Origin of the sequence: Streptomyces racemochromogenes (assembly GCF_044129415.1) — a bacterium.
Classification (GTDB): domain Bacteria; phylum Actinomycetota; class Actinomycetes; order Streptomycetales; family Streptomycetaceae; genus Streptomyces; species Streptomyces racemochromogenes_A.
Genome location: NZ_JBBDHD010000058.1, coordinates 1 through 44,962, shown reverse-complemented (window position 1 = coordinate 44,962; position 44,962 = coordinate 1). Strand labels below are relative to the sequence as shown.

Here is a 44,962-nt window from a genome sequence, read left to right as displayed (position 1 = left end):
GTCGGGCGGGTGGTGGCGGTGTGGGGCGCCACGGGCGCACGGGACGGGCCGGGTTTACCCGGGCGGGCGCGCCGTGTCCACACGGCGCGCCTTTTCCGTCCGGCGGCCCCAGCCGCCACGGACCGGCCCTGCACGCGCGGGGTGACCCCCACCCCGTCGTACCGAGGAGTACCGCATGGCCCCCCGTCCCGCTCCGGGTGAGCTCACCTTCGTCGCCCCGCGAGGGGCCAAGAAGCCGCCCCGGCACCTCGCCGACCTCACCCCGGCCGAGCGCCGCGAGGCGGTCGCCGCGATCGGCGAGAAGCCGTTCCGGGCCAAGCAGCTCTCCCAGCACTACTTCGCCCGCTACGCCCACGACCCGGCGCAGTGGACCGACATCCCGGCGGGCTCGCGCGAGAAGCTCCAGCAGGAGCTGCTGCCCGAGCTGATGAACGTCGTCCGGCACATCAGCTGCGACGACGACACCACCCGCAAGACCCTGTGGAAGCTGCACGACGGCACGCTCGTCGAGTCCGTGCTGATGCGCTACCCGGACCGGGTCACCATGTGCATCTCCTCGCAGGCCGGCTGCGGCATGAACTGCCCGTTCTGCGCCACCGGCCAGGCCGGCCTCGACCGCAACCTGTCCACCGCCGAGATCGTGCACCAGATCGTCGACGGCATGCGCGCCCTGCGCGACGGCGAGGTCCCCGGCGGCCCGGCTCGCCTGTCCAACATCGTCTTCATGGGCATGGGCGAGCCCCTCGCCAACTACAACCGCGTCGTCGGCGCCATCCGCCGCCTCACCGACCCGGAGCCCGACGGCCTGGGCCTGTCGCAGCGCGGGATCACCGTCTCCACCGTCGGCCTGGTCCCCGCCATGCTGCGGTTCGCCGACGAGGGCTTCAAGTGCCGTCTGGCCGTCTCCCTGCACGCCCCGGACGACGAGCTGCGCGACACCCTCGTTCCCGTGAACACGCGCTGGAAGGTCCGCGAGGTCCTGGACGCGGCCTGGGAGTACGCGGAGAAGTCCGGCCGCCGGATCTCCATCGAGTACGCCCTGATCCGCGACATCAACGACCAGGCCTGGCGCGGCGACCTCCTGGGCCGCCTGCTCAAGGGCAAGCGCGTGCACGTCAACCTGATCCCGCTCAACCCGACGCCGGGCTCGAAGTGGACCGCCTCGCGCCCCGAGGACGCGAGGGCGTTCGTCGACGCCATCGCCCGCCACGGTGTGCCGGTGACCGTACGGGACACCCGTGGCCAGGAGATCGACGGAGCGTGCGGACAGCTCGCGGCGAGCGAGCGGTAGGCTGGCCCGCGTACATCTGCATATTCCGACAGGGGAGCGCCACAGCGCTGAGAGTGCGGCACACGTTTCAGATCAAGCACCGTGGCCGCAGACCCTCTGAACCTCGCCCAGGTCATTCTGGGTAGGAAGTTCGGTCACCACCTCAAGCTGTTGCGCCCTGCCCGGGCGCCGCGCTCCAGGCGAGCGCCCGGGGCAGGGCCGCGTCTTCTCCTGGTCATACCCAGGAGGAATCAACCGTGAGCACCACCAAGAAGATCGCGGGTGCGGCGCTGGCCGCTGCCCTCGGCGTCAGCACGCTGGCCGCGTGCGGCGGCGGCACGAAGAAGGACGACGGGGCCGCCGCGAGCGGTTCCGCGAAGTCCAAGACCGTCACCCTGGTCTCCCACGACTCCTTCAACGTGACCGATTCGGTCCTCAAGGAGTTCGAGCAGCAGAGCGGCTACACCGTCAAGGTCCTCAAGTCCGGGGACGCCGGCGCAGCCCTGAACCAGGAGATCCTCACCAAGGGCTCCCCGCGCGGCGACGTCTTCTTCGGTGTCGACAACACGCTCCTCTCCCGCGCCCTCGACAACGGGATCTTCACCCCCTACGAGGCCAAGGGCCTGGCGGAGGTCAAGCCCGAGTACGTCCTCGACCAGCAGCACCGGGTCACCCCCGTCGACTCCGGCGACATCTGCGTCAACTACGACAAGGCGTACTTCGCCGACAAGAAGATCGCCCCGCCGCAGACGCTGGACGACCTGGTCAAGCCGGAGTACAAGAACCTGCTCGTCACCGAGAACGCGGCGACCTCCTCGCCCGGCCTCGGCTTCCTGCTCGCCTCCGTCGGCAAGTACGGGGAGGAAGGCTGGAAGGACTACTGGAGCAAGCTCAAGGCCAACGGCGTCGAGGTCGTCGACGGCTGGGAGCAGGCCTACAACGAGCGCTTCTCCGGCTCCGCGGGCGGCAAGAAGGCCAAGGGCGACCGTCCGCTGGTCGTCTCGTACGCCTCCAGCCCGCCGGTCGAGGTCCTCTACGGCGAGCCCCAGCCGGCCGAGGCCCCCACGGGCGTGGCCACCGGCACCTGCTTCCGCCAGGTCGAGTTCGCGGGGCTGCTGAAGGGCGCGAAGAACGAGGAGGGCGGCAAGGCCCTCATCGACTTCCTGATCGGCAAGAAGTTCCAGGAGGACATGCCCCTCCAGATGTTCGTGAACCCGGTGGTGAAGGACGCCAAGCTGCCGGAGGTGTTCACGAAGCACGGCGTGGTGGTCGAGAAGCCGGAGAACGTGGCCCCCGAGACCATCGCCAAGAACCGTGACCAGTGGGTCAAGGCATGGTCCTCGATCGTCGTGAAGTAGGACGCGAAGGCTCTCCGCAGGAGGGCGGGCGGGCCACCGCCGTCAGACTCGCTCTGATGGCCGTGCCGCTCGCCTTCTTCGGGCTGTTCTTCGCCTGGCCCGTCGCCGCGATCGTCGGCCGCGGTTTCCGGACGGAGGAGGGTTGGGAGTTCGGCCGGATCGGCGAGGTCCTCACCCAGCCGGACATCGCCGGCGTCCTCTGGTTCACGACCTGGCAGGCGTTCGCCTCGACCGTGCTGACCCTGCTCGTGGCGCTCCCCGGCGCCTACGTGTTCGCGCGGTTCTCCTTCCCCGGCAAGCAGCTGCTGCGCGCCCTGGTCACCGTGCCCTTCGTGCTGCCGACCGTGGTCGTCGGCACGGCCTTCCTGGCGCTGGTCGGCCGGAACGGGCTGCTGGACGAGGTGTGGGGGGTCCGGCTGGACACCACCGTGTGGGCGATCCTGCTCGCGCACGTCTTCTTCAACTACGCCGTCGTCGTCCGGACGGTCGGCGGGCTGTGGGCCCAGCTGGACCCGCGGCAGGAGGAGGCCGCCCGGGTGCTGGGCGCCGGACGCTTCGCGGCGTGGCGGCGGGTGACCCTGCCCGCGCTCGCCCCGTCGGTGGCGGCCGCCGCGCTGATGGTGTTCCTGTTCACCTTCAGCTCCTTCGGCGTCGTGCAGATCCTGGGCGGCCCCTCGTACGCCACGCTGGAGGTCGAGGTCTACCGGCAGACGGCGCAACTGCTGGACCTGCCGACCGCCGCGGTGCTGACGCTGGTCCAGTTCGCCGCCGTCGGGGTGATCCTCGGCGTGCACGCCTGGACCGTGCGCCGGCGGGAGACCGCGCTGCGGCTCGTCGATCCGGCGCGCACCGCGCACCCGCCGCGCGGCGTGGCGCAGCGCGGACTGCTGGGCGGAGTGCTGCTGACGGTGGCGCTGCTGATCGTGGCCCCGCTCGCCGTGCTGGTGGAGCGGTCCCTGGACGCCCCGGGCGGGTACGGGTTCGGGTTCTACCGGGCGCTCCAGGAGGCCGGCGCCGGCGGCGGAACCTTTCTGGTGCCGCCGCTGGAGGCCATCGGGAACTCCCTCCAGTACGCGCTCGCCGCCACAGGCATCGCCCTGGCCGTCGGCGGGCTCGCGGCTGCGGCGCTGGCCCGCCGGGCGGGCCGCTTCGTCCGGGGGTTCGACGCGCTGCTGATGCTGCCGCTCGGGGTGTCCGCCGTGACGGTGGGCTTCGGGTTCCTGATCACCCTGGACCGGCCGCCGCTGGACCTGCGCACCTCCTGGATCCTGGTGCCGCTGGCCCAGGCGCTGGTCGGGGTGCCGTTCGTGGTGCGGACCATGCTGCCGGTGCTGCGGGCGGTCGACGGGCGGCTGCGGGAGGCGGCGGCGGTGCTCGGTGCCTCCCCGCTGCGGGTCTGGCGGGAGGTGGACCTGCCGCTGGTGCGCCGGGCGGTGCTGATCGCGGCGGGCTTCGCCTTCGCGGTCTCGCTGGGCGAGTTCGGGGCGACGGTGTTCATCGCCCGGCCGGACCGTCCGACGCTGCCGGTGGCCGTGGCCCGGCTGCTGGGGCGGGCCGGGGAGATGAACTACGGGCAGGCGATGGCCCTGAGCACGATTCTGATGCTGGTGTGCGCGGTGTCCCTGCTGGTGCTGGAGCGACTGCGACCCGACAAGACCTCGGGAGAGTTCTGATGACCCTGCTCCGCCTCGAAGGGGTGACGGTCCGCTTCGGCGACCGGGCGGTCGTGGACGCGGTGGACCTGGAGGTCGCCGAGCACGAGACCGTCTGCGTCCTGGGGCCGAGCGGCAGCGGCAAGTCCACCCTGCTGCGGGTGGTGGCCGGGCTCCAGCCGCCCTCCGCCGGACGGGTAGTGCTCGCCGGCGCCGACCAGGCGGGCGTCCCGGTGCACCGGCGGGGGGTGGGCCTCATGTTCCAGGACCACCAGCTGTTCCCGCACCGGGACGTCGGCGGGAACGTCGCCTTCGGCCTGCGCGCACGGGGCTCCGCGAAGCCGGAGTACGAGGAGCGGGTGGCGAGCCTGCTGGAGCTGGTCGGGCTCCCCGGGGCGCAGCGCCGGGCGGTGGCCTCCCTGTCGGGCGGTGAGCAGCAGCGGGTCGCCCTGGCCCGGGCGCTGGCCCCCTCGCCGAGGCTGCTGATGCTGGACGAGCCGCTGGGCCAGCTGGACCGGGGGCTGCGCGAGCGGCTGGTGGTCGAGCTCCAGGGGCTGTTCTCCCGGCTGGGCACCACCGTGCTCGCCGTCACCCACGACCAGGGCGAGGCCTTCGCGCTGGCCGACCGGGTGGTGGTGATGCGGGACGGGCGGATCGCCCAGGCGGGTACCCCGCTGGAGGTGTGGCAGCGGCCGGCGTCGGAGTTCGTGGCGCGGTTCCTCGGCTTCGAGAACGTGGTCCCGGCCACCGTCTCCGGGGGCGCGGCCGCGACCCCGTGGGGCGAGGTCCCCGTACCCGTCGGCTCGCCCGAGGGGGAGGGGCGGCTGCTGGTCCGGCCGACCGGGGTGGTGCCGGGCGCGGGCGGGCTGGACTGCGTGGTGGAGTCCCGGACCTTCCGCGGCAGGCACGTGGCCCTGCTGCTGCGGCCCGCGCGGGGGCCCGTACTGGAGGCGGAGTGCGAGCCGGCCGCCGCGCCGGCCGTGGGGGACCGGATCGCGGTGGCCTTCACGCCCTCCGAGGTGGTCGTCCTGCCGTCGGCGTAGGAGACCCACGCCGCCCGGGCGCCGTCTGCTACGCCGCCCGGATGCCGTCGACGGCGACCGGCAGGTGGCGGGGGCCGCGCAGGACCGCGTTCTGCCGGTAGGGCGGCGGGTCCTCCAGCAGCCGGGGGTTCTCCAGCCGGCGGGCCAGCTCGCTCAGGGCCAGTGCGGCCTCCAGCCGGGCCAGCGGCGCCCCGAAACAGCTGTGGATCCCGCTGCCGAGGCCCAGGTGCTGGACGTCCGGGCGGTCGGGGTCGAAGCGGTCCGGGTCCTCGAAGCGCTTCGGGTCGCGGTTTCCGGAGGCCAGGATCAGCCAGAGCGAGGAGCCCTTGGGGATGGTCACCCCGGCCACCTCGATGTCGGCCAGAGTGCTGCGCTGCGGCAGCAGCTGCACCGGCGGCTCGAAGCGCAGCAACTCCTCCACCATGGGGACCGCCAGGTTTGGCTCGGAGCGCAGCCGCTCCAGGTGCTCCGGGTTGCGCAGCAGGGTGAGCATGCCGTTGGTGATCAGGTTGACGGTGGTCTCGTGGCCGGCGATCAGCAGCAGCGCCGCCGTGCTGAGGACCTCCATCGTGCTCATCGTGCCGTCCGGGCCCTGTCCGGTGGCCAGCTCCGAGAGCATGTCGCCGGTCGGGTTCTTGCGCCGTTCCTCGATCAGCGCGGCCAGGTACATGCCGAGCTCCATCCGGGCGCCCTCCGTCTTCTTGGCGCGTTCGGCGGGGTCGGCGTCGGGATCGGGGTCCAGGCTCGCGGCCAGGGTGTCGGCCCAGACGTGGAAACGGGCCTCGTCCTCGGGCGGCACGCCCAGCAGCCGGCAGATGACCGTCACCGGGAAGGGGTAGGAGAACTCCTCCACCAGGTCGATCCGGGCCGGGTCGCCCTTCGCGGCGATCGTGTCGATCAGCCCGGTGACGATGCCGCCGAGCTCGCCGCGCATCTGTTCCACCCGGCGCGGGGAGTGCGGGGGTCCGAAGGGGCGGTTGGTCATGCGGCGCAGCCGGTCGTGGTCGGGCGGGTCCAGCTTCAGGAAGGACGGCGGCAGGACGTCCGACTCGCCCTCCTCCGCCTGGTTCAGCGGGTCGCCGGCCGTCGCCGTCAGGTTGCGGGAGTCGGAGCTGATGCGCGGGTCGTGCAGCAGGCCCTTGATCTCGTGGTAGGTGCTGATGACGTACGGGCCGTCGCCGTCGTGGAACACCGGGGTCGCACGGAGCTCCTGGTACAGCGGGTACGGGTTGGCGCGGCTGGAGTAGTCGAGGATCTGCCGCAGGATGCCTTGGGTCATGAGGGGTCCTCGTGCTCGTGCTCGTGCTCAGTTGTGCGCCGGAGTGAAGGTCATCCGCCGGTCCGCCGGAGAGTGGCCGCTCAGGGTGATGGTCGGGCCGTGCGTGGGCACCGAGGGGTCGGGGAAGTCCGCGGGCACCGGACGTTCGCCCTCGGGCCTGCGGTCCACCGTCGGGTAGGGCGGCGGGAACGGCGCGGTCTGCTCGATCTGCTGCTCGTAGAAGTCCAGCCAGCGGCACTGGTCGAAGGTGACGGCCCCGATGACGCGGCCCTGGTAGCCGTACACGCCGACGAAGCGGCGTTCGGCCCGCGAACCCTGGGTGATCATGATCTCCGTGCCCATCGAGGGGACCCCGACCGACTTGATGTTCACACCGAACTGGGAGGACCAGAACGCCGGGACCCACAGGTGGGGCCTGCGTTCGGCGCTCGTGCTGAGCATGTTGTGCGCGGCGGTCTCGGCCTGGGCCACGGCGTTTCCCCAGTGCTCCAGGGACAGGAACTGGTAGCCGAACAGGGCGTGCGGGGAGCGGGCGACGTCGCCGGCCACGTAGATGTCGTCGGTGACGATGCCCCGGATGTCGAAGGCCCGGCAGCCCGCGTCGCAGGCGATGCCGCGCGGACCCGCGCCGAGCCCGGAACCGGTGAGCCATTCGGTGTTGCGCTGGGCGCCGAGCGAGACGACCACCACCTCCGCCTCCAGCGTGGTGCCGTCGGACAGGTGCGCGGCGCGGACCCGCCCGGAGGAGTCGCCCTCCAGGGCCGTCACCATGATCCCGGTGCGCAGGTCGACCCCGTTCTCGCGGTGCATGTCGGCCGCCACGGCTCCGACCACCCCGCCGAGCGCGCCGACCAGCGGGGCGTCCGCGCGTTCGGCCACGGTGACGGCGAGGCCGCGCTCCCGGCAGGCGGATGCGATCTCGGAGCCCGTGAACCCGGCGCCGATCACCAGGACCCGGCCCGGGCCGGCCGCGAGGGCGCGTTCCAGGGCCGCCGCGTCACCGCGGGTGCGCAGCACGAAGACGCCGTCCAGGGCGGCCTCTTCGGGGTTCGGCCAGGGCCGGGCGCGCACCCCGGTGGCGATCAGCAGCCGGTCGTACTCGACCTCGTCGCCGTCGGCCATCCGGACCCGGCTGGCCGCCATGTCCAGGCCGGCGGCGGGTACCCCGAGGCGCCACTTCGCGTCGATGTCCCGGCGGCGCGGCAGGGCCGTCCCGTCGGCGGTCGCCATGCCCAGCAGGACCTGCTTGGACAGGGGCGGGCGGTCGTAAGGCTCGTGGGGTTCGTCGCCGATCATCGTCAGCTCACCCGCGAAGCCCTTCTCGCGCATCTTCTCGGCGGCCCGCAGGCCGGCCAGGGAGGCGCCCACGACGACGATGCGGCCCTCGCGCTTGAGCCGCTCCAGGGCTCCGTCACTGTTCACCGCTGGCCTCCGGAGCTTGGAGGGACCCGTTCATGGCGTCCAGGAGGATGGCCCGGACGGGGCAGGCGTGGGCGGCGCGCACGACGTTGTCGTGCTGGTCGTCGGGGGCCTGCGGGTTGTAGAGCAGTGACTCGTCGCCGTGCATGGCGAAGACGTCGGGTGCGAGGAACGCGCACTGCGCGTATCCCTGACAGCGGTTCAGGTCGACGACGAGCCTCATGAGGCATCAGCCTTTCCATGCCCTGATGACCCCCGAACTGCCCCCGAGGCCCCCCGCCACCCCTCCAGCATGCGCGCACGGGCCGTTCGCCGCCTGCCGGGCGCAGCGGGCGGCGAAGGCACAGGTCAGGAGGTGCGGTGCAGGCCGGCGCGGAGGATGTGGAGGCTGACGACGAGGACCCAGACCGGGAAGACGATCTCCACCCACGGCACCCCCGACCCCAGCACCAGCAGGGCCAGCCCGGTCGCGAAGCCGATCAGGGCCAGCGGACGGGGGAAGACGCGGAGCCGGCGGCCGATGGCCGAGGTCGAGAAGACGACCACGGCCGCCATGCGCATGGCGTAGGTGGACAGCACGGTGTACGCGAAGGGCCGGCCGAACCCGGAGGGCGACCCGGCCTCGCTCAGTACGGTCCCGGCCGCCGCGGCGGACACGAAGAGGGTGGCGACGAAGATGAACCCGCTGCCCAGGAACACCGTGGCGAAGAAACGATCCTCCACCGCGCCCGCGTGCTCCCGCAGCGCCCCCATGAACCACAGGAAGAAGATCCCCGCGAAGGGGACGATCTCCAGCGCGAGCCGCACGGCCCAGCGCCGGTCCGGGGGGACGGCCGCATCGGCCGGGCTCCCCGAGGGGATGGCGGTCCGCATGAGCACGATCGCCGCCGCGACCAGTACGGCGAACATCACACCGGCCGTCCCGGCGGCCCGGGGCGTGCGCAGCCGGGTGGAGGTGGGATCGTCCATGCCTTCAGCAGGCCCCGGCGGCCGTGGCCGCGCCACCCCGGGGACCCGACGGGGTGAACGGCAGCGCGGCGCCGGCGGGGGCGGTCAGGCCGGGCCGGCGGCTCAGCCCACGGGCTCCGGGACCTGTTCCTCCGCCGGGGCCTCGGCCCCGTCGTGGTTGCCGTACCAGGCCACGGCGACGGCGCCGGTGACCGCCAGCACGAACCCGACGACCGCCAGCCAGGCCAGCCCGGGACGGGAGGCGTCGCCGAGCCACAGGACGCCGATCGCGCCCGGGAGCACCGTCTCGCCCACCACCAGGGCGGCCGTGGCGCCGTTCACCGAGCCGATCTGGAGGGCCACGGTGTGCAGGTACATGCCGCCGACACCGGCGACGAGGATCGCGTACAGCGCGGGGTCGGTGAGCAGCGTGACCAGGTCGAAGGGGTCGATCCCGTCCAGGACGCGGACGCCCACGCCCAGCGCGCCGAAGGCCAGGCCCGACAGCAGGCCCGCCAGGATCGCGGCCCGCGCGCCGAGGAACCGTACGGCCACCGTGCCGCCGACGATGATCAGCAGGGTCACCGCCAGCAGCCACCAGTGCGTGGACATCGGGGCGTGGTGGCCGCCCTCGTGGCCGGCGGCCGTCGCGAGCAGCACCAGCGCGGCGCAGACGACCCCGATCGAGGTCCATTCCTTGCGGGAGAGGCGGATGCCCAGCATCTTCACGCTCAGCACGGCCGTGATCACCAGGTTGGCGCTGATCACGGTCTGGGAGAGGAAGAGGGGCAGCAGGCGCGCGGCCAGCGCGCCGAGCCCGAAGCCCACGAAGTCCAGGATCGTGCCGACGATGAACTCCCAGGTCATCGCGGCCTTGGCGGTGGAGGAGAGGTTGGGGCCGCCGTGGGCGGTCACCCCGGCGGCGGCCGGCGACGTCCGGGCGGCCCGGCGCGAGCCGACGGCTTGCAGGACGGAGCCCGTCCCGTAGCAGATGGACGCCGCGACAGCGGTCAGCAGGCCTATGAGCACAGAGGGCTCCGTTCAACGTCTGGCAGGTAAGGCGGTACCTCTGCCAGACGTCGGATCGGGCCGCGGAGTTGCCTCCGCAAGAGGGTTCGTTGACCTTTTCTTTGCCCGGAGGGGCCGGCCCCCGGGGTCGACCATCCGGCCGACCCCGGGGGCCGGCCCGTTCAGCGGGTCAGGGCCAGCGAGGTCAGCTGCGCCACGCCCCACACGAGCGGCACGCAGCCGGCGAGCAGGGCGGCGGCCCGCAGGCCCGCGGCCGTACGCAGCACCGTGCCCGGGGTGCCCAGGTCGAGCAGGGCCGCCCGGGCCGCCCCGCGGGCCTGCCGGGACTCGACCGCGGCGGTGAGCAGGGAGGCGGCCGCGCAGACCGCGACGAGCCCGGCGGCCGGTCCGGTCAGCGGCCCCAGCGGCGCCCCTCCCTGGGGGCCGCCCGGGGCCAGGGTGACGGTGAGCGCCGCCGCACCGACGGCGCACAGCACCCCGAGCGGACGGCCCAGCCGGGACGCCTCCTCCTGGAGGGTCCGTCCGGCCAGCAGCCGGACCGCGCCCGGGCGGATGGCCTGGAGCAGGGTGCCGCAGGCGTAGGCGAGGCCGGGTCCGGCGAGGGCCAGGCCGACCGCGATCAGGACGCCGGCCGCCGGCACCGCCGGGCCGTCCGGGCGGGCGTAGGCCAGCAGGGCGAGCCCGCACGCCGCGAGCGCCACTCCCCAGGGAACGCCCGTCTGGGGGGCCTGCCAGGAGTGCGGGGGCCGCGGGCGCAGGGCGAGGGCCGTCGCGGCGGAGGCGGTCAGGGGGAGCAGGGCCAGGAGGGTGAGGGCGGCCGCCGCCGGCAAGGGCCGGCCGGCGTGCAGCAGCCGGGCACCGGCCCCGTCGAAGGGCAGTCCGGCGAGGTCGCCCCGCAGGTGGAGGAAGGCGGCGAGGGCGAGGGCGCTGCCCAGGGCGCAGGCGACGGCGGTGGAGACCGCCGCGGCCAGGGCCAGGCGTACGGGTCCCAGCCCGACGGCGTCGAGCCCCTCGCGGGGGCGGGTCGCCGGGTCGGTCCGGGCCACCGCGACGGCGAACTGGACCGTGGCGGCGAGCGGGACCAGGGCCCACAGCAGCCGGGGGAACGATCCGCCTCCCCGTGCCTCGGCGTCGGCGAGGACGTACAGCAGGAGGAAGCCGCTGCCGGCGCAGGCGGCGGCGACCAGGAGTCTGCGCAGCTGGACCAGGGGGCGGGAGCCGCGGACTAGGCGGAGAGAGAGCACGCGGCCTGCTCCTCCGTGGTTCCGGGTGAGTCGGCGGCTGCGGCCGCGTCGGCCGGGCGGCCGTCGACCAGGGCCAGGCGCCGGTCCGCGGCGTCGGCGGTCTCCTCGTCGTGGGTGGCGAGGACCACCGTGATCCCGTGCGAGCGCGCGGCCGTGGTGAGCGTGCGGAGCAGCAGCGCGCGCTCGGCGCGGTGCAGCGGGGCGGTCGGCTCGTCGGCGAAGAGGACCGAGGGCGACCCGACCAGGGCGCGCGTCAGGGCCACCCGTTGGGACTCGGCGCGGTTCAGGGCGCCGGGGCGCTTGCCGGCGAAGCCGCCGATGTCGAGCCGCTCCAGCCACTCGTGGGCGGCGGCCCGGGCGGCGCGGTGCGGGGCGCCGGCGAGGAGCAGGGGCAGGGCGGCGTTCTCCCACACCTTGAGCTCGGGCAGCAGCTGCGGGTCGGGCCCGATCCAGGCGAACCGGGCGCGGAACAGACGCTCGCGGGCCGAGGGGCGCAGCGTGTGGACGGCGATGCCGTCGAAGCGGACCTCGCCCTGGTCGGGGACCAGCCGTCCGGCCAGGCAGCGCAGCAGGGTGGTCTTGCCGCTGCCGCGCGGGCCGGTCACGGCGAGGATCTCGCCCTGCCGGACCCGGGCGCAGACGCCGATCAGACCGGGGGAACCGCTGTGGGAGTAGTGAAGGGACCGCGCCCAGAGGACGTCGTCGTCTGGCGGGGCACTGTCCGGTGGAGCCACCATGGCGTACACCTCCGTCCGGGGGAACGAAGCGGAGCCGCTTTCGGTCACTGGCCCGCACTGAGATGTAAGGAGATGAACAGCTTGGATGGTGACAGCACACGGCCCGGACCACCCTGTTCTCACTCGAACAGAGGATCCGGGCCGTGTGGATGGGCCTATTTTCTGTTGTTTACAGCTTGGTCCAGGCCTCGGTGAGCACGTTGCGCAGGATGCCCTCGATCTCGTCGAAGGTGCCCTGGTCCGCGATCAGCGGCGGGGCCAGCTGGATGACCGGGTCGCCGCGGTCGTCGGCCCGGCAGTACAGGCCGTTGTCGAAGAGCGCCTTGGAGAGGAAGCCGTAGAGCACGCGCTCGGTCTCCTCGTCCGTGAAGGACTCCTTGGTGACCTTGTCCTTCACGAGCTCGATGCCGTAGAAGAAGCCGTTGCCGCGGACGTCGCCGACGATCGGGAGGTCGTGCAGCTTCTGCAGGGTGCTGAAGAAGTTGCCCTCCTGGTCCAGCACGTGCTGGTTCAGGCCTTCCTTGTCGAAGATGTCGAGGTTGGCCAGGGCCACCGCGGAGGACACGGGGTGTCCGCCGAACGTGTAGCCGTGCAGGAAGGTGTTGTCGCCCTTGTAGAACGGCTCCGCGATGCGGTCCGAGACGATGCAGGCACCGATCGGGGAGTAGCCCGAGGTCATGCCCTTGGCGCAGGTGATCATGTCCGGCACGAAGCCGAACTTGTCGCAGGCGAACATCGTGCCCAGACGGCCGAAGGCGCAGATCGTCTCGTCGGAGACGAGCAGCACGTCGTAGGTGTCGCAGATCTCGCGCACCCGCTGGAAGTACCCGGGCGGGGGCGGGAAGCAGCCGCCCGCGTTCTGGACGGGCTCCAGGAAGACGGCCGCCACGGTGTCGGGGCCCTCGAAGAGGATCTGCTGCTCGATCTGGTCGGCGCACCAGCGGCCGAAGGCCTCGGGGTCGTCGCCGTGGATCGGGGCGCGGTAGATGTTGGTGTTCGGCACCTTGTGCGCGCCGGGGACCAGCGGCTCGAAGGGGGCCTTGAGGGCCGGCAGGCCGGTGATGGACAGGGCGCCCTGCGGGGTGCCGTGGTAGGCGACCGCACGCGAGATGACCTTGTACTTGGTGTGCTTGCCCTGCAGCTTGAAGTACTGCTTGGCGAGCTTCCACGCGGTCTCGACGGCCTCGCCGCCACCGGTGGTGAAGAAGACCTTGTTCAGGTCCCCGGGGGCGTAGCCGGCGAGGCGCTCGGCCAGCTCGACGGCCTTGGGGTGCGCGTACGACCACACGGGGAAGAACGCGAGCTCCTGGGCCTGCTTGTAGGCGACCTCGGCCAGTTCCTTGCGGCCGTGACCCGCGTTGACCACGAACAGTCCGGCGAGACCGTCCAGGTAGCGCTTGCCCTTGTCGTCGAAGATGTAGGTGCCCTCACCCCGCACGATGGTGGGGACGGGCGCGTTCTCGTACGACGACATGCGGGTGAAGTGCATCCACAGGTGGTCGTACGCGGTTTTGGAGAGGTCCTGGCTCACGGGCTATCGAGTTCCCCACATGTAGGTCTGCTTCTTGAGCTTCAGGTAAACGAAGCTCTCGGTGGAGCGCACGCCGGGGAGCGTGCGGATCTTCTTGTTGATCGTTTCGAGCAGGTGGTCGTCGTCCTCGCAGACGATTTCCACCATCAGGTCGAATGACCCGGCGGTCATCACGACGTATTCGCACTCGGCCATGGCGGTCAGGGCGTCGGCCACCGGATCGAGGTCGCCCTCGACGTTGATGCCGACCATGGCCTGGCGCCGCAGACCCACGGTGAGCGGGTCGGTGACGGCGACGATCTGCATGACGCCCTGGTCGAGCAGCTTCTGCACGCGCTGGCGCACGGCTGCTTCGGAGAGGCCCACGGCCTTGCCGATCGACGCGTAGGGGCGCCGGCCGTCTTCCTGCAGTTGCTCGATGATCGCCAGGGACACAGCATCGACCGAAGGGGACGGTTGTCTGTTCCTGGAATCTGCGCTTCGACTGACCACGACGCCACTGTGCACGAGGAGTCGTCCGTTCCGCAACCCGTAATCGATGAAATCCGTTGTGGATCGTCGTTGGATGCACGGATTTCGTAGTTGGCCGGGTCCGGCTCTGTCGAAAGCGTCGCCCGAGGGGCTACCCTTGGGCCTTGTCTCAATCGTTGGACATGTGATCAGGAGAGTGGCTGTAGTGACCACCGAACTGCGTCGTCTGCGCAACTACATCGGCGGGGAGTTCAAGGACGCCGCCGACGGGCGGACCACTGAGGTGGTCAACCCGGCCACCGGCGAGGTGTACGCGACCGCGCCGCTGTCCGGGCAGGCCGATGTGGACGCCGCCATGGCCGCCGCCGCGGCCGCCTTCCCGGGCTGGCGCGACACCACCCCCTCCGAGCGGCAGAAGGCCCTCCTCAAGATCGCGGACGCCTTCGAGGCGCGCGCGGAGGAGCTCGTCGCCGCCGAGTCGGAGAACACCGGCAAGCCGCTGGCCCTGACGGCCAGCGAGGAGCTGCCCCCGATGGTGGACCAGATCCGCTTCTTCGCGGGTGCCGCGCGCCTGCTGGAGGGCCGCTCCGCCGGCGAGTACATGGACGGGATGACCTCGATCATCCGCCGTGAGCCGGTCGGCGTCTGCGCCCAGGTCGCGCCCTGGAACTACCCGATGATGATGGCCGTGTGGAAGTTCGCCCCGGCGATCGCCGCGGGCAACACCGTCGTCCTCAAGCCCTCCGACACCACCCCGGCCTCCACGGTGCTGATGGCGGAGATCATCGACTCGATCCTGCCCAAGGGCGTCTTCAACGTCGTCTGCGGCGACCGCGAGACCGGCAAGGCCATGGTCGAGCACTCCACCCCGGCGATGGCCTCCATCACCGGCTCGGTGCGCGCGGGCATGCAGGTCGCCGAGAGCGCCTCCAAGGACGTCAAGCGCGTCCACCTGGAGCTCGGCGGCAAGGCCCCCGTCGTGGTCTTCGAGGACGCCGACATCGCCAAGGCCGTCGAGGACATCGCCGTCGCCGGCTACTTCAACGCGGGCCAGGACTGTACCGCCGCCACCCGCGTGCTCGTGCAGGAGTCGGTCCACGACGAGTTCGTGGCCGCGCTCGCCAAGGCCGCCGCGGAGACCAAGACCGGCCAGCCGGACGACGAGGACGTGCTCTACGGCCCGCTGAACAACCCGAACCAGCTCAAGCAGGTCGCGGGCTTCATCGAGCGCCTCCCCGCCCACGCCAAGGTCGAGGCGGGCGGCCACCAGGTCGGCGAGAAGGGCTACTTCTACGCCCCGACCGTGGTCTCGGGCCTGAAGCAGGACGACGAGATCATCCAGAACGAGGTCTTCGGCCCCGTCATCACCGTCCAGTCCTTCGCGGACGAGGCCCAGGCCCTGGAGTACGCGAACGGCGTCGAGTACGCCCTCGCCTCCTCCGTGTGGACCAAGGACCACGGCCGTGCGATGCGCATGTCCAAGAACCTCGACTTCGGCTGCGTGTGGATCAACACCCACATCCCGCTCGTCGCCGAGATGCCGCACGGCGGCTTCAAGAAGTCCGGCTACGGCAAGGACCTCTCCGCCTACGGCTTCGAGGACTACACCCGCATCAAGCACGTGATGACCTCGCTCGACGGCTGAACCGGCCCGGCGGCCGGCTGATCGGCGTGCGGGGACCCACCGCGCACTGATCACCGCAGGTCACTGAAGGGGCGGGTGGTAGACACGTTGTCTATTGCCCGCCCCTTTCGTGTTGACCGAGGCTGAGCCCATGCCTGAACTCCCCTTCTCCCGCCGCGCGGCGCTGCGCGGCCTCGGTGCCGCAGGCCTGCTGGCCGCCCTCGCCGGCTGCGGTGTACCCGCCGCCTACGTCCCGGAGGGCCGCAGGCAGGGCCAGGACCTCTCGGAGCGGGAGCGCACCCTCGCCTTCTCCAACTGGCCGATGTACATAGACACCGATGACCAGGACGAGGAGAAGCGCCCGACGCTGGACGCCTTCTCGGAGAAGACCGGCATCGAGGTCCGGTACACCGAGGAGATCAACGACAACGACGAGTTCTTCGGCAAGGTCAGCCCGTCCCTGATGAACCACCAGGCGACCGGCCACGACCTCGTGGTGGTCAGCGACTGGATGGCCGCCCGCTTCGTCCACCTGGGCTGGGCCCAGACGATGGACCGCGCGGCGCAGGCGAACGTGGCGAAGCACCTCGACCCGCAGCTGCGATCCCCCGCCTTCGACCCGGGCCGGCTGCACACCGTCCCCTGGCAGTCCGGGATCACCGGCATCGCCTACAACCGCAAGGCGCTGGGCCGCGAGATCAAGTCCGTCCAGGACTTGTGGCACCCCGACCTCGCGGGCAAGGTGACCCTCTTCTCCGGACTCGACGAGTCCTTCGCCCTGCTGATGCAGGGCAACGGAACCGACACCACCCGCTGGACCGAGTCCGACTTCCACCGGATGTGCGACCAGGTCGAGAGCATGGTGAGGAAGAAGCACATCCGCCGCTTCACCGGCAACGACTACACCTCCGACCTCGGCAAGGGCGACGTCCTCGCCTGCCAGGCCTACTCCGGCGACGCCATCCAGCTGAAGGCCGACAACCCCGACATCGAGTTCGTCGTCCCCGAGGAGGGGGCGGAGCTGTGGGCGGAGAGCATGCTCGTCCCCAACCTCGCCCGCCACAAGGCCAACGCGGAGGCGCTGGTCGACTACTACTACGACCCGGCGGTGGCGGCGGAGCTGGCCGCGGCGGTCAACTACGTCTGCCCGGTCCCCGCCGCCCGCGAGGTCCTGGCCGGCTCCCCGGACAGGAAGACCGCCGAACTGGCCGAGAACCCCCTGATCTTCCCGGACGACGACATGCGGCGGCGCCTGGTCGTGGCCCGCGACATCTCCTCGTCGGAACGCCGCTCCTTCGCGCCGCGCTGGAACTCCATCGTCGGGCTGTGATCAAGGTCGCGCGGCAGGATTGAACATGTTCAGGAACTTGGCTGAACGTGTTCAATCCTGCATGTAGGCTCCCTTCCATGAGCGAGAGAAACGCCCTCCTGCGGCGGATCCGTGCCTGGCTTGCGCTGTTCCTGGTCTGTCTGGTCCTCAGCGGGCTCACCGCCTTCCCCCTGGTCACCGAACTCCACTGGGCCAACTCCCTGGTCTCCCACGACTGGCTGCGCCGGGTCGGGGCCGGACTGGACCGCGCCGACGCCGAGTACCCCTTCCTCCTCTACGGCACCGACTGGCTCGCCTTCGCGCACCTGGTGATCGCGGTGTTCTTCTACGGGGTCCACCGCGACCCGGTCCGCAACGTCTGGATCGTCGAAGCCGGCATGGCCGCCTGCGTCGGCATCATCCCGCTCGCCCTGATCTGCGGACCGATCCGCGGGCTCCCCTTCGGCTGGACGCTGATCGACATGTCGTTCGGCGTCTTCGGGATCATCCCCCTCCTGGTGCTGCGCCGCCTGATCAAACGGCTGGAGACCCTCCAGGAGACCGAGGGCGCAGGCTACTTGGCGAAGGCCGCGCCGATGATCCCGTAGGCCACCGCGTTCATCTCGCGGCCCTTGGCGTCCGTGGCGTTCACCGAGTAGACCAGCGTGCGCGACAGGTCACGGGTGCCGCCGATCACCGTGCTGTAGCCGTACCGGGAGCCCGTCTTGCCGTAGAGCTTCGTGCCGTCCGGGAGGACGAACTCCTTCATGCCGGCCGTCTGCACGGCGTGCTTGCCGCTGTCGGCGTCCGCCACGTCGGGGACGGTGAACATCTCCTCCAGCTGCGCCCTCGGCACCACCCGGCCGCCGAACAGGGCCACCGTGAACCGCTCCAGGTCCGCCGTCGTCGATATCAGGTCCCCCGCCGCCCAGTTGGACGAGGAGTTCCAGTCCGACACGTCGACCAGCGTGCGGCTGCCGTCCGCCTGCGCCACCGCCTGGTAGCCGTGGTTGTACGGCCCCGGCATACGGCTTTGCGTACGGGCCGGGAACGAGGTGTGGCGCAGTCCCAGCGGCCTGATGATCCGGTCCTCGACGGCCCGCTCGTACGACGCCCCCGTCAGCTTCTCGATCAGCACGCCCAGCACCGTGTAGTGGATGTTGCTGTACCGCTGCTTCTCCCCGGGCCTGAACTCCGGCCCCTTCGCCACCGCGTTGGCGATCAGCGCGTGCGGGTCGACCAGGTCGAAGCGGTGGGCGTACTCGTCCTCGAAGGCGTCCCCGGGCCCGTCGGCGGAGCGCAGACCGCTCGTGTAGTTCAGCAGCTGCCGCACCGTCACCGGCTCGAACCCGGGGAGGAGCCCGGGCAGGTAGTCCTGCACCGGCCGGTCCAGGTCCACCGCCCCCTCGGCCGCCAGCTGGAGCACCACTGCCGCCGTGAACGTCTTCGTCACCGACCCGGCCCGGAACCGGGCCTCCTCCACCGCCGGACGCCCGCTGCGGACGTCCGCGACGCCCGCAGCGCCGTGCCAGCCGCCGCTCGTCCCGCCCACCCGGACCAGTGCCGCCGTCGCGTCCTTGTTCCGCGGGCCCACCCCCGCGATCGCCTTCCGCAGCGCCTCCGCGTCCGGCGGGGCCGAGAACACCGGGGACGCGGCCCCCGCCGAGACCGGCGCCGACGGCGCGGCGGACGGGACGGCCTGGGCGGCGGCCACCGGACCGGCGGTGAGGCCCAGGACCAGAGCGGCGGCGACCAGCGTGCGCGTACGTGCCTTCATGACGGTTCCCCATGTGTGCGACCCGAGCGGCCCGCTGCCCCCCGATGACCTCAATGCTGCAGGTCAGAAGGGTCATCGCACATCACCATCAAGAGGGGTCTTCAGCGGTACGACAACTCGCCGGCACGGGGGAGACGACTCGCCGCCCCCTCACTCCCCAGAGGGAGATACCCCAGCGGGACCCGCCGAGCCCGCCGCGATCAGACCCGTCTCGTACGCGCAGATCACCGCCTGGATCCGGTCCCTCAGCCCCAGCTTCGCCAGCACGTTCCCCACGTGCGACTTCACCGTGTGCTCACTCACCCCCAGCGCCGCCGCGATCTCCGCGTTCGACAGCCCCCGCCCCAGGTGCAGCAGCGTCTCCCGCTCCCGCGCCGTCAGCACCTCCAGCCGCTCCGCCGCCGAGACCGGCAGGGCCGGGGGCCGGGCCGTCGCCGCCGTGTACTCCTCGATCAGCCGCCGCGCCACCGACGGCGCGAGCAGCGACTCGCCCGCCGCCGCCACCCGCACCGCGTGCACCAGGTCGTCCCGCCGCACGTCCTTCAGGAGGAACCCGCTCGCCCCCGCGTGCAGCGCCTCGTACACGTACTCGTCCGAGTCGAAGGTCGTCAGCATCACCGTCCGGCACGCGCCCCGCGCCGAGATCGCCCGGCAGGCCTCGATCCCGTCCAGCACCGGCATCCGGACGTCCAGCAACGCCACGTCCGGGGCCAGCCGCTCCACGGCGGCCACCGCCGCCGCCCCGTCACCGACCTCCGCGACCACCTCGATGTCCTCCTGGACGTCCAGGATCATCGCGAACCCGCTGCGCACCAGCTCCTGGTCGTCGGCCACCACCACGCGGATCGTCAACTCCCCACCTCCAGCGGCGAGGTTACAAGCACCGTGAACCCGCGCCCGTCCGGCCCCGGCCCGGTCCACGCCGTCCCGCCGTGCGCCGCCGCCCGCTCCCGGATCCCGATCAGCCCGTGCCCGCCCGCGGCGCCCCCGGCCGCACCCCGGCCGTCGTCCGTGACGCGGACGGCGAGCTCCCGCGGCCCGTACTCCAGCAGGACGTCCACCGCCGAGGCCCCCGCGTGCTTCACCACGTTGGTCAACGCCTCCTGCACCACCCGGTGCACCGTCGCCTCCAACGCCGCCGGCAGCTCGCGCACCGCGCCCGTCCGCGCGTACGACACCGCCAGCCCGCTCGCCCGCACCCGCTCCACCAGCGCCCCCAGCTCCCCGATGCCCGGCTGCGGGGCACGCGGAGCCGCCTCCTGCGTCCGCAGCACGCCCAGCATCGTCCGCAGCTGCGCCATCGCGTCCCGCCCCGTCTCGGCGATCGCCTCGAACGCCGCCTCCGCCCGCTCCGGCGCCCGGCGCACCGCCACCGGGCCCGCCTCCGCCTGCACCACCATGATGCTGACGGCGTGCGAGAGGATGTCGTGCATCTCCCGCGCGATGCGCGCCCGTTCGCGCGCCGCCGCCTGCTCCGCCTCGATCCGGTTGGCCCGCTCCAGCTGCGCCGCCCGGTCCTCCACCGCCGCCGTGTACGCCAGCCGCGTGGCCTGCAGCCGTCCGAGCGCGAACGCCGCCCCGAACACGAACAGCGCGAACAGCAGCTCCCGCGCCGTGCCGGTGTTCAGCCCGACCGACACCGCGATGACCACGACCAGGGCCGCCCCGACGGCCAGCCGCACCCGCGGGGGCCGCAGCAGGGCGATCGAGTAGACGCAGACCAGCCCCGCGTACGGCAGCGGCTGCCCGGGACCGTCCAGCGCCAGCCGGTAGACCGAACCGGCCGCGATCACCCCCAGCAGCGCCGCCACGGGAGCCCGGCGCCGCCACAGCAGCGGCACGTTCCCCAGCGTCGTCAGCAGGTACGCCGTCCAGGTCGCCGGTGAGTCCGCCGGGTCGCGGGGCACCACGAAGGGGATGGTCGCCGCCACTTGGACCAGCAGCGTCAGCCCCGCGTCCCGCCAGCGCGGATCCGCCCGCAGGGCCCGTTCGCGCAGGCGTTCGCCGAGCCCGGCCCTCACCGCCCGAGCTCGGCCCGTACGGCGGCCAGCGCGTCCAGCCTGTTGGTGGTCACGGAGTCCACCCCGGCCCGCAGGAGGGTCCGCATCGACCGCTTGGTGTCCGCCGTCCAGGCCGACACCAGCAGCCCGTCCCGGTGCAGGGCGTCGGTGAGCTCCCTGCTGACCAGCCCGAAGCGGTAGTTGAGCCAGCGCGGGGACACCGCGTCGATCAGCACCCGGCGCGGCGGCGACAGGGTGGTCCAGGTCAGCGCGATCTCCGCGCCCGGGTCGGCGGCGCGCACCGCCAGCATGGTGTTCGGGCCGGCGCAGTAGTACGCGCGGTCGCGGGCGCCGCACTCGCGCACCAGGTCGACCACGGTCCGCACGGCCTCGAAGGAGGCCCCGGGCAGGTCGAGCATCAGCCGGCCGGCCCCGGCCTCCGTCAACGCCTCGCGCAGCGTGGGGACCCCGCCCCCGGTGAGCTCCTTCAACTGTGGTGCCGTCACGGCGTCGAGCCGTACGTCGTGGCCCCACAGCCGCTCCAGCGTCTCGTCGTGCAGCAGGACCGGCACGCCGTCGCGGGTCAGCCGCACGTCGACCTCCACCGCGTCGGCCCCGCGCGCGAACGCGGAGCCGATCGAGGGGAGGGTGTTCTCACGGACTCGGTAGGGATCGCCGCGGTGGCCGACGGCAGTCAGGGTGCTCATGCCCCCATTCTCGGGGGCCGGAGCGATCAAGGGGAGTCAGCGGGCGAGCCATTCGGCGGTGTAGGCGTCGATCTCCTCGGTCAGCCGGGCCTTGCCCGCCGGGTCCAGGAAGGAGGCCTCGACGGCGTTCTTCGCCAGCTGGGCGAGGCCGCGCTCGTCGAGGTCGAGGAGCCGGGCGGCGACCGCGTACTCGTTGTTGAGGTCGGTGCCGAACATCGGCGGGTCGTCGCTGTTGATGGTGACGAGCACGCCCGCCCGCACCATCTCCTTGACGGGGTGCTCGTCGAGGTCGGTCACCGCGCGGGTGGCGATGTTGGAGGTCGGGCAGACCTCCAGCGCGATGCGGTGCTCGGCGAGGTAGGCCAGCAGCTCCGGGTCCCGGACGGAGCTGGTGCCGTGGCCGATGCGCTCGGCGCCCAGTTCGCGGATGGCGTCCCAGACGGTCTCCGGGCCCGTGGTCTCGCCGGCGTGCGGCACGCTGCGCAGGCCCGCGGCCCGCGCCCGGTCGAAGTACGGCTTGAACTGCGGACGCGGCACACCGATCTCCGGGCCGCCCAGACCGAAGGAGACCAGGCCCTCCGGGCGCAGGTCGACGGCGAGGCGGGCGGTCTCCGCGGCGGCCTCCAGGCCGGCCTCGCCGGGGATGTCGAAGCACCAGCGCAGGATGACGCCGAGCTCGGACTCGGCGGCCTTGCGGGCGTCCTCGATGGCCTCCATGAAGGCGCGCTCGTCGATGCCGCGCCGCGTGGAGGAGTAGGGGGTGATGGTCAGTTCGGCATAGCGGATGTTCTGCCGGGCCATGTCGCGGGCGACCTCGAAGGTCAGCGTGCGCACGTCGTCGGGGGTGCGGACCAGGTCCACGACCGACAGGTAGACCTCGATGAAGTGGGCGAAGTCGGTGAAGGTGAAGTAGTCGGCCAGTGCCTCGGGGTCGGTGGGGACCTTCGAGTCGGGGTGGCGGGCGGCGAGTTCCGCGACGATGCGCGGAGACGCCGAGCCGACGTGGTGGACGTGCAGTTCGGCCTTCGGCAGCCCCGCGATGAAGGGGTGCAGGTCGGACAAGGGAGCCTCCGGTGGGACGCTGGTGCGGGCAGGGCTGCCTCATCGTAGGCAGGCCCGGCCCTGTCGGCGGCAGCGCTTAGCATGGCTGTACGAGAGGGGGGTGCCGTATGACCGACCAGAGCCCTGAGCCGAGGGACCCGTGGGCGCCGCCCGAGAGGCGGGCGGCCGAACCGGGTGGTGACCCGCGGCCGGCGCCCGGGACCCCGGGCGGGCCGCCGTCCGTGCACGACCAGCAGACGGTGGTCGGGCTCCCCGGAGCCGACGGGACGCCGCCGGTGTCCGTACCCGCACCGCCTCCGGCCTCCGCGCCGCCGCCGGGAGCCGCCTACGGATACCCGGCCCAGGGCGGGTACGGGCAGCCCGGCCCGGCCGCGGCCCAGGCCGGGTACGGCTACCCGGGATACCAGCCCCCCGGCGGATACCAGGCCCCTCCGGGCTACCCGGGCGCGCCCGGGTACCCGGCCCCTCCCGGCTACCCGGGCTACACCGGGTACCAGCCGTACGGACCCGGCCCGAGCAACGCCTTCGGCGTCACCGCGCTGATCCTCGGCATCCTCGCGGTCGTCGGGTGCGTCACGAGCTTCTTCGCCATCGCCCTGGGCATAGCCGCGGTGGTCTTCGGGGTGCTCGGCCGGGGCAAGGCGAACCGCGGCGAGGCCACCAACGGCGGCGTCGCGCTCGCCGGCATCATCCTGGGCGCGATCGGCATCGTGCTGGGCCTCCTGCTGGTGGCGGTCATGTTCGCCGGGTTCATGGCGGACACCTTCGACGAGATACCGGACGGCGGCTCGCACTCGAACACCCAGGTCCGCGAACGGGTCTGACCCCCGCTGCACCCGGCGGGACCGGCGGAACCCGCCACGGCGGGCACGGAAGGAAGAAGGGCCGGTACCGGGCAGCAGCTGCCCGGTACCGGCCCTTCACCGCTCGCGCGCGGGGCCTACGCGGCCCACGGCCAGTCGGCGTCCCGGCCGCCCTCGATCAGGGAGACCATCCGGAAGGCCGCGTCGGTGAGCCCGCCGAAGGTGTGCCGGTTCGCCCCGCCGGAGGGCGCGTGGCCCACCCGGTAGCCGGCCAGGTTCCAGGTGTAGACGGGGACCCGCTCGGGCACCAGGGCCGTCGGGTCGCCGCCGTACGCGTGGTCGGCCTGCTCGTCGGTGACGATCAGGACCCGGTCGTGGCGCTTGTAGTGCCGGCGCACGGCCTCCGCGGTGTTCGTGCCGCCGAGGCTCTCGAACCGCTCCAGCACCTTGAGCACCGACTCGCCCCGCCGGTACGCGACCTCCTTGCTCCCGGTGCCGAACTGCACCAGGTCCGCCCGCTCGGCCCGCAGGGCCAGCGCCGCGCCGAAGACGGCGGCCGCGTCGGCCCGGTTGAGCCGGGAGCGGGCCGACAGCGGGGACCACATCGAACCGGAGCGGTCGACCAGGATCAGCGTCCGCCCGGGCAGCTCCGGCACGTTGGCCAGGGCGTGCCCCAGCGCCTTCTCCAGCGGGTACGACCAGCGCAGCGAGGGCGCGTGCTGGTAGGCGGCCAGGTAGCGGAAGGGGAACTGCCGCGACCGGGCGACCGACTCGGCATCGCTGATCTTCGCCGCGACCTGCTCCGCCACCGCGTCCGAGACCCCCGCCTGGTCGAAGTTGCGCAGGTTCCGCAGCAGGGCCATGGCGCCCATGGACGGGATGACCGCCTCCCAGACGGCCGCGTCCATCGGCCCCTGGAGCCAGCCGGCCAGCGCCTCCCAGGTCATGCCGGCCTCCGCCAGCCGCTCCGCGCCGTCCTTGCCCGTCACCACGGCCCGGCGCCCCTCGACGGGGACTCCCATCAGCTCCCGGTGGGCGGCCAGGGTACGGTCGCCCGCCGGCACCTCGGCGGTCTCCGGGTGGTGGCGCCGGTCGAGGGCGTAGCGGAACAGCTCTCCCTGCCAGGGCTTGGCCGGGTCGGGCGAGGGGTGGACCAGGTTGAGGACGTCGCCGAAGCGGTATCCCCTGGAGGCGGTGTCGTACTTGAGCAGCGAGGCACCGGAGTAGAGCCGGCGCACGGCGTCGGCGACGCCGCGCTTCACGGGCTTGGGCACGTTCCGCCCGTACGCCGCCGTCCAGTAGGCCAGCAACTCGCCCGGTTCGTCGGCACGCAGCAGTACGGAGTCCACCACCTGCCGGTTGGAGGGCCCGTCCACGGCTCCGGCGTCGAGGCGCGCCCTGACGTACTCGGCGGCGCCGACGAGGGAGGCCGTGCGCATGCCGCCGTCGCGGCGCAGCCAGCGCAGCAGGCCGGCGGTCCACTCGGGGTCCTCGACGGCGAGCCGGCGCACCAGTGCGGCGAAGCGGTCGTCGCGGTCGCCGCCGGACTCGTAGGCGGTGTCCTGCGTGACGAAGTTGGCGACGGCCAGCAGGAACAGCTCGGAGCGGGCGTCGCGTACGAAGCCGGGGCTGCCGTGGTGGTTGGCGGCGCGCCGGCCCGTGGAGCGTACGGGCGAGACGGGCGCGGTCGCGGCCTTGGACGCGCGCTGGTTGAAGCGGGCCATGGTGAATTCCCCCGAATCCAGAACGAAGAGCGGGGGAGGCGTGCCGGGTGGGGAATGCCCGAGATCGGAGTCGGAGACGGTACACATGCCCGGCGAGCTGCCAAGCTGCTCCAACGGCCGTCGCCCTCGCGGGTGTCGGGCCGGGTGGGATTCGAACCCACGACCTCCGGGTCCCGGAAGTAACCGTCGCCTGCGCACCGGGCATACCCCACGCGGGCCTCCCGAGATCGGATGGGGCGGCGGCGTGGTTTCTGCGAGAAGTAGCCGCTGCCGGGCGCACCGGGAGGTGCGTGACGAGCAGGTGTCCAGAGAACAAGGCCGGCGAAACCACATGGTGCTCTGCCAACTGAGCTACACCGGCACGCGTACCGGTGGCGGGACTCGAACCCGCGACCTCCCGATGAGTAGTCGAAGGAGGTCTCGCCTTCGCACCTGGACACCGATCACGTTAGGGGCCGCCCCGGACGGCCCGCCACGTATTTACGGAGCCCTCAGGCCGCTTCCCCGCGCAGCCGGTCCCGCGCCTCCATCAGCGCGAAGCCCAGCAGGTTCAGGCCGCGCCAGCGCGCCGGGTCCAGGACGCGGTCGTCGTCGGGCGCCAGGCCGACGCCCCAGATCCGGTCCACCGGGCTCGCCTCCACCAGCACCCGCGACCCCGTACCCAGCAGGTACGCGCGCAGTGCCGGGTCGGAGCCGAACTTGTGCACGCTGCCCTCCACGACCAGCGCGAACCGCTCCCGCTGCCACACCGCCTCGTCGAAGCCGCGCACCAGCCGCCCGGCCTTCTTCGCCTCGGCCGCAGTCCGCGCCTCCAGGGCGGCCCGCTCCGCCTCCGGGTCCGCGAACAGGCGCGCCTTCCCGGCCATCATCCAGTGCTCGGCCGTCTCGTAGCGGACGTCACCCACAGTGAAGGGAGACGGCCACCACTGGCTCAGGCAGCTGGGCCCCAGGCTTCCGTCCGGGCGCGGCCGGTGTCCCCAGAAGGGCAGGAACTTCACCCGCTCACCACGGCTGACCTGGCCCATCAGGGCGTCGATCTTCTCCATGCACGCGAGTCTGCCAGCCACCACTGACACTTCGTACGGGATTTGCGGCGTGCCTCGACACATGGTCGACCGATTCCGTCGCGTAATCAAAAGGCAACAACGGAATCACTTGGCGGAGGGAGAGCCCTCTGTCAGGATCGGCACTCAATTCGAGCTGTAGCTACGGAGAGCGTGAGAGCGTGATGGGTAACCGCTTCCAGGTCAAGGACCGCTTCGCAGACGGCGCGCAGTACATCGACGGCCGGCTCCGGCCGGGTACCTCAGGACGGTCGCACACCGTCGTCGACCCCGCCACCGGCCAGGACGTGCTCACCTACGAGCTCGCCGGCCCGGCCGACGTGGACGAGGCCGTCGCCGCCGCCAAGCGGGCGTTCCCGGCCTGGTCGGCCGCCACCCCGGGCGAGCGCTCGGACGCCCTGCACCGGCTGGCCGCCGTCCTGGCCGAGCAGGCGGAGGACTTCGCGTACGCCGAGTCCCTCCAGTGCGGCAAGCCGCTCAAGCTGACCACGGGGTTCGACGTCCCGGGGACCATCGACAACACGGCCTTCTTCGCGGGAGCGGCCCGCCACCTCCAGGGCCAGGCGGCCGGCGAGTACTCCGGCGACCACACCTCCTGCGTACGCCGCGAGGCCATCGGGGTCGTCGGATCCATCGCCCCCTGGAACTACCCCCTCCAGATGGCCGCCTGGAAGATCCTGCCGGCCGTCGCCGCGGGCAACACCATCGTCCTCAAGCCCGCCGAACTCACCCCGCTGACCTCCCTGATGTTCGCGCAGGCGGCCGCGGAGGCCGGGATCCCCGACGGGGTGATCAACATCGTCACCGGCGCCGGCCGTGACGCGGGCGAGCACCTGGTCGGCCACCCCGACGTGGCCATGACCTCCTTCACCGGCTCCACCCCCGTCGGCAGGCGGGTCGCCGAGATCGCCACCGCCACCGTCAAGCGCCTCCACCTGGAACTCGGCGGCAAGGCCCCCTTCGTCGTCTTCGACGACGCCGACGTGGAGGCCGCCGCCCACGGCGCCGTCGCCGCCTCCCTGATCAACACCGGCCAGGACTGCACCGCCGCCACCCGCGCCTACGTCCAGCGCCCCCTGTTCGAGGCCTTCACCGCCCGCGTCGCCGAGCTGATGGAGACCGTCCGCCTCGGTGACCCCTTCGCGCCCACCACCGATCTCGGACCGCTGGTCTCGCACGTCCAGCGGGACCGGGTCGCCGCCTTCGTCGAACGCGCCCGCGCCTACGCCACCGTCGTCACCGGCGGCGAGACCCCCGGGGGCGACCTCGCCGAGGGCGCCTACTACCGGCCCACCCTGATCACCGGCGCCCCCCAGGACAGCGAGGTCGTCCAGTCCGAGATCTTCGGCCCGGTCCTCGTCGCCCTGCCCTTCGACACCGACGACGAGGGCCTGGCCCTGGCCAACGACACCCCGTACGGCCTCGCCGCCTCCGCCTGGACCCGGGACCTCTACCGGGCGAACCGGGCCACCCGCGAGCTCAAGGCGGGATGCGTCTGGGTCAACGACCACATCCCGATCATCAGCGAGATGCCGCACGGGGGCTACAAGGCGAGCGGTTTCGGAAAGGACATGAGCTCGTACTCTTTCGAGGAATACACGCAGGTCAAGCATGTGATGTACGACAACACCGCGGTGGCCGCCAAGGACTGGCACCGCACGATCTTCGGGGACCGATAAATATCGATGCGCGGCTACCGCCGCGTGGCCGCCGCCGCCTGACCAGCGGCCCTCCCTCCCGAAAGGGCAACGCGCATGGAGCAGTTCGAGCCCGACCGCCTCTCGGCGGCGCAACTCGCCGCGATGCGGCGCAGTCTCACCAGTGGCCGCGGCGCCCTCACCCGCCGCTCGCTGCTGCGCGCCTCCGGAGCCGGGGCGCTCACCCTGGGCGGCCTCGCCGCCCTCACCGCCTGCGGAATCCCGCCCGCCAAGCGGGAGGGCGGTCAGGCGGCGCCGTCGGACGACCACTCGGAGCAGGAGAAGGAGATCACCTTCTCCAACTGGACCGAGTACATGGACACGAGCGACGACGAGAAGTCCCGCCCGTCGCTGGAGGCGTTCACCAAGCGCACCGGCATCGAGGTCAAGTACACCGAGGACATCAACGACAACGTCGAGTTCTTCGGCAAGATCCGCCCCCAGCTCGCGGCCGGCCAGGACACCGGCCGCGACCTGATCGTCGTCACCGACTGGCTCGCCGCCCGCATCATCCGCCTCGGCTGGGCGCAGAAGCTGGACCCCGCCCACCTCCCGAACGCGTACGCCAACCTGATCCCGCAGTTCCGCAACCCCGACTGGGACCCGGGCCGCGCCCACAGCTACCCCTGGACCGGCATCGACACCGTCATCGCCTACAACGTCAAGGCCACCGGCGGCAACAAGGTCGACTCCGTCACCCAGCTGCTCGACGACCCCACCCTCAAGGGCCGCGTCGGCTTCCTCACCGAGATGCGCGACACCGTCGGCATGACCCTCCTCGACCAGGGCAAGGACCCGGCGAAGTTCACCACCGCGGACTACGACGCCGCCCTCGGCCGCCTCCAGAAGGGCGTCGACAGCAAGCAGATCCGCCGCTTCACCGGCAACGACTACACCGCCGACCTCGACAAGGGCGACATAGCGGCCTGCCTCGCCTGGGCGGGCGACGTCATCCAGCTCCAGGCCGGCAACCCCGACATCAAGTACGCGATCCCGGCCGCCGGCTACATCACCTCCAGCGACAACCTGCTGGTCCCCGCCAAGGCACGGCACAAGACCAACGCCGAGAAGCTCATCGACTACTACTACGAGCCCGCGGTGGCCGCCGAGCTGGCCGCGTTCATCAGCTACGTCTGCCCGGTCGACGGCGTCAAGGACGAACTGGCCAGGATCAAGCCGGAGCTCGCGGACAACCCGCTGATCGTCCCGGACAAGGAGATGGCCGCCAAGGCCCACGCCTTCCGCTCCCTCAGCAGCGAGGAAGAGACGGCGTACGAGGAGAAGTTCGCCAAGCTCATCGGCGCCTGACCGGCCCCCTCACCGGCCCTCCACCGCGCCCCGTCCCCCTCCCACGACACACCACCGAAGGCCCAGGCCCATGACCGACACCACCGCGAGCGGCGACGTCCGCCTCGCCGGGATCAGCAAGCACTACGGCTCCTTCACCGCCGTGCACCCGCTGGACCTCACCATCCCCCAGGGCTCCTTCTTCGCCCTGCTCGGCGCCTCGGGCTGCGGGAAGACCACGACCCTGCGCATGATCGCCGGCCTGGAGGAGCCCTCCACCGGCACCATCAGCCTTGGCGAGCGCGAGGTCACCCACCTGCCGCCCTACAAGCGCCCGGTGAACACCGTCTTCCAGAGCTACGCGCTGTTCCCGCACATGGACATCTTCGAGAACATCGCCTTCGGCCTGCGCCGCCGCGGCATCACATCGGTCAAGAAGCAGGTCGACGAGATGATCGACCTCGTCCAGCTCGGCGAGCACGCCCGCAAGAAGCCCCACCAGCTCTCCGGCGGCCAGCAGCAGCGCGTGGCCGTCGCCCGCGCCCTCATCAACCACCCGCAGGTCCTCCTGCTCGACGAGCCCCTCGGCGCCCTCGACCTCAAGCTGCGCCGCCAGATGCAGCTGGAGCTCAAGCGGATCCAGACCGAGGTCGGCATCACCTTCGTGCACGTCACCCACGACCAGGAGGAGGCCATGACCATGGCCGACACGGTCGCGGTGATGAACGGGGGCCGCGTCGAGCAGCTGGGCGCCCCCGCCGAGCTCTACGAGAACCCGCGCACCACCTTCGTCGCGAACTTCCTCGGCACCTCGAACCTGATCGAGTCCGCCGTGGAGTCCGCCGGCTCCGACGTCGCCGTCTCGGCTTCCGGCACCACCCTCCGGCTGCCCGCCGCCCGATGTTCGACCACGCCCCGCACCGGCGGAAAGCTGCTGGTCGGCGTGCGCCCCGAGAAGATCTCCCTGGTCCCGGCCGAGGAGGAGCACACCATCGCGGCCGGCCGCAACAAGATCGCCGGAAAGATAGCCGACTCCTCCTTCATCGGCGTCTCCACCCAGTACGTGATCGACAGCCCGGTCTGCCCCGAGCTGGAGGTCTACGTCCAGAACATCGAGCGCGACGCCCGCCTGGTCCCCGGCGCCGAGGTCGTCCTGCACTGGAACCCCGAGCACACCTTCGGCCTCGACGCGGACCAGTCCATTTCTGCCGGGACGACGGGCGACGCGGGCATCGAGACCGTCGAGGAGAGCGCGTGACCGCCACCGCCGCGCCCCCGCAGACCGAGGCCCCGGCCGAGCCCCCGGTCCACCGGGCCTCGCTGAAGAAGCGCCTGATCCCGTACTGGCTGCTGCTCCCCGGCGTCGTCTGGCTGCTCGTCTTCTTCGTGCTGCCGATGATCTACCAGGCCTCCACCTCGGTGCAGACCGGCTCCCTCGAAGAGGGCTTCGAGGTCACCTGGCACTTCCAGACCTACTGGGACGCCTTCACCGAGTACCTCCCGCAGTTCCTGCGCTCCCTGGCGTACGCCGGAACCGCGACGGTCCTGTGCCTGCTGCTCGGCTACCCGCTGGCCTACCTGATCGCCTTCAAGGCGGGCCGGTGGAGAAACCTTTTGCTGGTCCTCGTCATCGCCCCGTTCTTCACCAGCTTCCTGATCCGCACGCTGGCCTGGAAGACGATCCTCGCCGACGGCGGGCCCGTCGTCGCCGTCCTGGACAAGGTCGGCTTCCTGGACGTCACCGGCTGGCTCGGCATCACCGAGGGCAGCCGGGTCCTGGCCACGCCGCTCGCGGTCGTCTGCGGCCTGACGTACAACTTCCTGCCCTTCATGATCCTGCCGCTCTACACCTCGCTGGAGCGCATCGACACCCGCCTCCACGAGGCCGCCGGCGACCTGTACGCCACCCCCGCCACGGTGTTCCGCAAGGTGACCTTCCCGCTCTCGATGCCGGGCGTGGTCTCCGGGACCCTGCTGACCTTCATCCCCGCGAGCGGCGACTACGTCAACGCTGAGCTGCTCGGCTCCACGGACACCCGGATGATCGGCAACGTCATCCAGTCGCAGTACCTGCGGATCCTCGATTACCCGACGGCGGCCGCGCTGTCGTTCATCCTCATGGCCATCGTGCTGATCATGGTCACCGTCTACATCCGCCGAGCGGGAACGGAGGACCTGGTCTGATGCGTTGGCTCCGCCGCAATCTCGTCGTCATCGCGGGCCTCGGCACGCTCGCGTACCTGATCCTGCCGAACGTCGTCGTGACGGTGTTCTCCTTCAACAACCCCACCGGGCGCTTCAACTACGCCTGGCAGGAGTTCTCCCTCGACGCCTGGAAGGACCCCTGCGGGGTCGCCGACCTGTGCGGCTCCCTCGCCCTGTCCCTCCAGATCGCCCTGTGGGCCACCATCGGCGCCACCGTCCTGGGCACCGCCATAGCCTTCGCGCTCGTGCGCTACCGGTTCCGGGCCCGCGGGGCGGTCACCTCGCTGATCTTCCTGCCCATGGCCATGCCCGAGATCGTGATGGCCGCCTCGCTGCTCGCCCTGTTCCTCAACATGGGCATCCAGCTGGGCTTCTGGACCATCCTGATCGCCCACGTGATGTTCTGCCTCAGCTTCGTCGTCGCCGCCGTCAAGGCACGCGTGCTGTCGATGGACCCGAGGCTGGAGGAGGCCGCCCGCGACCTCTACGCCGGGCCCGTGCAGACCTTCCTGCGCGTCACCCTGCCGATCGCGGCCCCCGGTATCGCGGCGGGCGCGCTGCTCTCCTTCGCGCTCTCGTTCGACGACTTCATCATCACCAACTTCAACTCGGGCAACACCGTCACCTTCCCCATGTTCGTGTGGGGATCGGCCCAGCGCGGTACGCCCGTCCAGATCAACGTCATCGGCACGGCGATGTTCGTCATCGCGGTGCTGGTGGTCCTCGCCGGCCAGTGGGCCGGCAACCGCCGCAAGAAGGCACAACCGAAGTAGACCCCGTAGGGAGTTGGAAGCCATGGCCCCAGTCGCCATGCGTAGTGTTGCGAAATCCCTTTCCGAAGCGAAGCCGGTGTCGTACTGGCTGGACGACCCCGGCCGCCCCGACCCGCAGCCGGCCCTCACCTCCGACGAGCGCTGCGACCTGCTCGTCGTCGGAGGCGGCTACAGCGGACTGTGGACCGCGCTGCTCGCCAAGGAGCGCGACCCCGGCCGGGACGTCGTACTGATCGAGAGCAAGGAGGCGGGCTGGGCCGCCTCCGGCCGCAACGGCGGTTTCTGCGCGGCCTCCCTCACCCACGGCTTCGCCAACGGCCTGGCCCGCTGGCCCGGCGAGCTGGCCAAGCTGGAGGAGCTCGGCGCCCGCAACCTCGACGCCATCGAGGAGGCGGTCGCCCGCTACGGCATCGACTGCGACTTCGAGCGCACCGGTGAGATCGACGTGGCCACCGAACCGCACCAGGTCGAGGAGCTGCGCGAACTCCACGAGGAGGCCCGCAGGCTCGGGCTCGCGGACGGCTCCGAATGGCTGGAGGGCGAGGCCCTGCGCGCGGAGGTCAACTCCCCGACCTTCCTCGCGGGCCTGTGGGACCGCGACGGCGTCGCCATGCTCAATCCAGCGAAGCTCGCCTGGGGCCTGAAGCGGGCCTGCCTGGAGCAGGGCGTACGGATCTACGAGAACACCCGCGGCCTGAAGATGGCGCGCGCCGGCCGGGGCATGACGGTGGAGACCCCGTACGGGACGATCCTGGCCCGCCGGGTCGCCCTGGGGACGAACATCTTCCCGTCGCTGGTCAAGCGCGTGCGCCCGTTCACCGTCCCGGTGTACGACTACGCGCTGATGACCGAGCCGCTGACCGAGGAGCAGCTGGCATCGGTCGGCTGGAAGAACCGGCCGGGGCTCGGCGACAGCGCCAACCAGTTCCACTACTTCCGCATCACGCGGGACCATCGCATCCTGTGGGGCGGCTACGACGCGATCTACCCCTACCGGGGCAGGCTCGACTCGGAGTACGACCACCGACCCGAGACCTACCTCAAGCTGGCGGAGCACTTCTTCACCGCCTTCCCCCAGCTGGAGGGGCTGCGCTTCAGCCACGCCTGGGGCGGGGCCATCGACACCTGCTCCCGCTTCTCGGCGTTCTTCGGTACCGCGCACGCCGGCCGGGTCGCCTACGCCGCCGGCTACACCGGGCTCGGGGTGGGCGCCACCCGCTTCGGCGCGGACGTGATGCTGGACCTGCTGGACGGGCTGTCCACCGAGCGCACCCGGCTGGAGATGGTCAGGTCCAAGCCGATGCCGTTCCCGCCCGAACCCCTGGCCTGGACCGGCATCGCCCTCACCAAGTGGTCGCTGGCCCGCGCCGACGCCCGGGGCGGCCACCGCAACCTGTGGCTGAAGACGCTCGACCGCTTCGGACTGGGCTTCGACAGCTGAGGCCGGCGGCGGGCACCGGCGCACCCCGGTGCTTCCCCGCCCCGGCGCGGTGAGCCGGTTCACCTCCACGGAGTAACCCGACCCGCGTCATAGCCCCGCCCGGCCCCGCTCTCTCCCGGTGAGACACCCTCACCTCGCGAGACGAACGGAGGCCGGGCGATGGCGTTCCCGGGGACCAGGACGGCAGTGGAGTGGCTGGCGGCGGCGGCGCCCGACCCGGACGCCTGCCGGTGGGAATGGGAGCGGGCTCCCCGCGGGGTCGCCCTCCTGCCGGCGGGCGTGCACTGGGACGTCCTGATCACCCCGGGGCCGCTGGGCTCGGCGGCCCTCGGCGTACTGCGCCGGCTCCCCGCGCCGCCCGGCCCGGTGCTCGCCGCCGGCCGGACCTCCCGCCTGGGCTTCTTCGTACCCGCGGGGACCGCCTCCCGCTGGATCGGCACGGGCGTACGGGGCGCGGGGCGCGGGAGCTGGATCGCGGTCCCGTACCCCGGCCGCGCGACGGGCGGTCCGCGCTGGCTGCACCTCCCGGACGGCCGGGGGACCCTGACGGACCCGGGGCTGCTGGAGCTCGCCCTGCACGAGGCGGCGGCGCGGATCCTGGCGGGGGAGCGGATCCCGGCGGGGGAGCCGGGAGGCGGTCCCGCGTGAGGCCCCGACAAGGCCCTGGACTGCCCCACCCGGCAACGGCACCCGGCACCCGGACCGCGGCATCCGCCGGCCCCACGGCCCCCGGCCCGCCCTGCGCGGCCCGATGACCCGGGCGGCCGACCGGGACCGCGTCGGCGGCTGGGAGCTCAGCCGGAACTTCGACGCGCGCCTCGGCTGACCGCCCACCGCACGCCCAGCAGCAGGGGGGTGCACATCAGCAGGCTCGCCAGGACGTCCAGGGGCCAGTGGAAGCCGCGCAGGACCAGGCCCGTCGCGGTCAGCGCCGTCAGGGCGGCCGCGGCGGGGAGGGGCCAGCGGCGGCGGGTGTGCGGGGCGAGGAGGAGGGCGGCGGCCGTGTAGGCCGTCAGGGCCGTGGCCGTGTGGCCCGAGGGGTAGTAGCCGGCGGCCCAGGGCTCCAGGGGGCCCGGGCGGGCGGTCCACTCCTTGAGCGGCACGATCAGCGCCGGCACCAGGGCCATCGCCAGACCGGCCGCGAGGGCGGCGGCCCGGTGGCCGCGCCGGACGGCGTACGCCATGGCCAGGGCGAGGACGGGGACGGCGACCGGGACGTTCCCGAGGTCCGCGAGGCGCTCGGTGACGGAGTCGGGAACGGTGCGCACCAGGGCGCGGCTCAGCTCCCGGTCCGGGGTCAGCAGGGGGCCGCCGACGAGGACCTGCCAGGTGATCAGCGCGAAGAGGACGGCGCAGCCCGCCGCGAGGAGCGGGCCCGGGAAAGGGGCCGGCCGTCCCGGAACAGGGGGGATGGTTCCGGGACGGCCGGCCGGATCGGGTTGCCGTGCGCCCCGGGGGGTTTGGGGCGGACGGCCGTCCGATCGGAGAGGAGTGTGCGCGAACGCATGCCCAGTACGGCGCTGGGGAAGCCCTGTACCGGTTTCGCGCCCGGTTGCCCGGGAGCGGTCTGTCTCACTCATCTGCAGAAACCGTACGGCAGCCGAGGGGGGTCCGACAGCAGGAACGGCCTCTTGCCATCGGCCCCCCACAGCTTCTTCACAGCGCCCGACCGTTACCGGCGGTACCGGCGGGCTCCCGTGTTCGGGCGGTCGCTCAGACGTCCGTGCCGATGGCCGCGAACGCCGCCTCGATGAGGTCCAGGCCCTCGTTCAGCAGCTCGTCGCTGATGACCAGCGGCGGCAGGAAGCGGAGCACGTTGCCGTAGGTGCCGCAGGTGAGGACGAGCAGGCCCTCGGCGTGGCAGGCCTTGGCGAGCGCGCCGGCGGCCTCCGGGAAGGGGGTCTTGGACGCGGGGTCCTTGACGAGCTCGATCGCGATCATGGCGCCGCGGCCGCGGATGTCGCCGATAATGTCGTACTTCTCCTGCATCGCGGCCAGGCGCGACTTCATGATGGACTCGATGTTCTTCGCCTTGGCGTTGAGGTCGAGCTCCTTCATCGTCTCGATGGAGCCGAGCGCACCGGCGCAGGCCACCGGGTTGCCGCCGTAGGTGCCGCCGAGGCCGCCCGCGTGCGCGGCGTCCATGATCTCGGCGCGGCCCGTCACGGCGGCGAGCGGCAGACCGCCCGCGATGCCCTTGGCGGTGGTGATCAGGTCCGGGACGATGCCCTCGTCCTCACACGCGAACCACTGGCCGGTGCGGCAGAAGCCGGACTGGATCTCGTCGGCGACGAAGACGATGCCGTTCTCGTTGGCGAACTTCACGATCGCCGGCAGGAAGCCCTTGGCCGGCTCGATGAAGCCGCCCTCGCCGAGGACCGGCTCGATGATGATCGCGGCGACGTTCTCGGCGCCGATCTGCTTGGTGATCTGGTCGATCGCGGCGGCGGCGGCCTCGGGGCCGCAGTTCTCGGCACCGGTGGGCCAGCGGTAGCCGTAGGCGACCGGGACGCGGTAGACCTCGGGGGCGAACGGACCGAAGCCGTGCTTGTACGGCATGTTCTTCGCCGTCAGGGCCATGGTGAGGTTCGTACGGCCGTGGTAGCCGTGGTCGAAGACGACGACGGCCTGGCGCTTGGTGTACGCCCGGGCGATCTTGACGGCGTTCTCGACGGCCTCGGCGCCCGAGTTGAACAGGGCCGACTTCTTGGCGTGGGCGCCCGGGGTCAGCTCGGCGAGGGCCTCGCAGACCTCGACGTAGCCCTCGTAGGGGGTGACCATGAAGCAGGTGTGCGTGAAGTCGGCGAGCTGCGCGGAGGCGCGGCGCACGACGGCCTCGGCGGAGGCGCCCACGGAGGTCACGGCGATGCCGGAGCCGAAGTCGATCAGGCGGTTGCCGTCGACGTCCTCGATGATGCCGCCGCCCGCGCGCGCCGTGAAGACGGGGAGCACGGAGCCCACGCCGCCGGCCACCGTCGAAAGGCGGCGGGCCTGAAGCTCCTGCGACTTGGGGCCGGGGATCGCGGTGACGATGCGGCGCTCCTGCGGGACAGCGGTCATAGAGGGCTCCCTGGGGGGTGTTTTCGGACGCACTTGTGTCTTTGTCCGCAGGCTAGGCCCGGGGGAGGGGGTAAGGCATGCTCCGTTAGGGAGTGGTGCCCGCGTGTCCTTGTCCGTGGCGGCCATAGGAAGGACGGGGTTCATCGCCCGTCGATCCCGCCGGGGTGCGGGCCCAAGTGGCGGGCCGGGCACTAGATTGAGCGCCGCGGCGTTACAGGGAACGGCACGGCAGGGGGCAGGGGTTCATGGACAGCGAGGGCACCTACGACGGACAGGCGACCCGCGCGGGGCGCGTCCCCCGCCCGGCGCCCCCCGCCGAGCCCCCACCGAAACCCCGGCACGCCCCGACGGCCGGCGCCCCGTTGGAGGGCTGGCTCCGCACGCCGCGCCCGGAGGCCGAGCCGGGGGTGTGGCGGTTCGGGTACGCACCGCGCGAGGGGGGCGCGGCGGATCCCGTCGGGGACCGGTCCCTGCTGACCGGAGCGGTCATTTCGTTCCTGGCGTGCGTGCTCGCCTGGTCCCTGATCAGCAACAACTACATCCCCTACACCGATCTGCCGGTGAAGCTCCTCACTCCGCGTGACTGGTGGAAGCCCCTGGACGGTGGCCCGGTCGACGGTCGCGGCGTCGCCGCGCTCCAGGCGTACATGCTGCTGGTGACGGTGGTGCTGGCGGTGTGGTTCAGTCGCCTCGGCTCCTGGGGCCTGGCCTTCGAACGGCTCGTCGCCGCGCGCGGCACCCGGGCCCGGGTGGCCGGTGCGACCGCAGGCGCGCTCTTCGTGGCGATGCTGATCTGGACGAACACGCTGACCGTGCTCGGACTGGTCGGAGGCCACCTGCCCTACGAGGACATGAGCGCGGGCACGGTCAAACTGGTCACCCTCCTCGTGTACGCGGTCGTCTTCGCTCCCGTGGTCCTCTTCTTCACCCGGCTCGCCCGCAGACCCGCCCCCGGTGGCCGCCTCAAGACCGCCCCGGCACCGGTGGAGACACCGCAGGCCGATCCCGCCTCCTGGCCCGAGTTGCGGGAGGCCGGGCTCGGGGAGGTGGCCGAGCGGCTCGGGGGGGAGGTGCGGGGCGGGCGGATGAACGACGTGGACTACGCGCGGATCCGCCGGGCCTGGGAATCCGTACGGGCCGACCCCACCCGGCTGTCCGCCTTCGCCGACGCCGTCCGCGACAAGGGCGCCGCCGCCTGCGTCCACCCCTCCGGCGACCGCGACCTCCCGGTCCGCGCCGCCCGGCACGACCTGCTCGCCCGCCAGGTGCTGCTCGGCACCGTCGAGGACGGCGAGCGCAACCCCTACGCCCGCCGCGGCACCGGCCTCGCCCTCGGCCCCGACGTGCTGGGGACCTCCCTGCTGGCCGTCGGCCCCTCCGGCAGCGGGAAGACCGCCCGCCTCGTGCGGCCCGTCGTCGAGTCCCTCGCCCTCCAGGCGCTGGCCGGGCAGGCCGCCGTCATCGCCGTCGGCGCGGCCGGCTCCCGGCTCGGCCCCGACGAGGCCTACGACATCGTGGTCCGCGTCGGCGACCCCGACTCCGTCCACGACCTCGACCTCTACGGTGGCACCGGCGACTGCGACGAGGCCGCCGCCCTGCTCGCCGAGGCCCTCGTCGCCGACGTCCCCGGCGCCGACGTCCGCCGCGCCGCGACCGCGCTCGCCCAGCTGCTCGGCCCCTTCCGCGCGGCGCACGGCCGCTTCCCCGCCGTGCCCGAGCTGCGCGAGCTGCTCGACGGGGTGCCCAGCGCCGTCACCTCCCTGCGCCAGGCCCTGGAGGGGGCCGGGCAGCAGGCGATGCTGCGCGAGCTCGCCGCGCGCGAGCGCCAGTACGGGGCCCACGGCGACCCCGGTCCGGCCCTCGCCGACCGGATCGCCCTGCTCGACCGGCCCGCCTTCGCCGGGTTCTTCGACACCACCGGCCGCGGCCGGCCCTTCTCGCTGCGCGCTCTCGAACATCCCGTCCGGGTCCGGGTGGACCTGCCCGAGCGCGGGCACGCCGACGCCTCCCGGATGCTGGCCCGGCTGCTGCTCGCCCAGTTCAACGCCTCCGCCGCGGCCCGCGCCGACCGCTCGCTGTTCGCCTTCCTCGCCCTCGACGACGCCTCGCACACCCTGACCCCCGAGACCGTCCGCGGGCTCCAGCGGCTGCGCTCGGCGAACGCCGGGGTGCTCCTCTCGCTCCGCTCGCTGGACGACGTCCCCGAGGCCCTGCGGACCCCGCTGCTGGGGGCGGTCGGCTGCCGGATGGCCTTCTCCGGGGTGACCACCTGGGACGGGCAGCGCTTCGCCGAGGCCTGGGGCACCGAGTGGGTCGAGACCCGCGACGTCACCCACCGCACCGTCTTCGCCGACCAGCCGCTGACCCGGGCCATCCACGCCTTCCGCAAGATGGTCACCGGCAAGGCGGTCACCACCGACGCGGTCACCGTGCGCCAGGTGGAGCGGGAGCGCTGGTCCGCGTCCGAGCTGGCGCACGCCGTGCCGCCCGGCTGCGCGGTCCTCTCCCTCACCTCCGTCCGGGGGGAACGAGCGGCTCCGCTTTTGCTCCGGCTGGCCGGAACGGGCTGAGAGAACCCGTACGGGGTGGCAGAATCGAGAGGGGTTGTTCATACGGCGTGGAGCAATCCCCGGACCAGGGGACCCCAGGATCGAGAACACCCCGCCCGCCGCTCCCCGCCCTCCCCCTAAGGCCTCTGGTACCGATGCCGCTCACCCTCGCCTCGCTCGTCCAGCATTCGGCGCTCAAGCTCAGCGTCCGGGCGGGGGAGAGCCGCCTCGACACACCCGTCCGCTGGGCCCACGTCAGCGAGCTCGCCGACCCCGTCCCCTATATGGAGGGCGGCGAGCTGCTGCTCGTCACCGCCATGAAGCTGGACGCCGAGGACCCCGAGGAGATGCGGCGCTACGTACGGCGCCTCGCGGCCGCCGGGGTCGTCGGCATCGGCTTCGCCGTCGGGGTGAACTACGAGGCCGTCCCCGAGGCGCTGGTCCAGGCCGCCCGGGAGGAGGACCTGCCGCTGCTGGAGGTGCCCCGGCGCACCCCGTTCCTCGCCATCAGCAAGGCCGTCTCGGCGGCCCTCGCGGCCGACCAGTACCGGGCCGTGACCGCCGGCTTCGAGGCGCAGCGCGAGCTGACCCGGGCCGCACTCTCCTCCGACGGCCCCGGCGACCTGCTGGCCAAGCTCGCCGCCCACGTGCACGGCTGGGCGGCGCTGTACGACACCTCCGGCGCCGTCGTCGCCGCCGCCCCCGACTGGGCCGCGCGGCGGGCCGCCCGGCTCACCCCCGACGTGGAGCGGCTGCGCGAGCGGCCGGCTCCGGCGAGCGCGGTGGTGGGCGGGGCCGAGGACCGGGTCGAGCTCCAGTCGCTCGGTACCGGGAGGCGGGCCCGCGGCGCGCTCGCCGTGGGGACGGCCGCCCCGCTGGGCACCGCCGAGCGGTACGCGGTGCACTCCGCCGTCGCCCTGCTGACCCTGACCACCGAGCGCTCGCGGTCCCTGCACGACGCGGAGTCCCGGCTGGGCGCGGCGGTGCTGCGGATGCTGCTGGAGGGGGAGGCCGGGCACGCCCGGGCGGTGGCCGGGGACCTGTACGGGGCCCTGCTGGAGGCGCCGTTCCGGATCGTGGTCGCCGAGCCGGCCCTGCCGGGGACGGCCCAGCCGGAGGGGCTGGCCCTGCTGGCCGACGCCGTGGAGTCGGCGGCCTCGCGGACCGGGGAGGCGCTGCTGGTGGTGCCGGAGCCCGGACGGCTGGTGGTGCTCGCCGCCGACGGGGGCGCGGCGGTGCAGGCGTGCGCCGACCACGCGGAGGCGCTGGAGTCCCGGCGCGGCCGGGAGACCGCCGGGCCGGAGCCGGACGAGCTCGTCGTGGGCCTCTCGGCGCCGGCCGGCCCGGAGGGGGTGGCCGCGGCGTTCAAGCAGGCCGACCAGGCGCTGGCCGTGGCCCGGCGGCGCGGCCGCCCGCTGGTCGAGCACGAGGACCTCGCGGCGGGGTCGGTGCTGCCGCTGCTGGCCGACGACGCGGTACGGGCCTTCGCGGACGGCACGCTGAGGGCCCTGCGGGAGCACGACGCGACCGGACGGGGTGACCTGGTGGCCTCCCTCCAGGCGTGGCTCGCCCGGCACGGGCAGTGGGACGCGGCCGCCGCGGACCTCGGCGTCCACCGGCACACCCTGCGCTACCGGATGAAGCGGGTCGAGGAGATCCTCGGCCGCTCCCTGGACGACCCGGACGTCCGCATGGAACTGTGGCTCGCCCTCAAAGCCAGCCCGGCCCAGCGCTGACCCTCCGGGGGAGGGGGGTACGCCGCTGCGCGGGGCCGCCCCCGCCCCGCCCTTCACCCGTTCTCCGGGGCTCCGCCCCGGACCCCGCGCCTCAATCGCCGGCGGGGCTGGAATGTCGCTGCGCGACATCCAGCCCGCGCGGCGATCGAGCGCACGGGCGCGCAGCGCCCGCAACGGGTCCGGGCGGAGCCCGGGGAACGGTGGAAGGGCGGGTAGGGGACGGCACCGCGCAGCGGCCTGACCCACGCGGGGCGCAGAGGCCCTCAGGCGACACTGACAAAGCGGCGCGGCCCCGCCGGGAGGTTCTCCAACGCGGATAAACCGCGAAGCACCCCCGGCGACCTACCGTGGTGGAGACAAGGACCACCGCACACACCGAAGGGCCGGGATTCGCATGACCTCCACCCACGCCTTCTGGCTGGCCGGCCGCCAGGCCACCGGCGAGGACAGCTTCGACGTCCACAACCCGTGGGACGGCCGGCTCGTCGGCACCGTCAGCGTGCCCACCGACGCCCAGGTGGAAGAGGCCGTGGCCGCGGCGTACGCCGTGACGGCGGAGTTCTCCGCGACCCCCGCCCACGTACGGGCCGCCGCCCTGGACCACGTGTCCAAGCGGCTCGTCGAGCGCACCGAGGAGATCGCCCAGCTGATCTCCGCCGAGAACGGCAAGCCGATCAAGTGGGCGCGCGGTGAGGTCGGCCGTGCGGTGTCCGTGTTCCGTTTCGCCGCCGAAGAGGCCCGCCGCTTCAACGGCGGAGAGGCCCAGCGCCTGGACACCGACGCCGGCGGCGTCGGCCGCCTGGCCCTGACCCGCCGCTTCGTCAAGGGCCCGGTCCTCGGCATCGCGCCGTTCAACTTCCCGCTGAACCTGTGCGCCCACAAGGTGGCCCCCGCCATCGCGGTCGGCGCGCCGATCATCCTGAAGCCGGCCCCGGCCACCCCGCTCTCCGGCCTGATCCTCGGCGAGCTGCTCGCCGAGACCGACCTCCCGGCCGGCTCCTGGTCGGTCCTGCCGGTCGCCAACGACAAGATGCCGGCCCTGGTCAAGGACGACCGCCTCCCGGTCATCTCCTTCACCGGCTCCGACACCGTCGGTTACGCCATCCAGCAGTCGGTGCCCCACAAGCACTGCACCCTGGAGCTCGGCGGCAACGCCGCGGCCGTGGTCCTCGCCGACTGGTCCTCCGAGGCCGACCTCGACTGGGCCGCGACCCGTATCGCGACCTTCTCGAACTACCAGGCCGGCCAGTCCTGCATCTCCGTGCAGCGCGTGATCGCCGACGCCTCCGTCTACGACCGCCTCGTCGAGAAGGTCGTCGCGAAGGTCCAGGCCCAGGTCACCGGCGACCCCGCCGACGACGCCACCGACGTCGGCCCGCTGGTCTCCGAGGACGCCGCCAAGCGTGTCGAGTCCTGGGTGGACGAGGCCGTCTCCGCCGGCGCCAAGCTGCTCACCGGCGGCAAGCGCGACGGCGCCTCGGTCGAGCCGACCGTCCTCGCCGAGGTCCCGGCCGGCGTCAAGCTCGCCACCGAGGAGGTCTTCGGCCCGGTCCTGACGATCACGAAGGTCGAGAACACCGACGAGGCCTTCGCCGCCGTCAACGACTCGAAGTTCGGCCTGCAGACCGGCGTCTTCACCCGCGACGTCCAGGTCGCCTTCCGCGCCCACCGCGAGCTGGAGGTCGGCGGCGTGATCATCGGCGACGCCCCCTCCTACCGGGCCGACCAGATGCCGTACGGCGGCGTCAAGCAGTCCGGCGTGGGCCGCGAGGGCGTCCGCTACGCGATGGACGACTACACCTACGAGCGCGTCCTGGTCCTCACGGGCCTCGACATCTGACCGACTCGTACGGTCCCAGACCGACGGCCGGAGCCTACTGTGCGGGGGCTCCGGCCGTCCCCCTTTTGCCGCGCCCCCCGAATCCCCGGCGCCCGAAACGGGTACGACTCACACGCAACCGATGGGCAGCCCCCGATGCGGCGAGGTGAGGACCCGGATGTCGGCAACACAGCCCGTACAGCCCAAGGTGACGGAGCGCGAGGCACGGCAGGTCGCGGAAGCGGCCCGGGAGCAGGACTGGCGCAAACCCAGCTTCGCCAAGGAGCTCTTCCTCGGCCGCTTCCGCCTCGACCTGATCCACCCCCACCCGCTCCCCGCCGGCGAGGACGTCCGGCGCGGCGAGGCCTTCCTCGCCCGGCTGCGGGAGTTCTGCGAGAACGAGATCGACGGGCAGCGCATCGAGCGCGAGGCCCGCATCCCCGACGAGACGGTGCGCGGGCTCAAGGAGCTCGGCGCCCTCGGCATGAAGATCAGCCCCGAGTACGGGGGCCTGGGCCTCACCCAGGTGTATTACAACAAGGCCCTCGCGCTGGTCGGCTCCGTCAGCCCGGCCATCGGCGCCCTGCTCTCCGCCCACCAGTCCATCGGCGTGCCCCAGCCGCTGAAGATGTTCGGCACCAAGGAGCAGAAGGACGCCTACCTGCCGCGCTGCGCCACCACCGCGATCAGCGCCTTCCTGCTCACCGAGCCGGACGTCGGCTCCGACCCGGCCCGCCTGGCCACCACGGCCGTCCCCGACCCCGAGGACCCGGACGCCTACCTCCTCGACGGGGTCAAGCTGTGGACCACCAACGGGGTGGTCGCCGACCTGCTCGTGGTGATGGCCCGGGTACCGGCGTCGGAGGGCCACCGCGGCGGGATCACCGCCTTCGTCGTCGAGGCCGACTCGCCCGGCATCACCGTCGAGCACCGCAACGCCTTCATGGGCCTGCGCGGCCTGGAGAACGGCGTCACCCGCTTCCACCGGGTCCGCGTCCCCGCCTCCCAGCGGATCGGCCCCGAGGGCGCCGGCCTCAAGATCGCGCTGACCACCCTCAACACCGGACGGCTGTCCCTGCCCGCCATGTGCGTCGGCGCCGGCAAGTGGTGCCTGAAGATCGCCCGCGAGTGGTCCGGCGTCCGCGAGCAGTGGGGCCGCCCGGTCGCCCGGCACGAGGCCGTGGGCGCCAAGATCTCCTTCATCGCGGCCACCACCTTCGCCCTGGAGGCCGTGGTGGACCTCGCCTCCCAGATGGCCGACGAGGACCGCAACGACATCCGCATCGAGGCCGCCCTCGCCAAGCTCTACGGCTCGGAGATGGCCTGCCTGATGGCCGACGAGCTGGTCCAGATCCGCGGCGGCCGCGGCTTCGAGACCGCCGAGTCCCTCGCCGCCCGCGGCGAACGCGCTGTGCCCGCCGAGCAGCTCCTGCGCGACCTGCGCATCAACCGGATCTTCGAGGGCTCCACCGAGATCATGCACCTGCTGATCGCCCGGGAGGCCGTCGACACCCACCTCTCCGTCGCCGGCGACCTCATCGACCCCGACAAGGCCCTCGGCGACAAGGCGAAGGCGGGCGCCCGCGCGGCCGGGTTCTACGCCCGCTGGCTGCCCAGGCTCGCCGCCGGTCCCGGCCAGGTCCCCGGCACCTTCCGCGAGTTCCACCCCGCCGGCCACCCCGACCTCGCCACCCACCTGCGCTACGTCGAGCGCGGCGCCCGCAAACTCGCCCGCTCGACCTTCTACGCCATGTCCCGCTGGCAGGGCCGCATGGAGACCAAGCAGGGATTCCTCGGGCGGATCGTGGACATCGGCGCCGAGCTCTTCGCGATGAGCGCGGCCTGCGTGCGCGCCGAGCACCTGCGGGCCACCGGCGACCACGGCCGCGAGGCCTACCAGCTCGCCGACGCCTTCTGCCGCCAGTCCCGGCTGCGCGTCGAGGAGCTCTTCGGGCGGCTGTGGGCCAACACCGACGACCTCGACCACAAGGTGGTCCAGGGCGTCCTCTCCGGCACCTACACCTGGCTGGAGGAGGGGGTCCTCGACCCCTCCGGCGACGGCCCCTGGATCGCGGACGCCTCCCCCGGCCCGTCCACGAGGAAAAACGTTCACCGTCCTCTGCGCTGACCTGCCATCATCGGCACTGTTCGGACAGATGTGCGGACACGGGTACGAGTGCGAGGCGGACGAGGACGATGGCGACGGCCGAGGAGGACCGGGCCAGCCGGAGGCTGGCCCGGGGGGGGGGGGGGGGGGGGGGGGGGCGGGCCCCCCCCCCCCCCCCCCCCCCCCCCCCCCCCCCCCCCCCCCCCCCCCCCCCCCCCCCCCCCCCCCCCCCCCCCC

At 72.6% G+C, this 44,962-nt stretch carries 37 protein-coding genes and 1 tRNA gene; 19 read left to right on the top strand and 19 right to left on the bottom strand.

Features of this window, described 5'->3' with window-relative positions:
• Window positions 1-175 precede the first annotated feature (175 nt).
• From rlmN to WDV06_RS21615, 4 genes are all read left to right on the top strand, one after another.
• Entirely contained in the window at window positions 176-1,291 is a 1,116-nt protein-coding gene (rlmN, locus tag WDV06_RS21630; protein ID WP_395511412.1) for a dual-specificity RNA methyltransferase RlmN, read from the top strand.
• Between the two features lie 236 nt (window positions 1,292-1,527).
• Window positions 1,528-2,628: a thiamine ABC transporter substrate-binding protein gene (locus tag WDV06_RS21625; protein WP_395511411.1), complete on the top strand. Its 1,101-nt coding sequence runs from the start codon at window positions 1,528-1,530 to the stop codon at window positions 2,626-2,628.
• Window positions 2,629-2,684: 56 nt separating this feature from the next.
• Entirely contained in the window at window positions 2,685-4,301 is a 1,617-nt protein-coding gene (locus tag WDV06_RS21620) for an ABC transporter permease (protein ID WP_395511410.1), read from the top strand.
• Window positions 4,301-5,323, top strand: coding sequence for an ABC transporter ATP-binding protein (locus tag WDV06_RS21615; protein ID WP_395511409.1), 1,023 nt, complete (start codon window positions 4,301-4,303; stop codon window positions 5,321-5,323). Before WDV06_RS21620 ends, WDV06_RS21615 begins: the two co-directional genes overlap by 1 nt.
• A 28-nt stretch (window positions 5,324-5,351) precedes the next feature.
• Here WDV06_RS21615 and WDV06_RS21610 read toward each other — a convergent pair whose 3' ends face one another.
• The 9 genes from WDV06_RS21610 to WDV06_RS21570 all read right to left on the bottom strand — a co-directional run bounded on the left by WDV06_RS21610 (window position 5,352) and on the right by WDV06_RS21570 (window position 14,017).
• Window positions 5,352-6,602, bottom strand: a complete 1,251-nt coding sequence (locus WDV06_RS21610; RefSeq protein ID WP_395511408.1) for a cytochrome P450 — start codon at window positions 6,600-6,602, stop codon at window positions 5,352-5,354.
• A gap of 27 nt (window positions 6,603-6,629) precedes the next feature.
• Complete coding sequence (locus WDV06_RS21605) at window positions 6,630-8,024, bottom strand: NAD(P)/FAD-dependent oxidoreductase (RefSeq protein WP_395511407.1); 1,395 nt, start codon at window positions 8,022-8,024, stop codon at window positions 6,630-6,632.
• On the bottom strand, window positions 8,014-8,244 hold the full coding sequence (locus WDV06_RS21600; protein WP_045945968.1) for a ferredoxin: 231 nt from the start codon (window positions 8,242-8,244) through the stop codon (window positions 8,014-8,016). The genes WDV06_RS21605 and WDV06_RS21600 overlap by 11 nt, the downstream gene beginning before the upstream one ends.
• A gap of 125 nt (window positions 8,245-8,369) precedes the next feature.
• Window positions 8,370-8,990, bottom strand: coding sequence for a hypothetical protein (locus WDV06_RS21595; protein ID WP_395511406.1), 621 nt, complete (start codon window positions 8,988-8,990; stop codon window positions 8,370-8,372).
• Between the two features lie 102 nt (window positions 8,991-9,092).
• Window positions 9,093-9,998, bottom strand: a complete 906-nt coding sequence (locus WDV06_RS21590) for a DMT family protein (protein WP_395511405.1) — start codon at window positions 9,996-9,998, stop codon at window positions 9,093-9,095.
• A gap of 161 nt (window positions 9,999-10,159) precedes the next feature.
• A complete protein-coding gene (locus tag WDV06_RS21585; protein WP_395511404.1) occupies window positions 10,160-11,242 on the bottom strand; it encodes a hypothetical protein in 1,083 nt (360 codons plus the stop codon).
• A complete protein-coding gene (locus WDV06_RS21580) occupies window positions 11,224-11,979 on the bottom strand; it encodes an ABC transporter ATP-binding protein (RefSeq protein WP_395511403.1) in 756 nt (251 codons plus the stop codon). The genes WDV06_RS21585 and WDV06_RS21580 overlap by 19 nt, the downstream gene beginning before the upstream one ends.
• 169 nt (window positions 11,980-12,148) lie before the next feature.
• Window positions 12,149-13,510, bottom strand: coding sequence for an aspartate aminotransferase family protein (locus WDV06_RS21575; RefSeq protein ID WP_395511402.1), 1,362 nt, complete (start codon window positions 13,508-13,510; stop codon window positions 12,149-12,151).
• A 3-nt stretch (window positions 13,511-13,513) separates the two neighbouring features.
• Entirely contained in the window at window positions 13,514-14,017 is a 504-nt protein-coding gene (locus WDV06_RS21570) for an Lrp/AsnC family transcriptional regulator (RefSeq protein WP_042814156.1), read from the bottom strand.
• 169 nt (window positions 14,018-14,186) lie between these two features.
• Here WDV06_RS21570 and WDV06_RS21565 point away from each other — a divergent pair, with 169 nt between their 5' ends.
• The 3 genes from WDV06_RS21565 (at window position 14,187) to WDV06_RS21555 (ending at window position 17,522) form a co-directional block, all read left to right on the top strand.
• On the top strand, window positions 14,187-15,626 hold the full coding sequence (locus WDV06_RS21565; protein WP_395511401.1) for a gamma-aminobutyraldehyde dehydrogenase: 1,440 nt from the start codon (window positions 14,187-14,189) through the stop codon (window positions 15,624-15,626).
• Between the two features lie 130 nt (window positions 15,627-15,756).
• Window positions 15,757-16,935: a polyamine ABC transporter substrate-binding protein gene (locus tag WDV06_RS21560; RefSeq protein WP_395511400.1), complete on the top strand. Its 1,179-nt coding sequence runs from the start codon at window positions 15,757-15,759 to the stop codon at window positions 16,933-16,935.
• A 77-nt stretch (window positions 16,936-17,012) separates the two neighbouring features.
• Complete coding sequence (locus WDV06_RS21555) at window positions 17,013-17,522, top strand: hypothetical protein (protein WP_395511399.1); 510 nt, start codon at window positions 17,013-17,015, stop codon at window positions 17,520-17,522.
• On the opposite strand, the gene WDV06_RS21550 is transcribed toward WDV06_RS21555, so the two are convergent.
• The 5 genes from WDV06_RS21550 to WDV06_RS21530 all read right to left on the bottom strand — a co-directional run bounded on the left by WDV06_RS21550 (window position 17,489) and on the right by WDV06_RS21530 (window position 22,460).
• Entirely contained in the window at window positions 17,489-18,691 is a 1,203-nt protein-coding gene (locus tag WDV06_RS21550) for a serine hydrolase domain-containing protein (protein ID WP_395511398.1), read from the bottom strand. The genes WDV06_RS21555 and WDV06_RS21550 overlap by 34 nt on opposite strands.
• Window positions 18,692-18,841: 150 nt before the next feature.
• Complete coding sequence (locus WDV06_RS21545; protein ID WP_395511397.1) at window positions 18,842-19,543, bottom strand: response regulator; 702 nt, start codon at window positions 19,541-19,543, stop codon at window positions 18,842-18,844.
• Window positions 19,540-20,712 carry a sensor histidine kinase gene (locus WDV06_RS21540; protein ID WP_395511396.1) on the bottom strand — a complete coding sequence of 391 codons (1,173 nt, stop codon included), beginning with the start codon at window positions 20,710-20,712 and terminating at the stop codon, window positions 19,540-19,542. The genes WDV06_RS21545 and WDV06_RS21540 overlap by 4 nt, the downstream gene beginning before the upstream one ends.
• The gene (locus WDV06_RS21535; RefSeq protein ID WP_395511395.1) at window positions 20,709-21,398 is read right to left on the bottom strand and encodes a glycerophosphodiester phosphodiesterase; all 690 of its coding nucleotides are present in this window, start codon (window positions 21,396-21,398) and stop codon (window positions 20,709-20,711) included. The genes WDV06_RS21540 and WDV06_RS21535 overlap by 4 nt, the downstream gene beginning before the upstream one ends.
• 36 nt (window positions 21,399-21,434) lie before the next feature.
• On the bottom strand, window positions 21,435-22,460 hold the full coding sequence (locus WDV06_RS21530; RefSeq protein ID WP_395511394.1) for an adenosine deaminase: 1,026 nt from the start codon (window positions 22,458-22,460) through the stop codon (window positions 21,435-21,437).
• A gap of 221 nt (window positions 22,461-22,681) precedes the next feature.
• Between WDV06_RS21530 and WDV06_RS21525 the strand changes: the two genes are divergently transcribed.
• Window positions 22,682-23,284, top strand: a complete 603-nt coding sequence (locus tag WDV06_RS21525; protein ID WP_395511393.1) for a DUF4190 domain-containing protein — start codon at window positions 22,682-22,684, stop codon at window positions 23,282-23,284.
• A 116-nt stretch (window positions 23,285-23,400) separates the two neighbouring features.
• Here the strand turns inward: WDV06_RS21525 and WDV06_RS21520 are convergent, their stop codons facing one another.
• The 3 genes from WDV06_RS21520 to WDV06_RS21510 form a co-directional block, all read right to left on the bottom strand.
• On the bottom strand, window positions 23,401-24,987 hold the full coding sequence (locus WDV06_RS21520; RefSeq protein ID WP_395511392.1) for a TROVE domain-containing protein: 1,587 nt from the start codon (window positions 24,985-24,987) through the stop codon (window positions 23,401-23,403).
• 366 nt (window positions 24,988-25,353) lie between these two features.
• Window positions 25,354-25,431: transfer RNA gene (locus tag WDV06_RS21515), tRNA-Ser, on the bottom strand.
• 47 nt (window positions 25,432-25,478) lie between these two features.
• A complete protein-coding gene (locus WDV06_RS21510) occupies window positions 25,479-26,033 on the bottom strand; it encodes an NADAR family protein (protein WP_395511391.1) in 555 nt (184 codons plus the stop codon).
• A 182-nt stretch (window positions 26,034-26,215) separates the two neighbouring features.
• Here WDV06_RS21510 and WDV06_RS21505 point away from each other — a divergent pair, with 182 nt between their 5' ends.
• From WDV06_RS21505 to WDV06_RS21475, 7 genes are all read left to right on the top strand, one after another.
• The gene (locus WDV06_RS21505; RefSeq protein WP_395511413.1) at window positions 26,216-27,730 is read left to right on the top strand and encodes a gamma-aminobutyraldehyde dehydrogenase; all 1,515 of its coding nucleotides are present in this window, start codon (window positions 26,216-26,218) and stop codon (window positions 27,728-27,730) included.
• A 75-nt stretch (window positions 27,731-27,805) separates the two neighbouring features.
• Window positions 27,806-29,056: an ABC transporter substrate-binding protein gene (locus WDV06_RS21500; RefSeq protein ID WP_395511390.1), complete on the top strand. Its 1,251-nt coding sequence runs from the start codon at window positions 27,806-27,808 to the stop codon at window positions 29,054-29,056.
• A gap of 70 nt (window positions 29,057-29,126) precedes the next feature.
• Window positions 29,127-30,293 carry an ABC transporter ATP-binding protein gene (locus WDV06_RS21495; RefSeq protein WP_395511389.1) on the top strand — a complete coding sequence of 389 codons (1,167 nt, stop codon included), beginning with the start codon at window positions 29,127-29,129 and terminating at the stop codon, window positions 30,291-30,293.
• Window positions 30,290-31,219: an ABC transporter permease gene (locus WDV06_RS21490; protein WP_395511388.1), complete on the top strand. Its 930-nt coding sequence runs from the start codon at window positions 30,290-30,292 to the stop codon at window positions 31,217-31,219. The genes WDV06_RS21495 and WDV06_RS21490 overlap by 4 nt, the downstream gene beginning before the upstream one ends.
• Entirely contained in the window at window positions 31,219-32,013 is a 795-nt protein-coding gene (locus WDV06_RS21485) for an ABC transporter permease (protein ID WP_395511387.1), read from the top strand. The genes WDV06_RS21490 and WDV06_RS21485 overlap by 1 nt, the downstream gene beginning before the upstream one ends.
• 22 nt (window positions 32,014-32,035) lie before the next feature.
• Window positions 32,036-33,454, top strand: coding sequence for an NAD(P)/FAD-dependent oxidoreductase (locus tag WDV06_RS21480; RefSeq protein ID WP_395511386.1), 1,419 nt, complete (start codon window positions 32,036-32,038; stop codon window positions 33,452-33,454).
• A 159-nt stretch (window positions 33,455-33,613) separates the two neighbouring features.
• Complete coding sequence (locus WDV06_RS21475) at window positions 33,614-34,102, top strand: hypothetical protein (protein ID WP_395511385.1); 489 nt, start codon at window positions 33,614-33,616, stop codon at window positions 34,100-34,102.
• Between the two features lie 146 nt (window positions 34,103-34,248).
• Here WDV06_RS21475 and WDV06_RS21470 read toward each other — a convergent pair whose 3' ends face one another.
• On the bottom strand, window positions 34,249-34,722 hold the full coding sequence (locus WDV06_RS21470) for a phosphatase PAP2 family protein (RefSeq protein ID WP_395511384.1): 474 nt from the start codon (window positions 34,720-34,722) through the stop codon (window positions 34,249-34,251).
• Between the two features lie 445 nt (window positions 34,723-35,167).
• Window positions 35,168-36,514, bottom strand: coding sequence for a 4-aminobutyrate--2-oxoglutarate transaminase (gene gabT / locus WDV06_RS21465; RefSeq protein ID WP_395511383.1), 1,347 nt, complete (start codon window positions 36,512-36,514; stop codon window positions 35,168-35,170).
• A 245-nt stretch (window positions 36,515-36,759) separates the two neighbouring features.
• On the opposite strand from gabT, the gene WDV06_RS21460 reads away from it, so the two are divergent.
• The 4 genes from WDV06_RS21460 to WDV06_RS21445 all read left to right on the top strand — a co-directional run bounded on the left by WDV06_RS21460 (window position 36,760) and on the right by WDV06_RS21445 (window position 44,746).
• The gene (locus WDV06_RS21460; protein WP_395511382.1) at window positions 36,760-39,084 is read left to right on the top strand and encodes an ATP/GTP-binding protein; all 2,325 of its coding nucleotides are present in this window, start codon (window positions 36,760-36,762) and stop codon (window positions 39,082-39,084) included.
• A gap of 134 nt (window positions 39,085-39,218) precedes the next feature.
• A complete protein-coding gene (locus WDV06_RS21455) occupies window positions 39,219-40,799 on the top strand; it encodes a PucR family transcriptional regulator (protein ID WP_395511381.1) in 1,581 nt (526 codons plus the stop codon).
• 394 nt (window positions 40,800-41,193) lie between these two features.
• The gene (locus WDV06_RS21450; protein ID WP_395511380.1) at window positions 41,194-42,639 is read left to right on the top strand and encodes an aldehyde dehydrogenase family protein; all 1,446 of its coding nucleotides are present in this window, start codon (window positions 41,194-41,196) and stop codon (window positions 42,637-42,639) included.
• Between the two features lie 157 nt (window positions 42,640-42,796).
• A complete protein-coding gene (locus WDV06_RS21445) occupies window positions 42,797-44,746 on the top strand; it encodes an acyl-CoA dehydrogenase family protein (protein ID WP_395511379.1) in 1,950 nt (649 codons plus the stop codon).
• Window positions 44,747-44,962: the final 216 nt, after the last annotated feature.

Excerpts from the sequence above, each read along its gene's own strand:
- WDV06_RS21615 (WP_395511409.1), top strand. The coding sequence starts at position 4,301 with ATGACCCTGCTCCGCCTCGAAGGGGTGACGGTCCGCTTCGGCGACCGG.
- WDV06_RS21560 (WP_395511400.1), top strand. The coding sequence starts at position 15,757 with ATGCCTGAACTCCCCTTCTCCCGCCGCGCGGCGCTGCGCGGCCTCGGT.
- WDV06_RS21485 (WP_395511387.1), top strand. The coding sequence starts at position 31,219 with ATGCGTTGGCTCCGCCGCAATCTCGTCGTCATCGCGGGCCTCGGCACG.
- WDV06_RS21510 (WP_395511391.1), bottom strand. The coding sequence starts at position 26,033 with ATGGAGAAGATCGACGCCCTGATGGGCCAGGTCAGCCGTGGTGAGCGG.
- WDV06_RS21555 (WP_395511399.1), top strand. The coding sequence starts at position 17,013 with ATGAGCGAGAGAAACGCCCTCCTGCGGCGGATCCGTGCCTGGCTTGCG.
- WDV06_RS21445 (WP_395511379.1), top strand. The coding sequence starts at position 42,797 with ATGTCGGCAACACAGCCCGTACAGCCCAAGGTGACGGAGCGCGAGGCA.
- WDV06_RS21550 (WP_395511398.1), bottom strand. The coding sequence starts at position 18,691 with ATGAAGGCACGTACGCGCACGCTGGTCGCCGCCGCTCTGGTCCTGGGC.
- WDV06_RS21595 (WP_395511406.1), bottom strand. The coding sequence starts at position 8,990 with ATGGACGATCCCACCTCCACCCGGCTGCGCACGCCCCGGGCCGCCGGG.
- gabT (WP_395511383.1), bottom strand. The coding sequence starts at position 36,514 with ATGACCGCTGTCCCGCAGGAGCGCCGCATCGTCACCGCGATCCCCGGC.
- WDV06_RS21495 (WP_395511389.1), top strand. The coding sequence starts at position 29,127 with ATGACCGACACCACCGCGAGCGGCGACGTCCGCCTCGCCGGGATCAGC.
- WDV06_RS21520 (WP_395511392.1), bottom strand. The coding sequence starts at position 24,987 with ATGGCCCGCTTCAACCAGCGCGCGTCCAAGGCCGCGACCGCGCCCGTC.
- WDV06_RS21580 (WP_395511403.1), bottom strand. The coding sequence starts at position 11,979 with ATGGTGGCTCCACCGGACAGTGCCCCGCCAGACGACGACGTCCTCTGG.
- WDV06_RS21610 (WP_395511408.1), bottom strand. The coding sequence starts at position 6,602 with ATGACCCAAGGCATCCTGCGGCAGATCCTCGACTACTCCAGCCGCGCC.
- WDV06_RS21620 (WP_395511410.1), top strand. The coding sequence starts at position 2,685 with ATGGCCGTGCCGCTCGCCTTCTTCGGGCTGTTCTTCGCCTGGCCCGTC.
- rlmN (WP_395511412.1), top strand. The coding sequence starts at position 176 with ATGGCCCCCCGTCCCGCTCCGGGTGAGCTCACCTTCGTCGCCCCGCGA.
- WDV06_RS21455 (WP_395511381.1), top strand. The coding sequence starts at position 39,219 with ATGCCGCTCACCCTCGCCTCGCTCGTCCAGCATTCGGCGCTCAAGCTC.
- WDV06_RS21535 (WP_395511395.1), bottom strand. The coding sequence starts at position 21,398 with ATGAGCACCCTGACTGCCGTCGGCCACCGCGGCGATCCCTACCGAGTC.
- WDV06_RS21450 (WP_395511380.1), top strand. The coding sequence starts at position 41,194 with ATGACCTCCACCCACGCCTTCTGGCTGGCCGGCCGCCAGGCCACCGGC.
- WDV06_RS21475 (WP_395511385.1), top strand. The coding sequence starts at position 33,614 with ATGGCGTTCCCGGGGACCAGGACGGCAGTGGAGTGGCTGGCGGCGGCG.
- WDV06_RS21460 (WP_395511382.1), top strand. The coding sequence starts at position 36,760 with ATGGACAGCGAGGGCACCTACGACGGACAGGCGACCCGCGCGGGGCGC.
- WDV06_RS21500 (WP_395511390.1), top strand. The coding sequence starts at position 27,806 with ATGGAGCAGTTCGAGCCCGACCGCCTCTCGGCGGCGCAACTCGCCGCG.
- WDV06_RS21480 (WP_395511386.1), top strand. The coding sequence starts at position 32,036 with ATGGCCCCAGTCGCCATGCGTAGTGTTGCGAAATCCCTTTCCGAAGCG.
- WDV06_RS21600 (WP_045945968.1), bottom strand. The coding sequence starts at position 8,244 with ATGAGGCTCGTCGTCGACCTGAACCGCTGTCAGGGATACGCGCAGTGC.
- WDV06_RS21505 (WP_395511413.1), top strand. The coding sequence starts at position 26,216 with ATGGGTAACCGCTTCCAGGTCAAGGACCGCTTCGCAGACGGCGCGCAG.